General features: G+C 72.0%; 47 protein-coding genes and 3 pseudogenes (1 of these 50 running past the window's edge). 37 read left to right on the top strand and 13 right to left on the bottom strand.

Annotated elements, in window-relative coordinates; translation table 11 throughout:
- The 7 genes and pseudogenes from scpB to ACFU9P_RS33615 all read left to right on the top strand — a co-directional run.
- Positions 1–293: the 3' portion of an SMC-Scp complex subunit ScpB gene (scpB, locus tag ACFU9P_RS33645; protein ID WP_376383368.1), read on the top strand. It extends 349 nt beyond the left edge of the window; the window shows 293 of its 642 coding nt (coding positions 350–642); the start codon falls outside the window, past its left edge; its stop codon occupies positions 291–293.
- Entirely contained in the window at positions 293–1,777 is a 1,485-nt protein-coding gene (locus ACFU9P_RS33640) for a pseudouridine synthase (protein WP_384088368.1), read from the top strand. The genes scpB and ACFU9P_RS33640 overlap by 1 nt, the downstream gene beginning before the upstream one ends.
- 117 nt (positions 1,778–1,894) lie before the next feature.
- Positions 1,895–2,548 carry a nicotinamide riboside transporter PnuC gene (gene pnuC, locus ACFU9P_RS33635; RefSeq protein ID WP_384088365.1) on the top strand — a complete coding sequence of 218 codons (654 nt, stop codon included), beginning with the start codon at positions 1,895–1,897 and terminating at the stop codon, positions 2,546–2,548.
- On the top strand, positions 2,545–3,651 hold the full coding sequence (locus tag ACFU9P_RS33630; protein WP_384088362.1) for an AAA family ATPase: 1,107 nt from the start codon (positions 2,545–2,547) through the stop codon (positions 3,649–3,651). Before pnuC ends, ACFU9P_RS33630 begins: the two co-directional genes overlap by 4 nt.
- A gap of 242 nt (positions 3,652–3,893) precedes the next feature.
- A pseudogene (locus tag ACFU9P_RS33625) lies at positions 3,894–4,622 on the top strand (NUDIX domain-containing protein); the annotation flags it as partial.
- The gene (locus ACFU9P_RS33620) at positions 4,619–5,641 is read left to right on the top strand and encodes an ADP-ribosylglycohydrolase family protein (RefSeq protein ID WP_384088360.1); all 1,023 of its coding nucleotides are present in this window, start codon (positions 4,619–4,621) and stop codon (positions 5,639–5,641) included. The pseudogene ACFU9P_RS33625 and the gene ACFU9P_RS33620, both read left to right, overlap by 4 nt.
- Positions 5,642–5,645: 4 nt before the next feature.
- Positions 5,646–6,437: a DNA polymerase beta superfamily protein gene (locus ACFU9P_RS33615; protein ID WP_384088357.1), complete on the top strand. Its 792-nt coding sequence runs from the start codon at positions 5,646–5,648 to the stop codon at positions 6,435–6,437.
- Here the strand turns inward: ACFU9P_RS33615 and ACFU9P_RS33610 are convergent.
- The gene (locus ACFU9P_RS33610) at positions 6,357–7,124 is read right to left on the bottom strand and encodes a DNA polymerase beta superfamily protein (protein ID WP_384088354.1); all 768 of its coding nucleotides are present in this window, start codon (positions 7,122–7,124) and stop codon (positions 6,357–6,359) included. The genes ACFU9P_RS33615 and ACFU9P_RS33610 overlap by 81 nt on opposite strands.
- Before the next feature lie 126 nt (positions 7,125–7,250).
- Between ACFU9P_RS33610 and aroH the strand changes: the two genes are divergently transcribed.
- From aroH to der, 5 genes are all read left to right on the top strand, one after another.
- Positions 7,251–7,613 carry a chorismate mutase gene (gene aroH / locus ACFU9P_RS33605; RefSeq protein ID WP_376383354.1) on the top strand — a complete coding sequence of 121 codons (363 nt, stop codon included), beginning with the start codon at positions 7,251–7,253 and terminating at the stop codon, positions 7,611–7,613.
- A gap of 52 nt (positions 7,614–7,665) precedes the next feature.
- Positions 7,666–8,751, top strand: a complete 1,086-nt coding sequence (locus ACFU9P_RS33600) for a prephenate dehydrogenase (RefSeq protein WP_376383352.1) — start codon at positions 7,666–7,668, stop codon at positions 8,749–8,751.
- Positions 8,752–8,871: 120 nt separating this feature from the next.
- Entirely contained in the window at positions 8,872–9,597 is a 726-nt protein-coding gene (gene cmk, locus ACFU9P_RS33595; protein ID WP_384088349.1) for a (d)CMP kinase, read from the top strand.
- Complete coding sequence (locus tag ACFU9P_RS33590) at positions 9,594–10,274, top strand: lysophospholipid acyltransferase family protein (protein ID WP_384088346.1); 681 nt, start codon at positions 9,594–9,596, stop codon at positions 10,272–10,274. The genes cmk and ACFU9P_RS33590 overlap by 4 nt, the downstream gene beginning before the upstream one ends.
- Positions 10,275–10,415: 141 nt before the next feature.
- Positions 10,416–11,876, top strand: coding sequence for a ribosome biogenesis GTPase Der (gene der / locus ACFU9P_RS33585; protein WP_376383347.1), 1,461 nt, complete (start codon positions 10,416–10,418; stop codon positions 11,874–11,876).
- Positions 11,877–12,013: 137 nt separating this feature from the next.
- Here the strand turns inward: der and ACFU9P_RS33580 are convergent, their stop codons facing one another.
- Both ACFU9P_RS33580 and ACFU9P_RS33575 read right to left on the bottom strand, forming a co-directional pair.
- On the bottom strand, positions 12,014–12,442 hold the full coding sequence (locus ACFU9P_RS33580; protein WP_384088342.1) for a hypothetical protein: 429 nt from the start codon (positions 12,440–12,442) through the stop codon (positions 12,014–12,016).
- Complete coding sequence (locus tag ACFU9P_RS33575; RefSeq protein WP_384088339.1) at positions 12,439–13,224, bottom strand: hypothetical protein; 786 nt, start codon at positions 13,222–13,224, stop codon at positions 12,439–12,441. The genes ACFU9P_RS33580 and ACFU9P_RS33575 overlap by 4 nt, the downstream gene beginning before the upstream one ends.
- Before the next feature lie 465 nt (positions 13,225–13,689).
- On the opposite strand from ACFU9P_RS33575, the gene ACFU9P_RS33570 reads away from it, so the two are divergent.
- Complete coding sequence (locus tag ACFU9P_RS33570) at positions 13,690–14,526, top strand: hypothetical protein (protein WP_384088409.1); 837 nt, start codon at positions 13,690–13,692, stop codon at positions 14,524–14,526.
- Positions 14,527–14,853: 327 nt separating this feature from the next.
- Complete coding sequence (locus ACFU9P_RS33565) at positions 14,854–15,069, top strand: I78 family peptidase inhibitor (protein ID WP_376383342.1); 216 nt, start codon at positions 14,854–14,856, stop codon at positions 15,067–15,069.
- A 181-nt stretch (positions 15,070–15,250) separates the two neighbouring features.
- Here the strand turns inward: ACFU9P_RS33565 and ACFU9P_RS33560 are convergent, their stop codons facing one another.
- Positions 15,251–16,234 carry a phosphatase PAP2 family protein gene (locus tag ACFU9P_RS33560; protein ID WP_376383340.1) on the bottom strand — a complete coding sequence of 328 codons (984 nt, stop codon included), beginning with the start codon at positions 16,232–16,234 and terminating at the stop codon, positions 15,251–15,253.
- Between the two features lie 426 nt (positions 16,235–16,660).
- On the opposite strand from ACFU9P_RS33560, the gene ACFU9P_RS33555 reads away from it, so the two are divergent.
- The gene (locus ACFU9P_RS33555; protein WP_384088334.1) at positions 16,661–18,400 is read left to right on the top strand and encodes an MFS transporter; all 1,740 of its coding nucleotides are present in this window, start codon (positions 16,661–16,663) and stop codon (positions 18,398–18,400) included.
- A 158-nt stretch (positions 18,401–18,558) separates the two neighbouring features.
- The gene (locus ACFU9P_RS33550; RefSeq protein WP_384088331.1) at positions 18,559–19,779 is read left to right on the top strand and encodes an acyl-CoA dehydrogenase family protein; all 1,221 of its coding nucleotides are present in this window, start codon (positions 18,559–18,561) and stop codon (positions 19,777–19,779) included.
- 43 nt (positions 19,780–19,822) lie between these two features.
- Here the strand turns inward: ACFU9P_RS33550 and ACFU9P_RS33545 are convergent, their stop codons facing one another.
- Positions 19,823–20,257 (bottom strand): cell division protein SepF, encoded by a 435-nt coding sequence (locus ACFU9P_RS33545; RefSeq protein WP_046505457.1) that lies wholly within the window; start codon positions 20,255–20,257, stop codon positions 19,823–19,825.
- 278 nt (positions 20,258–20,535) lie between these two features.
- Between ACFU9P_RS33545 and ACFU9P_RS33540 the strand changes: the two genes are divergently transcribed.
- The 6 genes from ACFU9P_RS33540 to ACFU9P_RS33515 all read left to right on the top strand — a co-directional run bounded on the left by ACFU9P_RS33540 (position 20,536) and on the right by ACFU9P_RS33515 (position 28,369).
- Positions 20,536–21,663 carry a DUF5685 family protein gene (locus ACFU9P_RS33540; protein WP_384088328.1) on the top strand — a complete coding sequence of 376 codons (1,128 nt, stop codon included), beginning with the start codon at positions 20,536–20,538 and terminating at the stop codon, positions 21,661–21,663.
- 411 nt (positions 21,664–22,074) lie between these two features.
- Complete coding sequence (locus ACFU9P_RS33535; RefSeq protein ID WP_384088325.1) at positions 22,075–24,153, top strand: FAD/NAD(P)-binding protein; 2,079 nt, start codon at positions 22,075–22,077, stop codon at positions 24,151–24,153.
- Between the two features lie 8 nt (positions 24,154–24,161).
- A complete protein-coding gene (locus ACFU9P_RS33530; protein ID WP_384088322.1) occupies positions 24,162–25,235 on the top strand; it encodes an LLM class flavin-dependent oxidoreductase in 1,074 nt (357 codons plus the stop codon).
- A gap of 86 nt (positions 25,236–25,321) precedes the next feature.
- A complete protein-coding gene (locus tag ACFU9P_RS33525) occupies positions 25,322–26,620 on the top strand; it encodes an NtaA/DmoA family FMN-dependent monooxygenase (RefSeq protein WP_384088406.1) in 1,299 nt (432 codons plus the stop codon).
- A gap of 201 nt (positions 26,621–26,821) precedes the next feature.
- Complete coding sequence (locus ACFU9P_RS33520; protein WP_384088319.1) at positions 26,822–27,721, top strand: S1 family peptidase; 900 nt, start codon at positions 26,822–26,824, stop codon at positions 27,719–27,721.
- A gap of 168 nt (positions 27,722–27,889) precedes the next feature.
- Positions 27,890–28,369 carry a hypothetical protein gene (locus ACFU9P_RS33515; RefSeq protein ID WP_376383325.1) on the top strand — a complete coding sequence of 160 codons (480 nt, stop codon included), beginning with the start codon at positions 27,890–27,892 and terminating at the stop codon, positions 28,367–28,369.
- A 65-nt stretch (positions 28,370–28,434) separates the two neighbouring features.
- Here the strand turns inward: ACFU9P_RS33515 and ACFU9P_RS33510 are convergent, their stop codons facing one another.
- The gene (locus ACFU9P_RS33510) at positions 28,435–29,361 is read right to left on the bottom strand and encodes a DUF4231 domain-containing protein (RefSeq protein ID WP_384088316.1); all 927 of its coding nucleotides are present in this window, start codon (positions 29,359–29,361) and stop codon (positions 28,435–28,437) included.
- Positions 29,362–29,591: 230 nt separating this feature from the next.
- On the opposite strand from ACFU9P_RS33510, the gene ACFU9P_RS33505 reads away from it, so the two are divergent.
- From ACFU9P_RS33505 to fxsT, 5 genes are all read left to right on the top strand, one after another.
- Positions 29,592–29,756 carry an FXSXX-COOH protein gene (locus ACFU9P_RS33505; protein ID WP_376383323.1) on the top strand — a complete coding sequence of 55 codons (165 nt, stop codon included), beginning with the start codon at positions 29,592–29,594 and terminating at the stop codon, positions 29,754–29,756.
- A 62-nt stretch (positions 29,757–29,818) separates the two neighbouring features.
- Positions 29,819–32,044: a radical SAM/SPASM protein FxsBH, inactivated beta-hydroxylase extension form gene (fxsBH, locus tag ACFU9P_RS33500; protein ID WP_384088313.1), complete on the top strand. Its 2,226-nt coding sequence runs from the start codon at positions 29,819–29,821 to the stop codon at positions 32,042–32,044.
- Positions 32,045–32,099: 55 nt separating this feature from the next.
- Positions 32,100–32,810, top strand: coding sequence for an AAC(3) family N-acetyltransferase (locus tag ACFU9P_RS33495; RefSeq protein ID WP_376383406.1), 711 nt, complete (start codon positions 32,100–32,102; stop codon positions 32,808–32,810).
- A gap of 90 nt (positions 32,811–32,900) precedes the next feature.
- Positions 32,901–34,259 (top strand): FxsC protein, encoded by a 1,359-nt coding sequence (gene fsxC / locus ACFU9P_RS33490; RefSeq protein ID WP_384088310.1) that lies wholly within the window; start codon positions 32,901–32,903, stop codon positions 34,257–34,259.
- Positions 34,243–38,172, top strand: coding sequence for an FxSxx-COOH system tetratricopeptide repeat protein (gene fxsT / locus ACFU9P_RS33485; RefSeq protein WP_376383317.1), 3,930 nt, complete (start codon positions 34,243–34,245; stop codon positions 38,170–38,172). Before fsxC ends, fxsT begins: the two co-directional genes overlap by 17 nt.
- A 34-nt stretch (positions 38,173–38,206) precedes the next feature.
- Here the strand turns inward: fxsT and ACFU9P_RS33480 are convergent, their stop codons facing one another.
- Positions 38,207–39,073, bottom strand: coding sequence for an alpha/beta fold hydrolase (locus ACFU9P_RS33480; protein ID WP_376383315.1), 867 nt, complete (start codon positions 39,071–39,073; stop codon positions 38,207–38,209).
- A gap of 390 nt (positions 39,074–39,463) precedes the next feature.
- Between ACFU9P_RS33480 and ACFU9P_RS33475 the strand changes: the two genes are divergently transcribed.
- The 4 genes from ACFU9P_RS33475 (at position 39,464) to ACFU9P_RS33460 (ending at position 46,520) form a co-directional block, all read left to right on the top strand.
- Positions 39,464–40,546 carry a S1 family peptidase gene (locus ACFU9P_RS33475; protein ID WP_384088306.1) on the top strand — a complete coding sequence of 361 codons (1,083 nt, stop codon included), beginning with the start codon at positions 39,464–39,466 and terminating at the stop codon, positions 40,544–40,546.
- Positions 40,547–40,732: 186 nt separating this feature from the next.
- Entirely contained in the window at positions 40,733–44,242 is a 3,510-nt protein-coding gene (locus ACFU9P_RS33470) for a DNA polymerase III subunit alpha (RefSeq protein ID WP_384088303.1), read from the top strand.
- Positions 44,212–45,420, top strand: coding sequence for a hypothetical protein (locus ACFU9P_RS33465; protein ID WP_384088301.1), 1,209 nt, complete (start codon positions 44,212–44,214; stop codon positions 45,418–45,420). The genes ACFU9P_RS33470 and ACFU9P_RS33465 overlap by 31 nt, the downstream gene beginning before the upstream one ends.
- Before the next feature lie 194 nt (positions 45,421–45,614).
- Entirely contained in the window at positions 45,615–46,520 is a 906-nt protein-coding gene (locus ACFU9P_RS33460) for an esterase/lipase family protein (RefSeq protein ID WP_384088298.1), read from the top strand.
- 91 nt (positions 46,521–46,611) lie between these two features.
- Here the strand turns inward: ACFU9P_RS33460 and ACFU9P_RS33455 are convergent, their stop codons facing one another.
- Positions 46,612–47,703 carry a lytic polysaccharide monooxygenase gene (locus tag ACFU9P_RS33455; RefSeq protein ID WP_384088295.1) on the bottom strand — a complete coding sequence of 364 codons (1,092 nt, stop codon included), beginning with the start codon at positions 47,701–47,703 and terminating at the stop codon, positions 46,612–46,614.
- Between the two features lie 430 nt (positions 47,704–48,133).
- Between ACFU9P_RS33455 and ACFU9P_RS33450 the strand changes: the two genes are divergently transcribed.
- A complete protein-coding gene (locus ACFU9P_RS33450) occupies positions 48,134–48,988 on the top strand; it encodes a putative protein N(5)-glutamine methyltransferase (RefSeq protein WP_384088292.1) in 855 nt (284 codons plus the stop codon).
- Between the two features lie 62 nt (positions 48,989–49,050).
- On the opposite strand, the gene ACFU9P_RS33445 is transcribed toward ACFU9P_RS33450, so the two are convergent.
- On the bottom strand, positions 49,051–49,728 hold the full coding sequence (locus ACFU9P_RS33445; protein WP_376383404.1) for a response regulator: 678 nt from the start codon (positions 49,726–49,728) through the stop codon (positions 49,051–49,053).
- Positions 49,729–49,858: 130 nt separating this feature from the next.
- Here ACFU9P_RS33445 and ACFU9P_RS33440 point away from each other — a divergent pair, with 130 nt between their 5' ends.
- From ACFU9P_RS33440 to ACFU9P_RS33425, 4 genes and pseudogenes are all read left to right on the top strand, one after another.
- Positions 49,859–50,842 (top strand): Bug family tripartite tricarboxylate transporter substrate binding protein, encoded by a 984-nt coding sequence (locus ACFU9P_RS33440; RefSeq protein ID WP_376383301.1) that lies wholly within the window; start codon positions 49,859–49,861, stop codon positions 50,840–50,842.
- Between the two features lie 71 nt (positions 50,843–50,913).
- The gene (locus ACFU9P_RS33435) at positions 50,914–51,396 is read left to right on the top strand and encodes a tripartite tricarboxylate transporter TctB family protein (protein ID WP_232788970.1); all 483 of its coding nucleotides are present in this window, start codon (positions 50,914–50,916) and stop codon (positions 51,394–51,396) included.
- 3 nt (positions 51,397–51,399) lie between these two features.
- Positions 51,400–52,902 (top strand): tripartite tricarboxylate transporter permease, encoded by a 1,503-nt coding sequence (locus ACFU9P_RS33430; protein WP_376383297.1) that lies wholly within the window; start codon positions 51,400–51,402, stop codon positions 52,900–52,902.
- A gap of 99 nt (positions 52,903–53,001) precedes the next feature.
- Positions 53,002–53,571, top strand: a pseudogene (locus ACFU9P_RS33425) (class I SAM-dependent methyltransferase); the annotation flags it as partial.
- A 104-nt stretch (positions 53,572–53,675) separates the two neighbouring features.
- Here the strand turns inward: ACFU9P_RS33425 and ACFU9P_RS33420 are convergent.
- Positions 53,676–54,596, bottom strand: coding sequence for a GNAT family N-acetyltransferase (locus tag ACFU9P_RS33420; RefSeq protein WP_384088288.1), 921 nt, complete (start codon positions 54,594–54,596; stop codon positions 53,676–53,678).
- Positions 54,597–54,722: 126 nt separating this feature from the next.
- Between ACFU9P_RS33420 and ACFU9P_RS33415 the strand changes: the two genes are divergently transcribed.
- Entirely contained in the window at positions 54,723–55,097 is a 375-nt protein-coding gene (locus ACFU9P_RS33415; RefSeq protein ID WP_384088285.1) for a GntR family transcriptional regulator, read from the top strand.
- A 93-nt stretch (positions 55,098–55,190) separates the two neighbouring features.
- On the opposite strand, the gene ACFU9P_RS33410 is transcribed toward ACFU9P_RS33415, so the two are convergent.
- The 3 genes and pseudogenes from ACFU9P_RS33410 to ACFU9P_RS33400 form a co-directional block, all read right to left on the bottom strand.
- Positions 55,191–56,300, bottom strand: a complete 1,110-nt coding sequence (locus ACFU9P_RS33410) for a DUF5925 domain-containing protein (RefSeq protein WP_384088282.1) — start codon at positions 56,298–56,300, stop codon at positions 55,191–55,193.
- Positions 56,301–56,463: 163 nt separating this feature from the next.
- Positions 56,464–57,288 carry a polysaccharide deacetylase family protein gene (locus ACFU9P_RS33405; RefSeq protein WP_376383020.1) on the bottom strand — a complete coding sequence of 275 codons (825 nt, stop codon included), beginning with the start codon at positions 57,286–57,288 and terminating at the stop codon, positions 56,464–56,466.
- Positions 57,285–57,671 (bottom strand): annotated as a pseudogene (locus tag ACFU9P_RS33400) (hypothetical protein); the annotation flags it as partial. The gene ACFU9P_RS33405 and the pseudogene ACFU9P_RS33400, both read right to left, overlap by 4 nt.

The raw sequence follows: 57,671 nt of genomic DNA, 5'->3' as shown, positions 1-57,671 counted from the left end.
GCCGCTCGCGGGTGTCCGCGGTACGAGGAGTGAACTGCGACGGCGTCATGCGCACCCTGCTCCAGCGGGGGCTGGTCGAGGAGGCGGGCGCGGAACCCGAAACAGGTGCGATCCTGTACAGGACGACGAACTACTTTTTGGAGCGGATGGGCCTGCGGGGCCTGGACGAACTTCCGGAGCTCGCGCCCTTCCTCCCCGAGGCGGACGCGATCGAGGCCGAGAGCCAGGAAGGTGTTCCGTCGTTCGACCCGGACGCACCGGATACCGACGCAGACGACAAGACGGAACTTTGATGCGAAGCAGTGGCAGGAACAGCGGAAGCGGCAGCAGGAGCGGCGGAGGCGGCAGCGGCGGCGGCAACCGGGAGGGCCGGAGCGACCGGACGGGCCGGGACGGCCGGGGCGAGCGGGACACCTGGGGGAGCCGGGACGAGAGGGACGACAGGCGCGGCCGGGACGACAGGGCCGGCCGGGACGACAGGGGCTCCCGTGACGACCGGGCCGGAAGAGATGACCGGGTCGGCAGGGACGACCACCGCGGCTCCCGTGATACCCGCGACACCCGCGGCTCCCGTGACGACCACCGGGGCTCCCGCGACGACCGGGTGAGCAGGGACGGCGGCCGTGGCTCCCGGGACGACCGTGGCGGCCGGGGAGAGCGGAGCGCCGGCGCCGGCCGGGACAGCAGGGACGGCCGGGACAGCCAGCCGAAGCGGCCCTCGCGCCCCCGCCCCGAGGAGCGCCGTTACGACGTCGGCCGCTCGGGTGCGTCCGGCGGTTCCGGTGCGTCCGGCGCTCCCCTCGGCGCGCGTCGCTCCGGTGGTGCCGGTGCCTCCGGCGGCGGTCCCCGGCAGGGCGGCGGCGCCCGTGGCGCGGCGGCCCGCGGCGGTGCCAAGGGCGGTCCCAGGCCCCCGCAGAGCGCCGGCCGCGGCGGCCCGCGCCGGGGAGCCGCCGCGCGCCCCCGCGAGCTGGACGCCAAGATCGAGCAGCGCAACCGCGACCGGTACGCGGAGCGGCCGTCCGTCAAGACGCCCAAGACCTTCCCCGGCGCCGAGCAGGAGGGCGAGCGCCTCCAGAAGGTCCTGGCCCGCGCCGGTATGGGCTCGCGCCGCGCCTGCGAGGAGCTGATCGAGCAGTCGCGCGTCGAGGTCAACGGCGAGATCGTGGTCGAGCAGGGCATGCGGGTCGACCCGGAGAAGGACGAGATCAAGGTCGACGGGCTGACCGTGGCGACCCAGTCGTATCTCTTCTTCGCACTGAACAAGCCCGCCGGGGTCGTCTCCACCATGGAGGACCCGGACGGCCGCCAGTCCCTCGGCGACTATGTCACCAACCGGGAGACCCGGCTCTTCCATGTCGGCAGGCTCGACACCGAGACCGAGGGCATCATCCTGCTCACCAACCACGGCGAGCTGGCGCACCGTCTCACCCACCCCAAGTACGGCGTCAAGAAGATCTATCTCGCCGCGATCCAGGGCCCGTTGCCGCGTGATCTGGGCAAGCGGCTGAAGGACGGCATCCAGTTGGAGGACGGCTACGCCAAGGCCGACCACTTCCGGGTCGTCGAGAACACCGGCAAGAACTATCTGGTGGAGGTCACGCTCCACGAGGGCCGCAAGCACATCGTGCGGCGGATGCTGGCGGAGGCCGGGTTCCCGGTCGACCGGCTCGTACGGACGTCTTTCGGCCCGATTCCGCTGGGCGATCAGAAGTCGGGCTGGCTGCGCCGGCTGACCAACACCGAGGTCGGCATGCTGATGAAGGAAGTCGGGCTGTGACCGCCGACTGACCGAAATCCTTGAGAAAGAGCCCGTGGCCCTCAGGCCGCGGGCTTTTTCCCTTGTGGGGCACGCCTGTTCGCCTTTATAGTCAGAGTGACCATTAAGGAGGCGGGCGTGAGTCTCGCGGACATCCTCGATGCCTTGCAGCGTCCGCTGCTGACGGTCCTGGACACCCCGGTGAGCTGGACCGAGGTGCTCGGTTTCGGCAGCGGCGCGCTCTGCGTATGGCTCGTGGCCCGTCAGCACCTCGCCAACTGGCCGATCGGTATCGCCAACAACCTTTTCTTCATCCTGCTGTTCACCCAGGCGGGCCTGTACGCCGACGCCGGCCTACAGGTCGTCTTCATCACCCTCGCCGTGTACGGCTGGTGGACCTGGACCCACGGGGGTGGTCCAGGCTCGTCCCTGCCGGTGCGGCGCACGAGCCGCACCGAATGGATCCGGCTGCTCGCGGCGGGGGTGGTGGGGACACTCGGACTGACGCTGCTCCTCGGCCGCGCCACCGACTCGACGGTGCCCTTCTGGGACGCCCTGACCACCGCGCTGTCCCTGATGGCGACATACGGTCAGTGCCGCAAGCGGCTGGAGTCGTGGTGGCTGTGGATCGCGGCGGACCTCGTCTACATCCCGCTCTACGCGCACAAGGACCTCTATCTGACCTCGCTGCTGTACATCGGCTTCCTGGCGCTGTGCGTGGCCGGGCTGCGCAACTGGTCCCGGGATCTCGCCGGTGCGCCGTCCCGGCCGGTGGAGGCGACTGCCGTATGAGCGCGCCCGCCGTCGGCCGGGGAGGAAGCGCCTTCGAACACGGCCTGGTGCTCGGCAAGTTCTATCCGCCGCACGCCGGTCACCACCATCTCGTACGTACGGCACGGGACCGCTGCGCCCGGCTGACCGTCCTGGTCTGCGCCTCCTCCGTGGAGTCCGTGCCGCTGGCCGACCGGGTCGGCTGGATGCGTGAAGTCCATCCGGACGTACGGGTGGTGGGCGCGGTCGACGACATTCCGGTGGACCTGCACGACTCCGGCGTCTGGGACGCGCACATGGCCGTCTTCCGGGGCGCGGTGCCCGAGCGGGTGGACGCGGTCTTCACCTCGGAACCGTACGGTCCGGAGCTGGCGCGGCGGTTCGGCGCCGAGTCGGTGTGCGTGGACCCGGACCGTACGCTCTTCCCGGTCTCCGGCACCGCCGTACGCAAGGACCCCGTCGGCTGCTGGGACTTCCTCGCCCCGCCGGTACGGGCGGCCCTCACCCGCCGGGTTGTGGTGCTCGGCGCCGAGTCCACCGGCACCACCACGCTGGCGCTCGCGCTGGCCGATCACTACCGGCGGCGCGGCGGGGTCTGGGCGCGTACCCAGTACGTACCGGAGTACGGGCGGGAGTTCAGCGAGCAGAAGCTGGCCGCGCTGCGGGCCGGGCGGCCGTCGGCGCGGTGGGAGGACGTCGAGTTCGCCGCGGAGGACTTCCCGCTGATCGCGGAGCGGCAGAACGCGCGGGAGGACGCGGCGGCGCGGGCCGGCTCGCCGGTGCTGTTCTGCGACACGGACTCGTTCGCCACGACGGTCTGGCGGGAGCGGTATCTGGGCGGGCGCGATCCTCGGATCGAGGAGATCGCGGCGCTGAACACGCACCATCTGTGGCTGCTCACGGATGACGAGGGCGTCCCCTTCGAGGACGACGGCCTGCGCGCGGGCGAGGAGCTGCGCCCGTGGATGACGGCCCGTTTCGGTGCGGAACTGGCGCGTACGGGGCGGGAGTTCACGCTGGTGAGCGGGGCGCGTGAGAAGCGGCTGGCGACGGCGGTCGCGGCGGTGGACGCGCTGCTGGGCCGGGGCTGGCACTTCGCGCCGCCGCTTCCGGAGCGGCGATGAACGGGCGGGCGCGGGGGGCGCGCGGGGCGCGTGGCTCCGGGGAGCCGGCGGCCGGCCCGGCCGCCCGGGAGCCGGCCGCTCGCGAGGGCTCGGCCGTTCGGCGCGGGCGTGTCCCGGAGGACCGGGGAGCCCGTGAGGCGCATGGGCCGAGGGACCAGGCCGCCCGGGACGGGCGTGCCCCCGAGGGGGCCGCCGGCCCCGCCGCCAGGAACGGGCACCCCGCCGCCCGGGAAGTCCGCGTTCCCGACGACTACGATCCCTCCGCCTTCGTACCCTTCGCCGTCACCGTCGATCTCGCCGTCTTCACCGTCCGCGAAGGCCGGCTGCATGTGCTGCTCGTCGAGCGGGGGCAGGAGCCCTACCTCGGGGCCTGGGCGCTGCCCGGCGGGTTCGTACTGCCCCACGAGTCCGCCGGGCAGGCCGCGCGGCGCGAACTCGCCGAGGAGACCGGCCTGTCGGAGCGGACCGCGGGCGCGCTCCATCTGGAGCAGCTACGGACGTACAGCGACCCGGACCGCGACCCCAGGATGCGGGTCGTGTCCGTCGCGTACACCGCGCTCGTACCCGACCTGCCCGAGCCGCGCGGCGGCGGGGACGCCGCGCACGCCAGGTGGGTGGAGTACGGCACCGGCGGGCCGCTCGCCTTTGACCACGAGCACATCCTCGCCGACGCGTACGACCGCGTCGGCGCCAAGCTCGAATACACCTGTATCGCCACCGCGTTCTGCCCGCCCGAGTTCACGCTCGGCGAGCTGCGGCAGGTGTACGAAACCGTCTGGGGCGTGGAGCTGGACCGCCCCAACTTCCGGCGCAAGGTGCTCACCACGCCCGGGTTCGTCCAGGTGCTGGAGGGACCGCCGCGCCGGACCGGTGGCCGGGGGAAACCGGCCGCGCTGTACCGCGCGGGCACCGCCACCACGCTCTACCCACCGCTTCTGCGACCGGATCGACCGGAAGGACGGACGCCGTGATCATTGCGAGGACCATTACCAAACAGGCCGCGACGGGCTCCCTGATCGGGCTCGCGCTCGGCGACGCCCTGGGCTTCCCGACCGAGTTCAACGACGTACCGTCGATCCTCGCCACGTGCGGGCCGTGGCGGGAGATGGCGCTGCCGAGGCCGGCGGTCGTCACCGACGACACACAGATGACGCTCGCGTTCGCACGGGGCATCCGGACGGCGATGGACCGGGGCGTGCTGGGGCCCTACCGGCTGGAGCGGCCGGTACGGGACGAGTTCGTGGCCTGGTACCACTCGCCGGACAACAACCGCGCGCCGGGCCGTACGTGCATGACGGCGTGCCGGCTCCTGGACAGCGACCGGCCCTGGCAGCGGGCCAGCCAGATCGGTTCCAAGGGGTGCGGCGCGAACATGCGGGTCGCGCCGATCGGGCTCGTACCGGGGCTGAGCGACGAACAGCGGGCGGGCGCGGCCCAGTTGCAGGCGGCGCTCACCCATGGCCATCCGACGGCGCTGGCCGCCTCTGACCTGACGGCCCGTGCCGTGTGGCTGCTGGCGCACGGCGGCGAACCGCTGGGTCTGGTGGGCCAGTTGCGTTCGTACGCGTACGAGAACCGGGAGCGCTACTACGAGCGCTGGCTCGGCGATCTCTGGACCCTCTCGCACGACCCGACGCCCGAGGCCTTCATGGCACGCGGCTGGGACGAGTGCCTGGCGGCCCTGGAACGCGTCCAGCAAGCCCTGCGCACCCCATCCCCGGAAACCGACCCCTGCCTCGCGACCGGCGACGGCTGGACCGCCGAGGAAGCCCTCGCCACCGGCCTGCTCTGCTTCCTGCTCTTCCCCACCGCCCCCGTCACCGCCCTCCGCCGCGCCGCCTGCACCCGCGGCGACTCCGACTCCATCGCCGCCCTCACCGGCGCCTTCGCCGGCGCCCACCTGGGCGCGGGCGCCTGGCCCAAGGAATGGTCCGAACGCATCGAATACCGCAGCGACCTGCTGTCCTTGGGAGCCCTCTGGGACGCTTGACCCCATGCGTACGGACATGACACCCGCCCGGTCCCGCCTCCGCGAGGCCGGCCTGCCGGCCACGGACCTCACCCCGGTCCTCGCGGAGGGGCCCCATCCGCTGCTGTTCGCGACGGTCTCCGGGGCGCACCTGTACGGATTCCCGAGCCGGGACTCCGACGTGGACCTGCGGGGCGTCCATCTGCTCCCGGTCACCGCGCTGATCGGACTCGACGAGCCGACTGGGACCCGGTCGTGGACAGGGCACCGGGACGGTGTGGAGATGGACCTCGTCACCCACGATCTCCGCACCTTCGCCCGGCTGATGCTGCGCCGCAACGGCTATGTGCTGGAGCAGCTCCTCTCCCCGCTGGTCGCGCACACCACCGACACACACCGGGAGCTGGTGGCGCTCGCCCCCGATGTGCTGACCGGCAACCACGCCCACCACTACCGGGGTTTCGCGAACACCCAGTGGCGGCTCTTCGAGAAGACCGGCGAACTCAAGCCCCTGCTCTACACCTTCCGCGCGCTGCTCACCGGCATCCACCTCATGCGCAGCGGTGAGATACAGGCGCATCTGCCCACCCTGCTGGGCGAGGTGACGGCACCCGGCTATCTGCCGGAGCTGATCGCGGCGAAGGCCGAGGCCGAGCACGGACCGGCCGGCGGGCCCGGGCGGGAGCGGTTGCGGGTGGATGTGGAGGCGCTGGGGGCAGTACTGGAGGAGGCGCGGTCAGGTACGGGGCTGCCCGACGCGCCCGTCGCGTATGAGGCTCTGCACGACCTGGTCGTCCGCGTCCGTCTGGAGGGCTGAGGTGCGGCGGGTGCGGATCAGGAAGGCTTCTATGCGGGCGTGGTCCGGTTCGGGGGGTAGCGGGGAGTGCGGGGCTGCTTCGTCGGCCTCTGCTGTGAGGCGGGTCATTCTGCGTTCCACCTCCGGCCAGGGGACCTCGCCCCGCTTGACCGCGAGCAGGTCTTCGCGGTCCTTGCCGACGTCGACGGTGAGCGTGCCCGTACGGAGCAGGTCGCGGCAGCTCGCCAGCAGGCGCAGCAGATGCATGGCGTGCTTCCAGCGCGGGGCGCCGTGTTGGCGGACGTCCGCCTCCAGCTTTCTGCGCTGGCCCACGGCGTAGCGTACGAACGTACGATGCGCCTCGCGGGACAGGAACGCGTCGCGCAGCGACAGCAGTTCGCGGCCCGTGTCGTCGATCCGCTCGACCAGCGGGGAGTGCAGGCACTCCAGGACATTGGGATTGGCGCGCAGCGCGAGCGAGCAGAAGCGCTCAAGCTCCCACGAGAACTGCTCCGGGGCCGGGCCCTCCACATGCGTCGGCGGCTTCTCGAACCGCCAGTACAGCGGCGCCGGGGCCGCGAACACCCCGCGCCGGTCGGTGTCGCTGTCCTCCGTCGCGAGTCCGAAGGCGCGTGAGCCCATCACACAGGAGTACACGGTGTGGTCGCGCACCAGGTCGAGGTGACGGACAGGTGTTTCGCGGGTCATGCGCGAGAGCGTACGGGGGAGGCAGCGGAGGCCGGTGGGGGCGTGGGTGTTTACGCTGGTCGGGAAGGACTGCGGGGGTGTGGGTGCGGTGCGTGTGGTGGGTATGGCGAGGATCGGGAGAGCGGCGTGGCGGTACGGGCGGTTCGCGGGGCCGTGCAGTTGGAGCGGGACGAGCGCGGGCACATGGACGAGCAGGTCAAGCGGCTGCTCACGGAGATCCTGGAGCGCAATGAGCTGGCCGCGGACGATTTGATCAGTATCTGGTTCACCGCCACGCCCGATCTGCACAGCGACTTCCCGGCCGCCGCCGCGCGCGGCCTCGGGATCGTCGACGTACCCCTCCTGTGTGCCCAGGAACTGGACATCGAGGGCGCCCTGCCGCGTGTGGTCCGTATCCTCGCCCATATCGAGTCGGACCTTCCCAGGTCGGAGATCGCGCACGTCTATCTCGGCGCCGCGGCCGCCCTCCGCAAAGACATCGCCCAGTGAGCCCCGGCCCAGCAAGCCCAGTGAACCCTGTGAGCCCCGTGAGAGTCGCCCCGTGAGAACCGCCCTCGTCATAGGAACGGGCCTGATCGGCACCTCGGCCGCGCTGGCCCTGGCCGGCCGCGGCGTCACCGTCCATCTCAGCGACCACGACCCGTCCCGGGCCCGTACCGCCGCCGCGCTCGGCGCGGGTACGGACGAGGCGCCCGAGGGGCCCGTCGACCTCGTGGTCGTCGCCGTACCGCCCACCCATGTCGCGGCCACCCTGGCCACGGCCATGCGGCACGGCACGGCCCGCGGCTATCTGGACGTGGCCAGCGTCAAGGGCGGCCCCCGCCGGGAGCTGGAGGCACTCGGCCTCGGCCTGTCCTCGTACATCGGTACGCACCCGATGGCAGGCAAGGAGCGCTCGGGCCCGCTGGCCGCGACCGCCGACCTGTTCGACGGGCGGCCCTGGGTGCTGACCCCGACCCGGGACACCGACACCGAGGTGCTCAATCTGGCCCTGGAACTGGTCGCGCTCTGCCGCGCCGTGCCCGTCGTCATGGACGCCGACGCGCACGACCGGGCGGTCGCGCTCGTCTCGCACACCCCCCAGCTCATCTCGTCGATGGTTGCCGCCCGGCTGGAGGAGGCCGACGAGACGGCCGTACGCCTCTGCGGCCAGGGCATCCGCGATGTCACCCGGATCGCCGCCTCCGACCCGGCGATGTGGGTGGAGATCCTCTCCGCGAACCCCGGTCCCGTCGCCGATGTGCTGGCAGGCGTCGCCGCCGACCTCGGCGAGACGGTCGAGGCGCTGCGCGCGCTCCAGTCCTCCGACGAGGAGAAACGGCGCGGCGGCGCGGCCGGGATCGAGGACGTCCTGAAGCGCGGCAACGCGGGCAGGATCCGGGTGCCCGGCAAGCACGGCGCGGCTCCCGCGGCGTACGAGGTCGTGGCGGTGCTCGTCAGCGACCGGCCGGGCGAGCTGGCCCGGATCTTCGCGGACGCCGGGCGCGCGGGCGTCAACGTCGAGGACGTCCGTATCGAACACGCCACCGGACAGCAGGCCGGTCTGGCGCAGCTCATGGTGGAGCCGTCGGCGGCGCCGGTGCTCTCGGCGGCCCTGCGGGAACGCGGCTGGTCGATCCGGCAGTGACCGCGGCGGCGGCCGGGCACCCGCGTCCCGCCGAACGGGTGCATGGGCGGTACTGAACACTCGGTAACCTTGTGCGGGGGCGTTGTGCGTCCCCGCACATCCACCCCGAGAACCAGGAAGGTGTCCGCCCCCGTGGAAACTGGTGCAACCCCCGCCCGGACCGCCCCGGTCGCTGTGATCGTCGCCATCGACGGGCCCTCCGGCACGGGCAAGTCGAGCACCTCCAAGGCCGTGGCCGCCCGGCTCGGGCTGAGCTATCTGGACACCGGCGCCCAGTACCGCGCGATGACCTGGTGGATGATCAGCAATGGGGTCGATGTGACGGACGCGGTGGCCGTCGCGACCGCCGCCGGCAAGCCGGTCGTGGTCTCGGGCACGGACCCGGACGGTCCCACGATCACCGTCGACGGCACGGACGCCGCGGGCCCGATCCGTACCCAGGACGTCACCGCCAGGGTCAGCGCGGTCAGCGCGGTGCCCGAGGTACGGGCCGTCGTCACCGAGCTGCAGCGCTCCATCGCGGCGGCCGCGCCGAACGGCATCGTGGTCGAGGGCCGCGACATCGGTACGACCGTACTGCCCGACGCCGACGTCAAGATCTTCCTCACCGCCTCCCCGGAGGCCCGCGCCGCCCGCCGCAGCAACGAGCTGACCGGCAAGGAGGCGGCCGATGTCGCCACCACCAAGGACGCCCTGATCAAGCGGGACGCGGCCGACTCCAGCCGTAAGACGTCCCCGCTCGCCAAGGCCGCCGACGCGGTCGAGATCGACACCACGGACCTCACCCTCCAGCAGGTTGTCGAGCGGGTCGTGAGCCTGGTCGAGGAGAAGCGGGCGGCCGTATGAGCACGGTGTCCGCCGAGGCGGCGGGGCCGACCCAGCGAGCGGTGTCCGCCCGGGGCGCGGAGGTCGGCCGACGTCTCGGCGTCGGGCTGATGAACGGGCTCTGGAAGCCGAGGGTGCTGGGCGCCTGGCGCGTCCCGGGGAGCGGCCCGGTGATACTGGCCGTCAACCACTCGCACAACATCGACGGCCCGATGGTGATGGGCGTCTCGCCCCGCCCGGTGCACTTCCTGGTGAAGAAGGAAGCGTTCATCGGCCCGCTCGACCCGTTCCTGCGGTCGATCGGACAGGTGAAGGTGGACCGCGCCGCCGCCGACCGCACCGCGATCGGCGCCGCGCTCGGGGTGCTGAAGGCCGGCGGGGTGCTGGGCATCTTCCCCGAGGGGACCAGGGGCGAGGGCGACTTCGCCTCACTGCGCGCCGGGCTCGCGTACTTCGCCGTACGGTCCGGAGCGCCGATCGTGCCGGTCGCGGTCCTCGGCAGTACGGAGAGCCGGGGCCGGCTGATACCGGCGCTGCCCGCGCTGCGCAGCCGCGTGGACGTCGTCTTCGGCGACGCCTTCGAGGCGGGCGACGGCAGCGGGCGGCGCACCCGCAAGGCGCTGGACGACGCCACCGTACGGATCCAGGAGCACCTGACCACGCACCTGGAGCACGCCAGGCGTCTCACCGGGCGTTAGGGCGTGTCCGCAGTTGATCAGCTCGCCGACGCTCGCACGGCCGCCAGGACGGCCGACGCGGGAGCGTGCGCGAGACTTGGCTTTTGAGTAGTGCACCGTGCACAGCGGCGCACCGACCACGATGAACGAGGTACGGACTTCATGAACGACCAGATCGACTCCGCCGACGAGCACGGAGAGCTCGGCGACGCCGAGTACACGGACTTCATGGAGCTCGCCGCGCTGGAAGGCTTCGAGGCCGAGGAGGTCGAGGGGGCGATCGGCGAGGCCGGCCATGGCCCGCTGCCCGTGCTCGCCGTCGTCGGCCGGCCCAATGTCGGTAAATCGACCCTCGTCAACCGGATCATCGGCCGCCGTGAGGCGGTCGTCGAGGACAAGCCGGGCGTCACCCGCGACCGGGTCACCTACGAGGCCGAGTGGGCGGGCCGCCGCTTCAAGGTCGTCGACACCGGCGGCTGGGAGCAGGATGTCCTCGGCATCGACGCCTCCGTCGCCGCCCAGGCCGAGTACGCGATCGAGGCCGCCGACGCGGTGGTCTTCGTGGTGGACTCCACGGTCGGCGCGACCGACACCGACGAGGCCGTGGTCAGGCTGCTGCGCAAGGCGGGCAAGCCCGTCGTGCTCTGCGCCAACAAGGTCGACGGACCGAGCGGGGAGCCGGACGCGGCGGCGCTCTGGTCGCTCGGGCTCGGCGAGCCCCACCCGGTCTCCTCGCTGCACGGCCGCGGCACCGGCGACATGCTCGACGCGGTCCTCGAAGCCCTGCCCGACGCCCCGGCGCAGACCTTCGGCACGACGGTCGGCGGCCCGCGCCGTATCGCGCTCATCGGCCGCCCGAATGTCGGCAAATCGTCCCTGCTGAACAAGGTCGCGGGCGAGGAGCGCGTCGTCGTCAACGAGGTCGCGGGCACCACCCGCGACCCGGTCGACGAACTGATCGAACTGGGCGGCACGGTCTGGAAATTCATCGACACGGCCGGCATCCGCCGCCGGGTCCACCTCCAGGAGGGCGCGGACTACTACGCCTCGCTGCGCACCGCCGCCGCCGTCGAGAAGGCCGAGGTCGCGGTCGTCCTGATCGACACCAGCGAGTCGATCAGCGTCCAGGACCAGCGGATCATCACGATGGCCGTGGAGGCGGGCCGCGCGCTGGTCGTCGCGTACAACAAGTGGGACACCCTCGACGAGGAGCGCCGCTACTACCTGGAGCGCGAGATCGAGACCGAGCTGGCGCAGATCGCCTGGGCGCCCCGGGTCAATGTCTCGGCGCGCACCGGCCGCCATATGGAGAAGCTGGTCCCCGCGATCGAGACGGCCCTCGCGGGCTGGGAGACCCGGGTGCCGACCGGGCGGCTCAACGCCTTCCTCGGCGAGCTGGTGGCCGCGCATCCGCACCCGATCCGGGGCGGCAAGCAGCCGCGCATCCTGTTCGGTACGCAGGCGGGCACCAAGCCGCCGCGCTTTGTGCTCTTCGCCTCGGGCTTCATCGAGCACGGCTACCGGCGGTTCGTGGAGCGCAGGCTCCGCGAGGAGTTCGGCTTCGAGGGCACCCCGATCCATATCTCCGTACGGGTACGGGAGAAGCGCGGCCGCAAGAAGTAGCTGCGGGGCGCGAGGGCCGGTCATACGGGCACGGAGACACGGGGACGCGGCATACGGGGGCGGGTCGGCGGAAGCGGTACGGAAACGGCGGGGCCCGGCGCGGAGGATTCCGCACCGGGCCGCACCGCTTCCGGCGGTCAGACGCCTCGGCGGGGCCCCGGGGGGAGGGCTGCCGGGGTGTGGCGTCCGGCGGGCTGCCGGGGGTCGCGCTGCCAGGAGCCCGGATAGGGCGTGTGCCCGTATCCCCCGTGAGCGGCGTGCAGCCCGGTGCCGAAGGCTGTGAACCCGAGATTCTCCTCATTGCTGCGGTCGCCGGGCAGCGCCCTGAAGGACCTGCGGAACTCCGAGTACAGCGCGTCGTAGATCGGCGTCAGGGAGAGCCCGTCCGCCACGTCCTGCGCGGGGCGCATGGAGGGGATGTGGCTCTGGTACTGCGGACGCGAGGGGTCGTATGAGTGCACATACGTGCCAACGACCCTTTCGTCCGTCGGATGCGGGCTGTCCTGGGAAATCGCTGTCTGCGACCGGAGCAGCAGCCGGAGAGTCGTATTCGAGGGCTCGGTCATGTGCCGGCCAACGGCATCGCGGCGGCGACGAGCCGCCCATTGGCCGCCGCCTTCTCCAGGGCGTCCCGCAGCAGGTCCTCGCGGGGCTGCTGGCCGATCGAACCGACCGGCGCCGCGAACACCAGGACGGTGTGCGACTTGTTGGCCGAGGCGCGCCAGCCCTCGGTGACCTGGAGCGGCTGATGGGCCTGCCACCAGGCGACCGGGCTGCCGCCGCCGGTGCCGGGCTGGAGCACGGCGTGGAGCTGGCCCATGGCGAGCAGCACCGACCAGCCGGGCAGCGTGCCGGGCACCCGGTTCAGATCGGAGACCGGCGCGAAGCCCTGCTCGATCAGGAGCGTGAGGAACTCGTCGGTGGTGCCCCGCGATCCCGGCCGGGCGATCGGCGCGGTCGGCTCCACCACCAGGGCGGGGTGCAGATCGCCCTCGATCAGCACCAGACCGCTGGTCACGCCGAGGACGGCCTGTCCGGGCCCCGCGCCGGGGTCCGCGACCGACTGCGGCTCGCCGCCGGTGATGGACCGGACCGCGCCCTGGAGCTGCTCCTCGGCGACCTGGACGACCTGGGAGGGGATGCAGGTGGCGTGGGCGAAGGCCAGTACGGCGGTCTCGTCGCCGACGAACAGCACCGTGCTGGTCCGCTCCTGCTCGGAGTCGCCGGGGGTGCGGCAGGAGGTGCAGTCGTAGCTTCCCGGGGAGTTCTCGCCGGCGAGCAGCCGGTCGGCTTCTTCGTCGCCGATCTCGGCGCGTACGTCCTCGCTGACGTCGAGCATGCGCGGCACGGGTGGCTCCTCGAACTCGGTGCGTGGAGCCGGGCTGTTCCCGGCTCGTAAAGAAGACAACGGACGAGCCGTGGCCAGGGTCACGCGCGGATGCGCACGGAATCGAACCATCCCGCGCATGGCGTGAGCTGTCGTAAGGAACGCGTCATTACATGCCAACGCGCCCTGAAGGGACGGCAGTTGCCTCTCGTTCCCGCGTCGCAGGTCAGTACATTCACAGGTCGACAAATCGGGAAATCAGCGAACCAAAGGGGTGGCTGAAAGTCGTTGCTGCTTTCGTGGCCCGGATCTGTCCCAGGTCGGCACCATCCGGCTGATTTCTGCGTCTATCCGGTGGGCCGGGAAAACGCCACGGGACCGGACGGAAGGGGACAGGGCCGCGTGACCAGATCGAACAGGGCCGGCGGAGCCGACGGGCGGCGGGCCTCACCCGCGGGGTACGCGGCCGACCGTGTCGCCGACTGCATCGCGGACTCCGCGGGCGGTATCACCTTCGACATCGCGGGCGAAGCCCGGCCGGACGCGGTGCTGGTGCTGCGCCGCCGTGACCCCCGCGCCGGTGACGGCGGTTCCGGCGCGCTCGCTGCCGCTGCCGGTACTGGTGCCGGTACGGACGACGAGGTACGGCTGCCGCTCACCGAGGCCGGGGAGTCCCTGCTGCGCGCCGTCCTGCCCAGCACGGTCGAGCTGGCCGAGGGCCACTGGGACATCTTCACCGGCGTCCGCGGCGAGCTGCCCGTACGGCCCGGGATCCGCGATGTACGGGCGCTGGTCGGCCGGATCCCGGGAGCGGGCCGGGTCGCGGCGAGGATCCCGTACCCCACCCCGGACGGCCGGCTAGCCGTACGCTCCTGGGTCCGCGCCCCGCACGCCGAGGCCGGGACGGTCCGCTGCGAGCCGGGCGCGACGACCGTGGAGGGCGTGCTGTACGGCGCCGAGCTGGGCGAAGGCGCCATGGCCGAGGCGCGGCTGCGCGGCACCGCCCGCAGCCACCGGGTCGCCGTGACCGGGTGCGGCGGCGCCTTCGCCTTCAGGCTGCCGTACGGTCCGCTGGCCGCGCGGCCGGTCCAGGAGCGGCAGTGGTGGGACCTGTGGCTGCTGCCCGCGCGGAACGCCCCCGGGGTACGGATCTCGCGCATCCTCGACGACATCTGGGACAAGCGGTTCGCGCTGGTCCACCCGGCGCACCTGTCCCACCCGGACCGCGGCGCATACGGCTGGCTGGCCGCGCCCTGCTACACCGGTGGCAACGACTTCTCCGTACGGCTGGATCCCGCGCCCCTGCCGGCTGCCGCGCCCTGACCTGACTGCTGGTCGGCTGCGGCGGAACGTGTTGCCCGGCGGGGGATTGTGCGGGGAAATCGTGAATTCTTCCGGCCCCGGCAATTGCCGCCGGACGGCCGGGAGCCGTCCTCCGTGGCGAATTGAAGAAGGCCGAATTCATGTGATCGTCAGGGGCCTGGAATTGTGTGCGAGCGGAGAGTGAACTGCCCGTAAGAGTGAAGTTCTTGGCGTTCGGCCGATGGTGTGATCCTGTGACACAAGTGTGACCGCTGAGGGACAGGAAGCCTCCTGTGCCGGTATCCGTCCCGCTTCCTTCACCGCCCCCGGACGCCTACCGTAAGTGTTATGGCACCGATACCGACTCCACCCCTCCAGCCCGACGACGCGCCCGAGCCCTATGTGGGACTCGATGCCGAGAAGGCCGAACGGCGGGCGCGCGGGCGCGGCTGGACCACGGTCAGAAGCCTGCCGCCGGGCTCGATCATCACCATGGAGTTCGTGGTGGGCCGGCTCAACTTCGAGGTCGACGACGGCAGGGTCATCCGCTGCTGGGTCGGCTGACCCGTATCCACGCGCCCCGGCCTCCGTACGGAGCCCTCTCACCCTTCTGACCTGCGGGTACGTCCCGCACACAGCGAAGGCCCCGGCGGTCTGCCGGGGCCTTCGGTTCTGTCTCCCGCCTGTCTCCCACAGGCCTTTGCGTACGCGGGGAGGGCTTGTGCGTACCGTCCCCGACGCCCGCTCAGCCGCCGGTCACCGGCCGTGAGTTCGGCGGGCGGCGGCTGCCGGCCGGAGCCGTCGGCGTCCGCTCCGAGCGCACCGCGTGCGGCCGGGACTGGGTGAGCTGGGCGGTGTTCCGTACGGTGCCGACACGGCTGCTGTGACCTGCCCCGACGGACTCGCGCGGGGGCTCCTCGCCGCCTGCCGCCGCCCCCTGCGGGACCGGGGCGGGCCGGGGCCCTCCGGAGGCCACCGGGGTGGTGGGGATCCGTCTGCGGCCGTCCAGCCAGCGGTCACGCACCGCGAGGATCGCCGGCTCCGCACGGCCGATCAGCGGCTCGAACCAGGGCATCCCCAGCAGGATCAGCAGCCCGGCCGCCCAGCCCAGCAGCACATCACTCAGCCAGTGCGTACCGAGATAGACGGTCGTCGCGCCGACCCCCAGCGCCACCACGGCCGACAGGACCGACAGATAGCGCCTGGCCCGGGGCGTGGTGGCCAGATAGGCCAGGATTCCCCAGGTCACCACGGCGTTGGCGGTGTGTCCCGAAGGAAATATATCGCCGCCCGCGAACAGCTCCGCCGAGCCGATCTGCGTCGCGTAGTGCGGGCCGAGCCGTCCGAGACCGAGCTTCACCGCACCGACGGTCACATTGAGCAGCAGGAGCGCGGTGCCCAGCGCCAGCAGCGGACGCAGGGTGTGCTGGCGCCAGGAGCGCCAGCCAAGCCAGGCCGCGATCATCACGGCCGTGGGGCCGCGCTGGCCGAGCACCACGAAGTAGTCGAGGAACGCGTGCAAGTCCGGCCATTGCTGATAGGGCCGGAACAGCATCACTTTCCAGTCGAGGGTCACCAGCCAGGAGGTGGCGAGCACGGCGACGACGATGGCGAGATAGAACGCCAATGTCCCGCCGAAGAGAGCCGTGCGGGTGCGGCTCATCCGCGGGATCTCTATCTTCGGCGGCTCCGGCTCCCGGTCCAGGCGGGCAAAGATGTCGGTACGCACACAAAGGACGTTACAGCGAGTGAGTGAGTGAACAGGTCCATCACGTCTCTTCGTGATGACGATGTGATGTGGAGTGACACTCGGGCGGCCCTTTATTCGGGGCGATTCCGGAAATCCAAGTGACCTTCGGCCCTATTCACCGACACGCCGTTACGGGAAGTGTCTTTGTGCACAACAGAAATAGTTCACCCGGGCGTCGCATGGAATTTCCCTGCTGCTCGTGCGCGCCCCGGGTCCATGATCCTGGCCAGGACGCCATGGCGTACGCCACACTGCCTGGTCGGGGCGGTGAGAGATCCACCACGCGGCACGCGCGCCCACGTCGCGTACGCTGACGGCTCACTCGCCCGTCGATGCCGGGCCGCCCCGAGGGACCGGTGTCCCCGTCGGACCGCCGAGCGCGAGGACGCATTGGGAGGTACTCAGATGTCCGGGACCGCCACGACCGGAGCACGGCTGCGCGCTGCGGCCGGTGCCAACCGGTGGGTCGTCCTGTTCGTCCTGTGCGTGAGCCTGCTGCTGGTGGCGCTCGACGCGACGGTGCTGCATGTGGCCGTGCCCGCCGTGACCGGGGACCTCAGGCCCAGCGGGGTCGAGCTGCTCTGGATCGTGGACGCGTATCCGCTGGTCTGCGCCTCGCTGCTGATCCTGTTCGGCACCCTCGGCGACCGCGTCGGGCGACGGCGGGTGCTGCTGATCGGCTACGGGCTCTTCGGGGCGGCCTCGGCCGTGGCGGCCTTCGCGGACTCGCCCATGGTGCTGATCGGGGCGCGTGCCCTGCTCGGGGTCGGCGGGGCGATGATCATGCCCGCGACCCTCTCGATCCTGCGCGCGGTCTTCCCCGACCGGCGCGAGCGGGCCGTCGCCATCGGGGTGTGGACGGCCGTCGCGGCCGTCGGAGCCGCCGTCGGCCCGGTCCTCGGCGGATTCCTCGTCGAGCACTTCTGGTGGGGCTCCGTCTTCCTGATCAATATCCCGCTGCTGGCCGTGCTGCTGCCGGTCGGCCGGATCCTGCTGCCCGAGTCGAAGGGCCCCGGGGACGGTCCCTGGGACGTGCTGGGGGCGCTGATGGCCGCGGCCGGGGTGCTCGGGGTGGTCTTCGGCGTGAAGCGCTTCGGCGCCGGAGAGGGGCTGCTGAGCCCCGCGACGCTCGGCCCGCTCTGTCTCGGCGCGGCCCTCCTGGTCCTGTTCGTACGCAGGCAGCGCCGCCGGGCGCATCCGCTGATCGACATGCGGATGTTCTCCAGGCCCACCTTCTCCACCTCCGTCGGCTGCATCGTCCTCGCCATGCTGGCGCTGGTCGGTCTTGAGCTGATCGCGGTCCAGTACCTCCAGCTCGTCCTCGCCCTCAGCCCGCTGGAGACCGGGCTGCGGCTGCTGCCGCTCACCTTCGCCGCCATGGCCGCGGGCGTCACCGGATCGGCCACCCTGCGCCGGGTCGGGCCGCGCCGGATGGTGTCCTGGGGATTCGTCCTCACCGCCGTCGCCGTGCTGCTGCTGGTCCTGATGGGCCAGCACGACCGGCCTGGCCTGCTGACCGCCGGCTTCGTGCTGCTCGGCTTCGGGCTCCAGACCACGCTTTTCGGGGCGTACGAGTCGATGCTCAGCGAGGCTCCGGCCGACCAGGCGGGCGGGGCGGCGGCCATAGGCGAGACCTCGTACCAGCTCGGCGCGGGCATGGGGATCGCCCTGCTCGGCAGCGTGATGAACGCGGCGTACGCGCCGGCGGTGTCCTCGGTGAAGGGCGTGCCCCCGGCGGCGGGCTCGGCCGCGGCGGACTCGCTCGGCGAGGCGTATCAGGTGGCGGCGCGGCTCGGCGGGCCCGCCGGGGACACCCTGCGGAACGCCGCGCGCCACTCGTTCGTGCACGGGCTGCATGTGACGCTGCTGGTCAGCGCGGCACTGCTGCTGCTCGGCGCGCTGGCGGCGCTGCGGCTGCCGAGGGTCATGGAGTGCGGGGTGCCGGGCGGGGAGGCGGCGGAGGAGCAGCCCGCCGTCGAGGACCAGGCCGGGGCTTTCGAGTCACAGCCGGTGCGGCAGCCGAGGCCGACGCCGGAGCCGCAGCTCCACAAGCCGCCGGAGCAGCGGCGCCCCCAGCCCCGTAGAGCCCCGGAGCCCCACGCCACCGCGGAGGCGCCTCTCCCGGCGGGCCGAGGGCGCGGCTAGTGGGTTGCGCGGCCTCCGGCCGCGGCTTGTCCTCAATCGCCGGACGGGCTGGGTTTGTCGGCGGACGGGCCGATCTGTCCTGGCCGGGGGCGAGGCGAACGCCCAGGCGCTGCTAGTTTGTGGCGGTCCAATTCTCGCGAGCCGTCGGAGGTCGTCCCGTGTCCGCACCGTCCGCCGCGAAGCTCCCGCCCTTCGACCCCGGCGACCCCCTCGGCCTCGACGATCTGCTCGCCCCCGAGGATGTGGCGATCCGCGACACCGTCCGCGCCTGGGCCGCCGACCGGGTCCTGCCGTACATCGCCGAGTGGTACGAGCGCGGCGAGGTCCCCGTACTGCGCGAGCTGGCCGGGGACCTCGGCGCGCTCGGCGCACTCGGTATGTCCCTGACCGGCTACGGCTGCGCGGGTGCCACCGCCGTCCAGTACGGCCTGGCCTGTCTGGAGCTGGAGGCCGCCGACTCCGGGATCCGCTCCCTCGTCTCCGTACAGGGCTCGCTCGCCATGTACGCGATCCACCGCTACGGCTCCGAGGAGCAGAAGCAGCGCTGGCTGCCCGGGATGGCGGCCGGCGGGACCATCGGCTGCTTCGGGCTCACCGAGCCCGACCACGGCTCGGACCCGGCCGGGATGCGGACGTACGCGAAGCGCGACGGCGCCGACTGGATCCTCAACGGCCGCAAGATGTGGATCACCAATGGCTCGATCGCGGGCGTCGCCGTCGTCTGGGCGCATACCATCGACACCGCTGCCGACGGCGCGAGCGGCGGCATCCGGGGATTTCTCGTCCCGGCCGGCACCCCCGGCTTCACCGCCCCCGAGATCAAGCACAAGTGGTCCCTGCGCGCCTCGGTCACCAGCGAGCTGGTCCTCGACGACGTACGCCTTCCCGCCGACGCCGTACTCCCCGGCGCCATCGGACTGCGCGGGCCGCTGAGCTGTCTGAGCCATGCCCGGTACGGGATCGTCTGGGGCTCCATGGGCGCCGCGCGCGCCAGTTTCGAAGCGGCGCTTCAGTACGCCACTTCACGCGAGCAGTTCGGGCGGCCGATCGGGGGCTTCCAGCTCACCCAGGCCAAGCTCGCCGACATGGCGGTCGAACTGCACAAGGGAATCCTGCTCGCCCACCATCTGGGGCGGCGGATGGACGCGGGCCGGCTCCGGGCCGAGCAGGTCAGCTTCGGCAAGCTCAACAATGTGCGGGAGGCGATCGAGATCTGCCGGACCGCGCGGACCGTTCTCGGCGCCAACGGGATCTCGCTGGAGTATCCCGTGATGCGCCACGCGACCAATCTGGAGTCGGTGCTCACCTATGAGGGCACCGTCGAGATGCATCAGCTCGTCCTGGGCAAGGCGCTCACCGGTCTTGACGCGTTCCGGTGAACCGGCGCGGCACGCTGCCGCGGTGATCCGGTGAGCGCCCTGCTCAGCTCTGGTTGAAGAAGCCGTCCTGCGGCCGTCCCGCCGCGTCGCCGGTGACGATCTCGGTGTCGGCGGGGCTCAGCAGGAAGACCCGGGTGGCCACCCGGTCGATGGAGCCGCGCAGTCCGAAGATCAGCCCGGCGGCGAAGTCCACCACCCGCTTGGCGTCGGCGGCCTCCATGGCGGTGAGGTTCATGATGACGGGGACACCGGAGCGGAACAGCTCGCCGATGCTCCGGGCGTCCCGGAAGCTCTCCGGGGAGACGGTGGCGATTCTGCGGTCCCGCTCCTGGGCGGTCTCGGAGGCGACCCGCACCCGCGGATCGGTCGTCCAGGTCTCGCCGGTCTCAGCACTCCCGGCGTACTCGTCGTCGTAGTAACGCTCGTCGTTGTCCTCAACGAGGCCCAGCCAGGCACTCGCCTTGCGCACCGATCCCATGGACGCCTCCTTTCACCGCGGTCACATCTCGTTCCCTGCCCCTATGGTCGTCCATGATGCGGATTCAGCGCCAAGGGGATAGTCGGCGCGCAGGCGATTCGTGACGGTACTGGTGCAGAAGATGTGGCGGTTCGTCAAGGTTGTTCCAGCGTAGGGCACCTGACGGGGTGCAAAATATGAACTTCCGGCCAGAAGGGTGACGCTGCGGACGTACGGGTGAACGACCCGGCCAGTACGATGCCTCGCGCACCACTCAGCGACTTTTCGGGGGGACCGTCGTGTTCGGAATCGTCAGGCCTTGCGGTCACCGTCTCGGCGACGGGCTGAAGGCCGAGTGGATGGCCCATCTCTGCGGGCTCTGCCTGGCACTTCGCTCCGACCACGGGCAGTTCTCCCGGGTCGTCACCAACTACGACGGGCTGATCGTCTCGGTTCTGACGGAGGCTCAGACCCAACGCACCGCAGGACAGCGGCGGACGGCCGGGCCCTGCCCGCTGCGCGGGATGCGGACCGCGCCGGTCGCGCGCGGCGAGGGCGCGCGGCTGGCCGCCGCGGTGTCACTGGTGCTGGCCTCGGCGAAGGTACGGGACCACGTCGCCGACCGGGACGGGCTGTTGAAGCGCAGACCGCTGGCCGCCGCCGCGCGCAGGGTCGCCACCGGCTGGGACCGGGCGGGTGCGCGGACCGGCGCGGAGCTGGGTTTTGATACGGCGGTGCTCGTCGACGCGGTCGACCGGCAGCCGGAGATCGAGGCGCTGGCCGGTCCCGGCACGCCCCTGCTCGCCGTGACGGAACCGACCGAGACGGCCACCGCCGCCGCCTTCGCGCACACCGCCGTACTGGCAGGACGGCCCGGCAACCGGGAGCCGCTGGCCGAGGCGGGCCGGCTCTTCGGACGGCTCGCGCATCTTCTGGACGCCGTGGAGGACCAGGAAACTGACGCTGCGTCAGGTGCATGGAACCCGCTCACCGCGACCGGCACCTCGCGGGCCGAGGCCCGGCGGCTCGCCGATGACGCGGTGCACGGGATCAGGCTCGCGCTGCGGGACGCGGAGTTCGCCGACGACCGTCTCGCCCATGTGCTGCTGGCGCACGAACTGCGCATATCCGTCGACCGCGCCTTCGGTACGGCGGCCTGCGGGCATGCCGCGCACAACAGCCAGGGCGTGCCGGGCAGTGGGCTGCCGGGCTTCGGACCTGAGCCGCCGAAGCCCGGCAGGCGCGGCTTCTGGGCCGGCTGCGCGGTCTTCGCCGGGCTCTGCTGCACCTGCAAGCTGTGCTGTGCCGAGGAGTACGAGGGTCCGTGGTCGCGCAAGAAGCGGGAAGGGTGCTGCCGGGACTGTGACTGCGACTGCTGCAGCAACTGCAATTGTGACGGCTGCGACTGCTGTGGTTGTGACTGCTGAGGGCTCAGGGCCGCTGCTGGGGACAGCGGGCGGGTGGCGCGGGCGAGGGGAGTGGAGCGTGACGCTCTGCGTGTGAAGGCACGCGGGCAACGGCGCGTGCGCGCCGGAACTGCGGGAAGCCGTGCAGGGTGTCAGCTCAACAGGAAGAGGACCACACTCGACCGAAGTCGATGTGGGAGCGTGTGACCAGCCACTGCTGCGAATGCATACATCAAGTGGAACAGGCATCCGTTTCCGCGTCAACCACATGAGACGCCCGGCTCACAGTACGGACGAGCTTGACAGCGGGCCGTACACACCGCTTAGCCTCGGTGAGAAGCGGATCGTGCTGAGGGGCTCGGTCCGCCCGGGTCCGCCCGCTGTGCTGTGAAGGCACTCCCGTGTTCGATCACGTATCCACGGAGCCTTCGCATGCCTGTGCCACCTGTCCCGTCAGGTACCGTCCGCACCCCGGCCGTCACACGCACCCTGGTGGTGATCGGCGCGGGTCCGCGCGGTACGGGCTTTCTGGAACGGCTCGCCGCCAACGCGCCGGACCTGTACGACGGACTGCCGCTGGACATCCATCTCGTGGACCCGTACCCGCCGGGCGGCGGGCGGATCTGGCGCCGTGATCAGTCGCCGCTGCTGTGGATGAACTCCATGGCCGAGGACGTCACCATGTACACCGACGAATCGGTCGCGCTCGCCGGGCCGGTACGGGAGGGGCCCGCGCTGCACGAGTGGGCACGGGACGTCAAGGAGGGCAGGGCACGGCTCACCGAGGAATCCGAACAGGCGGCGCACGCCACGCCCGGGCAGGACGGGGCTGGGCAGGACGGGCCCGGGCTGCGCGCCGCGGTCACCGGGCTGACCGACCAGACCTTCCCCAGCCGCCAGGTGCAGAGCGCCTATTTGAGCTGGGTGTACGAACAGACCGCCGCCGCCCTGCCCTCGGGCATCACCCTCCACCAGCACCGCACCCACGCCCTGCGTGTCACGGGACCGCACGGCGGGCGCCAGCGCGTCTGGCTGGAGGGCCGCACCGAACCGCTGCTCGCCGATCTCGTCGTCCTCACCCTCGGCCATCTAGACGGCGAACCCGACGCGGAACAGCGGGAGTTGAGCGCCTTCGCGGACCGCCACGGGTTGATCCATCTGCCGCCCGACTTCACCGCCGACAGCGATCTCTCCGCGCTGCCCGCCGCCGAACCCGTGATCGTCCGCGGCTTCGGACTCGCCTTCGTCGATCTGATGGTGCTGCTCACAGAAGGCCGCGGCGGACGCTACTCGGGGGACGCCGGCGACCACAGCGCCGAGGAGCTGACGTACCACCCCTCCGGGCGGGAGCCGGTCCTGTACGTCGGGTCGCGGCGCGGTGTCCCGTACCACTCCAAGATCGGTTACGGTCTGGACGGCGAGCGGCCGCCGCTGCCGCGCTTTCTGGGACCCGGGCAGATCGACGAACTGGCCGCCAGACCCGGGCCGTTGGACTACCGGCGCGACATCCGGCCGCTGGTGGACAAGGAACTCGGCTTCGCCCACTACCACCGGCTCTTCACCGCCCACCCCGAGCGCACCCGGGTCGGCTGGACCGACTTCGAGGAGAAGTACGCGGCGGCCGACCCCGGCAGCCCGGAGCTGGACGCCCTGGTCGCCACCGCCGTACCGGACCCCGCCGACCGGCTCGATCTGGACGCCCTCGACCGGCCGCTGGCCGGGGTGCGCTTCCCCTCGTACGACGCCCTCCAGGACGCGCTGCGCGACTACATACGCGACGATCTCACCCGTCGGCACGATCCGTCCCACAGTGCGGACCTTGCCGTCTTCTACGGGCTGCTCTCGATCTACGGGCAGCTCATGCGCCTCGGCGATCTCGGGGACATGGACGGGCCCTGGCACGGCTTCTTCAGCTATCTCGCCTCGGGCCCGCCGGGACCCCGGCTGCGTCAGCTGCTCGCGCTCTCCCGGGCCGGGATCGTCCGCTTCCTCGGCCCGGACATGGCGGTCGAGGCCGACGAGCGGCAGGGCATCTTCCGGGCCGGCAGCCCCGGAGTGCCCGGGCAGTACGTCGAGGCGCGCGCCCTGGTCGAGGCCCGGCTCCCGGACCCGTCGCCGGAGCGCACCCGCAGTCCGCTGCTGCGCGCGCTGTACGAGGAGGGGGCCGCCACCACCTCGGGGGCCGGCCTGGTCAGGGTCGACCCCGACGACGGGCGGCTGCTGGAGCGCGACGGCCAACCGCATCCACGGCGCTTCGCGCTCGGCCCGTACACCACCGCCCGGTCGAGCGGGGCCTTCACCCGGCCCAGGACCGGCGGGCCCGCGTTCCGGCAGAACGACGCGACCGCGCGGGCCGCGCTCACCCTGCTCGCCGCCCTGCCCGTCCGTACCGGCCCCTCGCGCGCTCCCGGCTCCGCCCCGGACACCGGCCCCGGCTCGCCGGACGGCCCGCGCCCCGTGCCCTCAACCGCCGGACAGGCCGGGAACGGCCCGTCCGAAGCCGAAAGGTGAGGCCCGCCGTGCCTGCCACCCGAGCCCTGCATCTCGCCGCCGAGATCGGCGGCCCGCCGCACTACGACGCCGAGTGGTACGTCGATCTCGTCCGGCTCGCCGAGCGCGGCGCCCTCGACTTCGTGACCCTCCAGGACTCCTTCGGGCGCCCCGGCCTCGACGCGCTCGCCGTACTCTCCCGGGTCGCGCCCGCCACCGAACGGATCGGTCTGGTGCCGGCCGTCACCACCACCCACACCGAGCCGTTCCATGTCTCCACGGCCCTGGCGACCCTGGACTGGGTCAGCCGAGGCCGGGCCGGCTGGCTCGTCGGGGTGTCCGCCACCCCGGCCGAGGCGCGGCTCTTCGGCCGCCGCCGGGCCGCGCCCGCCGCCGCCCTGTGGAAGGAGGCGGGCGAGGTGGCCGAGGTGAGCGCCCGGCTCTGGGACAGCTGGGAGGACGACGCCGAGATACGCGACGTATCGACAGGGCGCTTCATCGACCGCGACAAGCTGCACTATGCCGACTTCGAGGGAAGCGGGTTCAGCGTCCGGGGCCCGTCCATCGTGCCGAGGCCGCCCCAGGGCCATCCGGTCGTCGTCGCCGACGGCAGCGCGGACCCCGCTGCCGGGACCGCGGTACGCCATGCCGATGTGGTGCTGATCAGGACGGGCCGGCCCGAGGAGGCGGCGGCCCTGCGCGAGCGGCTTCTGGCGCGCGCCGCCGCCCATGGCCGTGACCCGGACACCCTGCGGGTGCTGGCCGCGCTCACCGTCCATCTCGGCGACGGCGAAAGGCCGTTGGACCCGGGCCTGGACAGCGCCCCGCACACCACCGCGGGCGCCGGCGGACCGCACTACCGCGGCGGCCCGGCCGGTCTCGCGGAACTCGTCGCCGGCTGGCACGGCGCCGGAGCGGTGGACGGCTTCCACCTCACGCCCGCCGAACCGCGCCGCGATCTCGAACGGCTGGTGAACGGGACCGTGGCGCTGCTCCAGCACCGCAGCCTGTTCCGCACCTTCCATCCGGGCGGCACGCTCCGCGAACATCTCGGTCTCGCGCGCCCGGCCAACCCGTACGCGTCCGCCGGGGGAGCCCGATGACCACCGACCCGACCGAAGCCGCCCGTACCGCGGCCGCGAGTGCCAAGAACACCGGCGCGGTCCGAACGGGCGCCGACCGCAAGCAGATTCATCTCGCCGCCCACTTCCCCGGGGTCAACAGCACCACCGTCTGGGCCGACCCCCGCTCCAGGTCGCAGATCGACTTCTCGTCCTTCGAGCATCTCGCACGGACCGCCGAGCGCGGGAAGTTCGACTTCTTCTTCCTCGCCGAAGGGCTGCGGCTGCGCGAACACAAGGGCCTGATCCACGATCTGGACGTGGTCGGCCGCCCCGAGTCGCTCACCGTGCTGAGCGCGCTGGCCGCCGTCACCGAGCGGCTCGGCCTCGCCGCCACCGTGAACGCCACCTTCAACGAGCCGTACGAACTGGCCCGCAGGCTCGCCAGCCTCGACCATCTCAGCGGGGGCCGGGCCGCCTGGAACGTGGTGACCTCGTCCGATGCCTTCACCGGGGAGAACTTCCGGCGCGGCGGCTATCTTGACCGCGCCGACCGCTACACCAGGGCCGCCGAGTTCGTCGCCACCGCCCGTGAGCTGTGGGACTCCTGGACGGACCCGGCGCCCGGCTCGCCGTACGGCACACCCCGGCCCTTCGCCCACTCGGGGCCGCAGTTCGAGATCGAGGGGGAGTTCACCGTCCCGCGCTCCCCGCAGGGGCATCCCGTGGTGATCCAGGCGGGCGACTCGGAGGAAGGCAGGGAGTTCGCCGCGTCGGCCGCCGACATCGTCTTCAGTCGGCACGGCACCCTGGAGGCGGGCCGCGCCTTCTACACCGACATCAAGGCCAGACTGGCGGCGTACGGCAGGAAGCCGGCCGACCTCAAGATCATGCCGGGGGTCACCTTCGTCCTCGGCGACAGCGACGCGGAGGCGCAGGAGCGGGCCGCCGGGATCCGCAGACAGCAGGTCTCCCCGCAGAACGCGATCCTCGCGCTGGAGCAGGTCTGGGGGCGTGACCTCTCGGCGTACGACCCGGACGGGCCGCTGCCCGCGATCGACCCCGACCCGGACTCCGGGCTGGTCCAGGGCCGGGTCAGGGTCGCGGACCCGCTGAAGGCCGCGGCCACCTGGCGGGCGCTGTCCGAGGCGAAGGGGCTCTCGATCCGGCAGACCGTCATCGAGACCACGGCCCGGCAGTCCTTCATCGGCACCCCGGAGACCGTGGCGGCGACGCTCGACACCTTCGTCCAGACGGACGCGGCGGACGGTTTCATCCTCGTACCGCATCTCACGCCGGGCGGTCTCGACGACTTCGTCGACCAGGTCGTACCGCTGCTCCAGGAGCGCGGGGTCTTCCGCGCGGAGTACGAGGGCGGCACGCTCCGGTCGCATCTGGGGCTTCCCGAACCGGTACGGAAGGGCTGACCGGCACCGCGGGCCGACCCCGTCGCCGTACTCGCGCCGAGGCCAAAAGCCGCCCTTGCGCGGTGAGTTGGGGCCGCTGATACTCCCGAGCAGCGCCGACCGGGGCGCGGGCCGTCCCGTCCGTACGGACGGCCGTGCCGGTCGCGCCTCACGGGCCCGTACCCGATGGAGGGCCCCCGATTCCCCCGGGAGGGACGCCAAGTGAGGATCAAGCGCACCATCCGCCGCGCGGGCGGGCTCAGACGCACTCGTACGCTCGCCGTCGTCACCGGACTGCTCGCCGCCGTGGCGCTCGCGATCCCCGCCGCGAGCGCGCACACCGCCGGTGACCGGCCCGGCGCGGGGGCGTCCGCCGCCGCGGACGCGGTGCTGGCCGCCGGGGTGGCGGGCACCGCCTGGTACGCGGACCCCGCTACCGGCGAGGTCGTCGTCACCGCGGACCGTACCGTCTCCGCCGGGGAGATCACCGCGATCGAGCGGGCCGCGGGTCCTCACGCGGGCACCCTGCGGTTCGAGCGCACAGCCGGCACACTGGCCCCGCACCTCTCCGGCGGCGACGCCATCTACTCCGGGGGCGCGCGCTGCGCGGCCGGGTTCAATGTCGTCAGCGGCAGTACCTACTACTTCGTGACGGCGGGACACTGCACGAGCGGCACCTCCACCTGGTACGCGAACTCCTCGGGGACCACACTCCTCGGCACCACCGCCGGAACCACCTTCCCCAGCCGCGACTTCGGCCTCGTCCGGTACACCAACCCCTCGGTGCCCGTCCCCGGCACGGTCGGTACAGCCGACATCACCGGCGCGGGCAATGCCACGGTCGGAATGTCCGTCACCCTCCGCGGGCCGGTCGGCGGGGTCCGCACCGGTGTGGTGACCAGCCTCAACAACACCGTCAACTACGGTGGCGGGCAGATCGTTTCGGGGCTGATCGCCACCAACATCTGCAGCTATCCCGGCGAGAGCGGTGCGCCTCTCTACTCGGGGAGCATCGCGATCGGTGTGCTCTCGGGCGGATCGGGGAACTGCTCCAGCGGCGGCACGTCGTACTTCCAGCCGATCATCCCGGCCCTGAACGCGTACGGGGTGAGCGTGTACTGACGGGCGCTGTTCCGGTGTCCTCGCGCCCGGACGCGCCCCCGCGCCGCGTCCTCACGCGCCGGACGGACCGCTGCCCCGTGACCTCAATCCCCGGACCGGCTGATTTTCCGGGCCGCTCTGAGACACTGTCGGAGTGGTCGGCCGCAGAAGGACCGGGGGCTGTGGGCAGTGAAACGTATCGGAGTGACCGGTCACCGGAACATCCCCGCCGAGGCCTACGCCCATATCCGGGCCGCCATCCAGTCCGTACTCCACGGCCAGAGAGGCTCGTTGGAGGCGCTCTCCAGTCTGGCCGCCGGCGCGGACCAGCTCTTCGCGGTGCTCGCGCTCGACCGGGGCGCCCGGCTCACCGTCGTCATTCCCAGCGGTGACTACGAGGACGGCTTCGACGACCCGGCCGAACTCGACGGCTACCGGCGGCTCAGGGACCGCGCGGCGGCGGAGGTACGGATGGCCTTCCCGCACTCCACCGACGAGGCCTACTACGCGGCGGGCACCTATATCGCGGACCACTGCGACCGGCTGCTGGCGGTGTGGGACGGCCTTCCGGCCCGAGGCCTCGGCGGTACGGGGGACATCGTGCGTTACGCGCGGGAGCAGGGGAAGCCGGTGACGGTGATCTGGTGCGAGGGCGTCAAGCGCGCCTGAACCGGCCGGCGCGCGCGACAGCCCTTGGCGGGCCCAAGGCGGGAGGGCCCGTATCAGCCGGAGCCTCAACTGCGGTGGCGCACCAGCCAGTCGGTGTGCTGCGGCGAGACGATGCGCTCGGTCTCGTACACCGCGCTGGACCACTGCTCCTCGGCCACCATCGTTTCCATCGCGGTGTGCATCGCCGCCAGATCCTCCTCGACCAGCGAGTGTGCGGAGATCAGAGGCTGGTGCCGGCGGATCTCGCTCCACGCCAGACAGGCGGCGGCCGACGCCGACAACACCCCCAGTACGGACGAGGATTCGGTGACCGAGAAGGTCCGCAGCGTGGCCAGGACCAGCGCCAGCAGGGTCAGCAGGGAGATGGTGACCGACCAGAGTGTGGTGGCGCGGCGCGAGACCACCGTTCTGCGGTGGTACCAGTTGCGCTGCTCGATCAGCCGGTCCCTGACATACGTCTCTTTACGGATGGTGTACGGCTTCTCGCGCAGCAGCCGCATGGGACCGGTGATCAGCTCTCCCACCGGACCCAGCACCCCCGTGACACTGCGTCCGCCGCCCGTGTCGTCGCGCGGGTCCTCCCAGCCGACCTTCTTCAGCTCCTGGAGCCCCGCCTCCATCCGCTCGGTGAACAGCCCCGCCGGGTCGGCGGCGCCGGAGTCGAAGGGCGCGCCATGGACGGCGTACCGCCAGGACAGCGACTTGATGAACTCCGCGGCGGAGCGGTTGAGTTGCCAATGCGACTTTGCTCGCTGCCCCGCGGAGCGGAAGGTGAGCAGAAGCACACCCGCGTAGGCCAACGAGCTGAGTGCGCCGACGAGTTGGAACGAGCCCCCCAGCAACCCCCGCCAGGGCAGCGCCGCCAGGGCCGCGCCCAGTACGAGCAGCAGCAACTGGAGGCGGGTCGCCCTGATGGCCTCCCGCTGCCGCGCGATGGCGATGGCGTCCGCGTGATGGAAGAGAACCGGCAGATCAGCGTTTCGGAAGACCATGCTGTGCAGTGGTCCGCGTAACTCGGCCATGCGCGCCCCCGTCTGCTGTTTTGTTGTCACCCAATAGGCGGAACGGTGTGTTCCGCACCGCCCCGTGAATTCCTCGCAACGCTTTCGTCTCGGCCCCACGCGCCGATTTGCCGCTCGGGCTCACGAGAGTAAAGTCGAGCCGCTGACACTGCAACGGTGCGGTGTCTCCTCTTCGGACCACATCATCAAGGACGGCCGTCGTGACTCACCAGACCTCTGTCACCTTCGCCACTGCGAAGAAGAACCGGACCCCCCTCGCAGAGATCGACGTACGCGACGCCGGTGTCGCCAAGAAGCTTGGACGCGTACTGCCCATGCCCACCGACCGCACCGCGCGCGTTTCGAGCTTCAATTCTGCCCTCTAGACCTGGGCAATGACGCTCCAACGACGTTCTACACTCCCCCAACGACGTTCTAGACTGGGGTAATGACAGGACCCCTGGTCCCCTTTCGCGAGATCGTTCTGAAGGTTCACAGCAGGTGTGATCTTGCCTGTGACCACTGCTATATCTACGAGCACGCCGATCAGAGCTGGCGCACCCGCCCCAGGACAATCTCTGACGAGGCGATCTCATGGACGGCTCTGCGACTGGCGGAGCACGCCAAGGCCCATGCTCTGCCCTCCGTGTCAGTGATCCTGCACGGAGGGGAGCCGCTGCTGGCGGGGCCGGCGCGGTTACGGCGTGTCTGTGAGGAGCTGACCAGGGCTCTCGACGGAGTCGCCGCACTCGATCTGCGGATCCATACGAACGGCCTCCAGCTCAGCCCCCGCTATCTCGACCTCTTCGAGGAGTTCGGGGTGCGGGTGGGAATCTCCCTCGACGGCGACCGCGCCGCCAATGACCGTCACCGCCGCTTCGCGGACGGCCGCAGCAGCCACCCCCAGGTCCTCAAGGCCGTCGGCCTGCTGCGCCAGGAGCGCTACCGCCCGCTCGATCTCGGACTGCTCTGCACCGTCGATGCGGCCAATGACCCGGTCGCGGTGTACGACGCGCTGGCCGCCCTCGACCCGCCGCGCATCGACTTCCTGCTGCCGCACGCCACCTGGGACGAGCCGCCGCCGCGCCCCGACGGATCGCCCACCGCGTACGCCGACTGGCTGCTCACCGTCTTCGACCGCTGGGACGCCCAGGGCCGGCCCATGCCCGTACGGCTCTTCGAGTCGGTGCTCTCCACCCTGAGCGGCGGCCCCAGCCTCACCGAGTCGCTGGGCCTCGCCCCCACCGATCTGGTCGTGGTGGAGACCGATGGCGCGCTGGAGCAGGTCGACTCCCTCAAGAGCGCCTACGAGGGCGCGGCGGCCACCGGCTTCGATGTCTTCTCGCACTCCTTCGACGAGGTCGCCGCGCACCCCGGGGTACGGACCCGGCAGCTCGGGCTCGCGGGGGTGAGCGAGACCTGCCGGAAGTGCCCGGTCGTACGGTCCTGCGGCGGCGGTCTCTATACGCACCGCTACCGCTCGGAACCGGCCGAGGCGGGCACCGGAGCCCCGGGCGGCTTCGACAACACCTCCGTCTACTGCGCCGATCTGGAGGCGCTGATCCGCGGGATCGAGTCCCGTACGGCCGCCGCCTCGGTCTCGCCCGCCCTCGCCGACACCGGTGAACTGCTGGTCGCCCAGGAGGAGCTGACCCGTTCGCTGCTGGCCGGGCTGCACGCCGAACTCGGCGGGAGGGGCGGCGAGGAATGGCAGGAGGCCTGGGAGCTGGCGGGCGCCGTCGAGCAGCGCTCGGACGGGCTCGACGAGGTGCTGGCCCACCCCTACACCCGTACCTGGCTGATCGACGCCGTGGCAGCCCTGCGCGAGGAGCGGCCCGGCGCGCTCGCCACCGCGCTCCGGCTGCCCGCGTATGTGGCCGCCGCGGTCGTCCGGGGCCGTCTGGATCTGCCCGTACGGGTCGGCCTCACCGACGGCGTACTCCATCTGCCGACCCTCGGCACCCTCCGGACGGGCGCCGGCGGCGAGGCCGAAGTCCGCGCCGCGGAACAGGGCTTCCTGGTCCGCACCCCCACCGCCGAGCTGCTCGTCGGACGCCCCGGCGAGGCCACCCCGTACTGGCGCCCGGTCCGGCACCTCCGCCGTGATGGGGCGCCCGCCCTCGCGCTGGACGATCTCGACCCGTACCGCGACTGCTTCGGCGCCCCCGTCCATCCCGGGCTCGGGGACGACGAGGCGGCCGGCTGGAGCGACCGGCTCGCGGCGGCCTGGCGTCTGCTCGGCGAGCGAGTCCCCGGGCAGACCGCCGAGGCCGAGGGCACCCTGTCCACCCTGACGCCCCTCCGCTCCGGAGCGCCCGTGCCCGGCCGCCACGGCTACGGCGCGCTGGGCGTCCCCGTGGAGGGCAGCGCCGAAGAGCTGGCGCCCGCGCTGCTGCGGGGTCTGCGCCGGGCCCGGCTGCGGGCGCTGACCGAGGTCACCGACCTGTACGCGCTGGACGGCGAATGGCTCAGGCCCGCCCCCTGGCAGGAGGAGCCGCTGCCCCTGTCGGCGCTGCTGGCGGGCGCGTACGAAAGGGTGGGGCTCGCCGCGTACGACCCCCGCCACCGCGACCAGGCACGCCGCGCCCTGGACACGCTTCAGGACGCGGCCGAACTCACCGTCGGCGGGAAGAGCCTGCTGGCCGTACTCAGGGAAGAGGCCGACCGTGGCTGAGACGACGACCGCCGGCCTGGCCGGTGAACTGGCGGAGCTGGGAGTGACGGAGGGGATGACCCTCCTCGTCCACGCGTCCCTGCACGGCACGGGACTGGACCCCGACGTCCTCCGTACGGCCCTGCTGACCGCGCTCGGCACGGAAGGCACCCTGGTCGTGCCCGCCTTCACCGAGGAGAACTCCGACACCTCCTCGGCCCACTACGCGCAGATCCAGGGCATGACCCGCAGGCAGGCCGCGGCCTTCCGGGCGCGGATGCCCGCCTTCGACGCGCTGACCACGCCCTGCACGGCGATGGGCCGGCTGGCCGAGTCCGTACGTACCGCTCCCGGGGCCGTCCGCAGCGCGCACCCGCAGTCCTCCTTCGCCGCCATCGGACGGCGGGCCGCGGAACTGCTCGCCTTCCATCCCCTGCACAGCCATCTCGGCGAGGACTCACCGCTCGGCGCGCTCGTCCGGGCGGAGGCGCGGGTGCTGATGGTGAATGTGGGGTTCGAGGCGTGTACGGCATTCCATCTCGCCGAATACCGCACCGGTGCGGCCATGCGCTCCTATCACTGTGTGGTGAAAGGGCCGGACAATGGCGCGCGGTGGGTGGAATATGAGGATGTCAACCTTGACGACAGTGATTTCGAGGCGATCGGCGCGTCATTCCCCTGGGGTCTGGAACGGAAGGGACAGCTCGGCGGAGCAGCCGCGAGGTCGTTCGCGATCACGGACGCCGTCGACCACGCCGAGTCGTGGATGACTGAAAAGCGGCGCTGATTGACCGAACGGCATGGGGAGGAAGCGGGCTCGGTTCCGGAAGGATTGGTTCGCTCGTCTCTGTATCCTGCATGGATTTCCTGGAGATGAGTGCTCACACAGGACGGGGGTCGTGTGCAAGCGTCATCGCAGCAGCGAGCGGCTGACCATCGGCCGTATTTCTTTCTCAGTTACGCCCATACGCCGAGGGACGGCAGGGGGGGACCGGATCCCGACATGTGGGTCGAGCGGCTCTTCCGGGATCTGTGCGCCCATGTGATGGCCATGACGGATCTGCCGGCCGGGGCGCAGGCGGGGTTCATCGACCGGGAGATGCGTTCGGGGGAGGGCTGGTCGGAGCGGCTGGCCGAAGTGCTGGCCACCTGCCGGGTGTTCGTGCCGCTGTTCTCGCCGCGCTACTTCGCAAGCGAGATGTGCGGCAAGGAGTGGTTCGCCTTCGCCCAGCGGGTCATCTATGAACAGGCCAAGAGCAATCGCGCGGCGGAGGCGATCGTGCCGGCGCTGTGGGTGCCGGTGCCGCCCCGGCAACTGCCGGGCCCCGCCGAGCGATTGCAGTTCAACCACCGTGACTTCGGGGACCGCTATGTCACCGACGGGCTCTACGGTCTGATCAAACTCCGCATATTCGCGGAGGAGTACGAACGGGCCGTCTACGAACTCGCCAAACGCATCGTCAGTGTCGCGGACACCGCAGCCGTCAGCCCGGGCCGCCCGGTCGACTACCGGAACGTGCCCAGCGCTTTCGGTACGAGCGGCGGGCCGCGCCCGATGCAGGTCACCGTGGCCGCGCCCACCCGCCACGATCTCCCGGCGGGCAGAACTCCGCACTACTACGGGGGCATGGCCCAGGACTGGAATCCGTACCACCCCGATTCCGTACGGCCGCTGGCCTATGTGGCGCGGGATCTGGTGCGCTCCCTCAACTACCAGGCCGACATCATCTCGTTCGACGAGGTGCCCGTACCGCAGGACGGCGGCAAACAGTCGCCCACCCGGCCGGAGATCCTGCTGGTCGACCGGTGGGCGCTGCGTGACGAGGAACAGCGCGAGCGGCTCGCCGCCTTCGACGCCGAACACCGGCCCTGGGTGAGCGTCGTCGTGCCGTGGAACCGCGACGACCAGCAGAGCAGGGCCGCCGAGGCCGAGCTGAGCGGTGAGCTGGAGCGGACCATGCCCAAGAAGATGGGCCAGGGCCGGGCCGCCTGCCGGGCCGCCGCCAAGGGCGTCCCCAGCATGGAGGCGTTCGGCCAGCTCCTGCCGCAGGTGGTCGAGGCGGCGGCCCAGCAGTATCTGAGACACGCGGCGGTCTATCCGCCCGCCGGCGGCAGCCACACCGAACGGCCGCGGCTGCGCGGCCCGATGGCGGCCGAGTACGCGACGACGCACTACATACCCGAGACGCACGACCTGGCGCCCGATGCGGAGGACACGGATGACCGAACGTCGTGACGGACGCATCGTCACCTTCTACTCGTACAAGGGCGGTACGGGCCGCACCATGGCCCTGGCCAACACGGCGTGGATCCTCGCCGCCAACGGACAGCGGGTCCTCGCTGTCGACTGGGACCTGGAGGCACCCGGTCTGCACCGGTTCTTCCACCCCTTCCTGGACCCCTCCACCCTCGGTGCCACCACCGGTGTCATCGATCTGATCACCGAGTACGCCTGGGCCGCGACCAGCCCGGTGGAGCGCCCCGACGACTGGCACCGTGACTACGCGCGTATCCAGCCGCACGCCGTCTCGCTCGCACCGGAGAGCCTGGGCTGGGAGTTCCCCGAGGGCGGCACGCTCGACTTCGTCTCCGCGGGCCGGCAGAACCGCGAGTACTCCGCGACCGTCTCCACCTTCGACTGGGACAACTTCTACGACCGGCTCGGCGGTGGTCACTTCTTCGACGCCCTGCGCGACGACATGAAGGCGCACTACGACTATGTCCTCATCGACAGCAGGACCGGGCTGAGCGACATCGCCGACATCTGCACCGTCCATCTGCCCGATGTCCTCGTCGACTGCTTCACCCTCAGCGACCAGTCCATCGACGGCGCCGCCGCGGTGGCCCGCCAGATCGACGAGCGGTACGGCGGGCGCGGGATCCGGATCTTCCCCGTACCGATGCGGATCGACGAGGGGGAGAAGGAGAAGGCCGACGCGGGGCGGGCGCTGGCCCGGTTCAAGTTCGACCGGTTCCCCGACGGGCTCAGCGGGGAGGAACTCACCGCCTACTGGGGCGCGGTGGAGATTCCGTACCGCCCCTACTACGCGTACGAGGAGACCCTCGCGACCTTCGGCGACGAGGCCGGGCTCAGCAACTCGCTGCTCTCCGCCTTCGAGCGGCTGACCACCTATGTCACCGACGGCACCATCACCTCGATGCCCGCGGTCGCCGAGGAGACCAGGCTGCGGATCAGGGACGCCTTCACCCGCCGCAGGCCCGCGCAGCCCGCCGATCTCTTCCTCAGCTATGTGGCGGAGAACCGGATGTGGGCCGACTGGACCGAGTCGGTGCTCACCCGGGCCGGCTTCCGGGTCGTCCCCCGCGATGTCTCGGCCAGTCCGTCGGGCGCCGACTCGGCCGCCGAGAACGCGGGCCGTACGGTCGTGCTGCTCTCCACCGCCTATCTCAAGTCCGCGCGGGCCGTGGAGGTGTGGTCGCGCGCCGCGTCCGAGGACCCGGGCGGGGCGCGGCGCAGGCTGGTGCCGCTGCGGGTCGGCGATGTGCGGCTCACCACCCCGTACATCGACCGCAACCCCGTCGACCTCTTCCGGCTGGACGAGGCGCACGCCACCACCGCGCTGCTGCGCGCGCTGGACCGTCCCGGACCGCTCACCGACGCGGTCGCGCCGGGCCCGCGCTTCCCCGGCACCGTGCCCAAGATCTGGAACGCGCCGGCCCGCAACCCCGGCTTCACCGGGCGCTCCCTCGTCCTGGAGCGGATGCGCGACCAGCTCGGCGGCGGAATGGCGGTGGTGCTGCCGCAGCCGCAGACCCTGTACGGACTCGGCGGGATCGGCAAGACCCAGGTGGCGCTGGAGTACGTCCACCGCTTCATGGCCGACTACGACCTGGTGTGGTGGATCTCGGCCGAGCAGACCGCCGATGTGGTGGCGGGCCTCGCCGAACTGGCCGTACGGCTCGGGGCCCAGGGCGGCGACGACATGGCCGCCGCGTCCCAGGAGGCCGTCGATCTGCTGCGGCGCGGGGTGCCCTCGTCGCGCTGGCTGCTGGTCTTCGACAACGCCGACGACCCCGAGCAGCTCCAGCGGTTCTTCCCGCCGGGCGGCCCCGGGCATGTGCTGGTCACCTCGCGCAACCAGAGCTGGTCGCAGTACGGCGACGCGCTGCCCGTCGATGTCTTCCTGCGCGAGGAGTCCGTCGAGCACCTCCAGCGGCGCGCGCCCGGGCTCTCCGCCGAGGACGCCGACAAGGTGGCCACCGCCGTCGGAGATCTGCCGCTCGCCGTCGAGCAGGCGGCGGCCTGGATCGGGGAGACCGCGACCCCCGTCGCCGAATATCTGGACCAGCTCGCCCAGCAGGCCCCCAGTGTGCTGGCGCTCAACCAGCCGGTGGGCTATCCGGAGCCGGTCGCCGCGACCTGGAACATCTCCATCGAGCGGCTCAAGGACCGGTCGCCCGCGGCCGTACGGCTGCTCCAGCTCTGCGCCTTCTTCGCCCCCGAGCCGATCTCCGCGAACCTCCTCTACAGCAAGGAGATGATCGAGGCGCTCAAGCCGTACGACGTCTCGCTCCAGGAGACCCTTGTCCTCGGCCGGGTCATCCGGGAGATCGGCCGGTTCGCGCTGGCCAAGGTGGACCAGGTCGGCAACAGCATCCAGGTGCACCGGCTGGTCCAGGCGATCATCAGGGCGCAGCTCAGCGAGGAGGAGCAGCGCGACGCCCGGCACGCGGTCCACCGGATCCTCGCGGGCGCCAGGCCCGACGGCGACGAGCCGATCGACAACCCCGCCACCTGGGACCGGTTCGCCACCATCTGGCCGCATCTCGCCACCTCCGAGGCCAGCCTCTGCAAGCGGCCCGAGACCCGCCGGCTGATGATCGACCGGGTGCGCTACCTCTGGAAGCGCGGCGATCTGATGGCCGCCTCCGAGGTCGCCAACGAACTGCGCGAGAGCTGGCGCGAGATGCTCGGCAACGACGATCCGCAGTATCTGTATCTGCGCTTCCACCTCTCCAACATCTTCCGCTCGCAGGGCCGTTACGTGGAGGCGCGCGAGCTGGACGAGGAGACCCTGGCCCGGCAGCGCACGGTCCTGGGGCCGACCCATCCGCACACGTACATGACCACCAGCGGACTCGCCATGGACCTGGGCACCCTCGGCGAGTACGCCAAGGCGCTGGACCTGGCGAAGGAGGCGCACGAGGGGTTCAGCGGGATCTTCCACGACTCCCATCCCAGGACCCTGGCCGCCGCCAACAACCGGGCGCTGAACCTGCGGATGGTCGGGCGGTACGCGCAGGCGCGCGAGATGGACCAGGACGTCTTCGACCGGCGCACCGAGGTGCTCGGCCCGGAGCATCCGTACACCCTCTCCTCCGCCACCAGCCTGGCGCGCGATCTGCGCGAGATCGGCCGGTACGAGGACTCGGTCGCGCTGCTCAGCCGGACGTACGCCCTCTACAAGGAGCAGCTCGGCCGGGCCTTCCCCGGCACCCTGGCCGCGGCCAAGAGCCTCGCCGTGTCGCTGCGCAGGGCCGACCAGCTGGAGGACGCGCGGCGGCTGACCACGGCCACCCGCAACCGCTACCGGGCCAAGTACGGCTCCGAGGCCAACCCGGACTCGCTCGCCTGCGATCTGAACCTGGCGGCCGACCACTTCGCCGCGGGGGAGCCGGTGGCGGCCAGGGATCTGGCGCAGGAGGTCGTCGACCAGTATCTGCGGGTGCCGGGCCAGCGGCATCCGTACACCCTCGCCGCGGTCAACAACCTCGGTGTCTACCACTGGGGTTGTGGGGCCCCGGAGCTGGCGGAGCAGTTGCTCCAGGGCGCTCTGCGGACCATGCGGGAGGTGCTGGGGGACGACCATCCGCACACGCTGTTCTGCACGGTCGGGCTCGCCAACGCCATGGCGGACCTGGGCGAGCTGGACGAGGCGCTGGTCACCGAGCGCAGCGCGGTGGCGGGGCTGCGGGTGGCGCTGGGCGCGCACCACCCCGAGACGCTCGCGGTCGCCTCCAACATGTGTGTGACGCTGGGGGCGCTGGGGCGCAAGGACGAGGCGGTGCTGCTGCGCCTGGAGACCGTCGAGGAGCTGACCAGGCTGCTCGGGGAGGAGCACACGCTGACCCGGTACGCGCGGGACGACCGGAGGGTGTACCGGGACCTGGAGCCGCTGGCGGTGTGAGCGCGGCTCCAGGCCTCATCCGGCTGCTGGACGCTCAGTCCTCCAGCAGCCAGGTGAGGATACGGGGGAGTGCGTGCAGGGCGTCGAAGTGCGCGGCGGCCGGTTCCAGGACGACCGTCGCGCCCGGAATGCGCTCCCCCAGCCAGCGCGAGTGGCCGACCGGCGAGAAGACGTCCTTCTCGCCGTGCCACAGCAGCACCGGACCCTTGATGGCGGCCGGGTCGAACCCCCACGGGCCGCAGAACGCGAGGGCGTCGTCGATCCAGCCGTACGCCGAACCCCGCAGCGCCTCCTGGTAGTTGCGCAGCAGCATCGTTCTGACCCCGGCGTCCGACACCACCATGCGGTCGGAGTCCGTCAGCTCCCCGCGCAGCTCGTCCAGCAGCCGCACCGGGTCCTCCCTGATGGCGTCCGCGCGCGGGATGAGCCGCGCGGCCATGCTGTCCGGATCCCTCGACGCGGTGCTGTACTCCAGCACGTTGAAGGCGGTCATGCCCTCGAACCAGTCGAGCCCGGGCGCGTCCCGCGGAGCGAGGGTGACCAGCGCCGCGGTCCTGGTCACCCGGTCGGGCATCAGCGCGGCGCAGGCCAGGGCGTGCGGAGCGCCGCCCGAGCGGCCCGCGACGGCGAACCGCTCAAGCCCGAGGGCGTCGGCGATCGTCGCCACGTCCTGGGCCACATCGGCGACACTGCGCCCCTCCAGCCGGTCCGAACCGCCGTATCCCGGGCGGTCGTAGGCGATGAGCTGCATCCCCCGCTGGTACAGGACCATGCCGCGCGGGGCGGGCCCGAGCCTGCTGCCCGGTGTGCCGTGCAGCAGGAATACCGGTCTGCCGCGCGGATCCCCCAGACGCTCCACCATCAGATGCCGCCCGTCCGCCGCGCGCACCCGACGTCGCAACCTCCGCTCCTTTCGTCGTAGGTGCCCCCCCACGAGAGATGCGTGCCCTCTGCGCGAGAAGCCCGGTCCCTGCCGATTGTCCCGGTCCCGGGCCGATTGCATAAGGCCAATCCTGCACAAGGCCGATCCGCGGCCCTCCGGGGGCGGATTCAGGACAGGACTAGTCCTCACCCGCTGATGACAAGGGAGTTGCAGCGGGTGTTCGCGAATGGAACGGGCACCCTCTGACCTCGGGCCGTCGGCAGGCCCGTGCCCGGGCGGACCTGCCATCCGCCCGGCCTGAAACCGGCCTTGTGTGCTGTTGGCCGGTCTCGGAATAGTGGGCGGCTCATCCTCCGTGCCGGGTCACCCCACTTGCCCCTGGCACGGTCCCCCCACAGGAGGCCGACATTGAAACACCGGCGTATATCCAGGAAGCGCGCGACGATGGCGGGCGGTGCCGTGGTGGCGCTGGCCGTCGCGGCCGTGACCTTCCAGACTGCGAACGCCAGTGAGGAAACACCCACGTTCACGGTCAAGTCCCTGACGGCCGTCGCGGCCGGAAATCTCGCTTCGACTCTCGGCAAGGACCTGGGCGGCGACGCGGCCGGTTCGTACTACGACGCCACGTCCCGCGCCCTGGTGATGAATGTCGTCGACGAGCGGGCGGCGGAGACCGTGCGCCAGGCCGGCGGCAAGGCCAGACTGGTCCAGAACTCGCTGGCCGAGCTGAAGAGCGCCCGGCAGACCCTCGCGGACCGGGCGGCCGTCCCCGGCACGTCCTGGGCGCTCGACCCGGTGACCAACAAGGTGGTCGTCACGGCCGACCGTACGGTCACGGGCGAGGCCTGGGACCAGCTCAGCGGAGTGGTGGAAGGGCTCGGCGGCAAGGCCGAACTCAGGAAGACGGCAGGGGAGTTCAAACCCTTCGTCGCCGGCGGCGACGCCATCACGGGCGGCGGCGGGCGCTGCTCGCTCGGCTTCAACGTGGTCAAGGACGGCGCGCCGTACTTCCTGACTGCCGGGCACTGCACCGAGGCCATCCAGACCTGGTCCGACGCGCAGGGCAACGAGATCGGGACCAACGAGGGGTCCAGCTTCCCGGGCGACGACTACGGACTGGTCCGGTACACCGCCGATGTCGCGCACCCGAGCGAGGTCAATCTGTACAACGGCTCCAGCCAGCCGATCACCCAGGCGGGCGAGGCGACGGTCGGCCAGCAGGTGACCCGCAGCGGCTCCACCACCCAGGTGCACGACGGACAGGTCACCGGGCTCGACGCCACCGTGAACTACGGCAACGGCGACATCGTCGACGGGCTCATCCAGACCTCGGTCTGCGCGGAGCCGGGCGACAGCGGCGGCTCGCTCTTCGCGGGCGACACCGCGCTCGGGCTGACCTCGGGCGGGAGCGGCAACTGCTCCTCGGGCGGGGTGACCTTCTTCCAGCCGGTGACGGAGGCGCTCACCGTGTTCGGCGCGCAGATCGGCTGACCGACCGGTCGGCCTGCCTGCGCCGCCGGACCGGCCGGCCGTGGCAGGCCCCGCACGAACCGGAAGGGTCCGGACCGCCGAGAGAGGTCCGGGCCCTTCCTCTCGTTCATCCACTCGCACGAACGTTCGAAACTTGGTCTATGGTGGGGGACGGGGAGGTGAGAAGCGGATGATCCAGGAGGTGCGATGCCCGGGTTCACGCATCTGCACACCGTCTCCGGGTTCTCCCTGCGGTACGGGGCCTCCCACCCGGAACGGCTGGCCGAGCGCGCTGCCGAGCGGGGCATGGACGCCCTTGCCCTGACCGACCGCGACACCCTCGCGGGCGCGGTCCGCTTCGCCGGGGCCTGCGAGGCCGCGGGGATACGGCCGCTCTTCGGGGCGGAGCTGGCGGTGGCCGAGGCGCCGGGCGCACGGGCGCGGGAGCAGAGCCCCACCGAGCGCCGGCGCACCCCCGTGCGCGGCGGCGCCTTCATCGACGAGTCCGCGCCCCGTGTGGTCTTCCTCGCGCGGGGCGGCGCGGCCGGCTGGGCCCAGCTCTGCCGGCTCGTCTCCACCGCGCACGCCGCCGGGGACGCCGGACCGCTGCTGCCCTGGCAGGACAACCACGGCGCGGATCTCACCGTCCTGCTCGGACCCGGCTCCGAGACCGGTCGGGCCCTCGCGGCCGGCCGCCCCGACCGGGCCGCCCGGCTGCTGGCGCCCTGGCGCGAGATCTACGGCGACGCGCTCCGGCTCGAAGTCGTGTACCACGGGCGTACGGGCACGGGCCCCGGCTCGCTGCGGCACGCCGCCCGTACCCTCGGTTTCGCCGCCGAGCAGGGCGTACGCCCGGTGCTCAGCAACGCCGTACGGTACGCCGACGCCGGACAGGGCCCGGTCGCCGATGTCCTCGACTCGGCCCGCCGGCTGGTCCCCATCGACCCGCGCAGAGGCCTGGACAGCGGGGAGCGCTGGCTCAAGGACCCGGCCGCGATGGCCCGTACCGCCGGGCTGGTCACCGAGGCCGCCGGTTTCGGGCGTACCACCGCGCACCGGCTGCTGGCGCTGACCGAGGAGACCGCCGCGGACTGTCTGGTCGACCCCGAGGACGATCTGGGCCTGGGCACCGTGCACTTCCCCGAGCCCCGGCTGGTCGGCGCGGAACGCCGTACGGCCGGGCGGGTCCTGCGCTCGCGGTGCGTCGCCGGGATGGTGCTGCGCGGCTACGACCGGCGCCCCGGCCACCGGACGTACTGGAGCAGGATGGACGTGGAGCTGCGCACGATCGAGGAGCTGGGCTTCGCCCCGTACTTCCTCACCGTGGCGCAGGTCGTCGACGATGTACGGGGGATGGGCGTCCGGGTCGCCGCGCGCGGCTCCGGCGCCGGGTCGCTGGTCAACCACCTGCTGGGGATCGCGCATGCCGATCCGATCGAGCACGGCCTTCTGATGGAACGTTTCCTCTCCACCCGGCGCCCGTCCGGACTGCCCGATATCGACATCGATGTGGAGTCGGCCCGGCGGCTGGAGGTCTACCGCGGGATCCTCGACCGCTTCGGCCCCGAGCGGGTCGCGGCCGTCGCCATGCCCGAGACCTACCGGGTGCGCCATGCCGTACGGGATGTGGGCGCGGCCCTGTCCATGGACCCGGCCGAGATCGACCGGATCGCCAAGTCCTTCCCGCACATCCGCGCCCGGGACGCCCGCGCGGCGATGGACGAGCTGCCGGAGCTGCGGGAACTGGCGGGAGAGCGGGAGAAGCATGGGCGGCTCTGGGAGCTGGTGGAGGCGCTGGACGCGCTGCCGCGCGGGATCGCCATGCACCCGTGCGGGGTGCTGCTCTCGGACGCCTCCCTGCTGCGCCGTACCCCCGTGGTGCCGACCAGCGGCGAGCACTTCCCGATGTCCCAGTTCGACAAGGACGATGTCGAGAAGCTGGGGCTGCTCAAGCTCGATGTGCTGGGTGTACGGATGCAGTCGGCGATGGCGCACGCGGTCGCGGAGATCGAACGGGCCACCGGGGAGCGGGTGGACATCGACGATCCGCGGCAGGTCCCCGAGGGCGATCCGGCGACCTACCGGCTCATCCGCTCCGCCGAGACCCTGGGCTGCTTCCAGATCGAGTCGCCGGGCCAGCGCGATCTGGTCGGCAGGCTCCAGCCCGCCACCTTCCACGATCTGGTGGTCGACATCTCGCTCTTCCGTCCGGGACCCGTGGCGGCCGACATGGTGCGCCCGTTCATCGAGGCCAGACACGGCCGGGCGCCCGTCCGGTATCCGCACCCGGATCTGGAGGAACCGCTGCGCGAGACCTACGGGGTGGTCGTCTTCCACGAGCAGATCATCCGGATGGTGGACATCATGACGGGCTGCGGCCGGGAGGAGGCGGACAAGGTGCGGCGAGGGCTCTCCGACCCCGAGTCCCAGGGCCGGATCCGGATCTGGTTCGAGCGGGAGACCCGGCGCAGGGGATACACCCCCGAAGTCATCGCGCGTACCTGGGAGATCGTCGAGGCCTTCGGCTCGTACGGCTTCTGCAAGGCGCACGCCGTCGCCTTCGCCGTACCGACCTATCAGTCGGCCTGGCTCAAGGCGCACCATCCGGCCGCCTTCTACGCCGGGCTGCTCACCCATGACCCGGGGATGTACCCCAAGCGGCTGCTGCTGGCGGACGCGCGGCGGCGCGGGGTGCCGGTGCTGCCGCTGGATGTGAACCGGTCGTCGGCCACTCATCGGATCGAACTGGTGTCCGATAAGGGGACGTTGAAGGATGGGGCGTTGAAGGACGGGGAGCCGGAGGGCGGGAAATGGGGGCTCCGGCTGGCGCTCTCCGATGTCCATGGCATCAGCGAGGCGGAGACGGCCAGGATCGAGGCGGGACAGCCCTACTCCTCGCTGCTGGACTTCTGGCAGCGGGCCAGGCCCTCCCGGCCCGTCGCCGACCGGCTCGCGCAGGTGGGCGCGCTGGACCGGTTCGGCGCCAACCGGCGCGATCTGCTGCTGCATCTCGCCGAACTGCACGGAGCACAGCGGAGATACGGCACCTACGGCGATCAGCTCCCGCTCGACGGAGGGCGGCGGACCGCCGCCGCGGGGCTGCCCGACCTGGACGGAACGGAACGCCTCAGCGCCGAGCTGGGCGTCCTCGGCATGGATGTCTCCCACCATCTGATGGAGGACCACTACGCGTTCCTGAAGGAGCTGGGGGCGGTGTCGGCCAAGCGGCTGCGGGACGTACCGCACGGCAGGACCGTCCTGGTCGCGGGCGCCAAGGCGGCGACCCAGACCCCGCCGGTCCGCTCCGGCCAGCGGGTCATCTTCACCACCCTGGACGACGGTACGGGCCTGGTCGACCTGGCCTTCTTCGGCGACAGCCAGGACGCGTGCGCGCACACCGTCTTCCACTCCTGGCTGCTGCTGGTACGCGGAGTGGTGCAGCGGCGCGGGCCGCGCAGCCTGAGCGTGGTGGGCGCGGCGGCCTGGGATCTGGCGGAGCTGGTGGAGCTGCGGAGGGAAGGGGGCCTGGACGCGGTCGCCGCCGCGCTGGACGCGCCGCAGCCACGGGACCGGGACACCACCCCGGCCGACTCGGGCCGGCGCATCCAACTGCCCACCGGCTACGCGATGAACCCCTGGGCCGACCTCAAACCGCCCGGCGAGGGCCTGCCCACCGGACGGAAGCTGTGGCACTCCAGCCCGGGGAGCGCGGGATGATCCTCTGTGTACGGCTCGGGCGCAGGCGCCTGGGGCAGGCCGAGCCGGACCCAGGCCCTGTCCGGCCGGTCTTCGCGGGCCCGGAACGCCTGGCACGGCACCTCGCGGCGTTGTCGGAGTCGCCCGAGTACGTCCAGGCCATCCACAACGCCGATCCGCCGCCTTGCGATGCTCCCCCGTGGCCTGAACGGCACGGGAGGGACCCCCTCCACCAGCCGCCCCGGGCTGATCCGCGAAGACCAACCGGACAGGACCTGGCGGGGCTGCTCGGGCTGATCGAGGACATCAGCCCGGTCGCCCAGGCCCTGCCGCCGGACACCGCGCTCGTCGATGTGCGGGGCGCGGAACGGTACTTCGGGCAGGACGCCGCCGGGATCGCCGCCCTTCTGCGGGTACGGGCGCTCGCGCACCTCGGGGCCGGGTGCGCGATCGGGGTGGCCGCCACCCCGATGCTGGCGCGGATGGCCGCGCGTGACGCCGAGCCGGGGACGACGCTGGTGGTGGCCGACGACAAGCGCGCGGTCGAACGGTTCCTGGGCCCCAGACCGGTCACCGACCTGCCCGGGACCGGCGCCGCGACGGCCCGCGCGCTCCGCTCGTACGGCATCACCACCGTCGGCGGGGCCGCCGCCGTACCGCTGTCGACGCTCCAGCGGATCGCCGGGGTGCGCGCCGGGCGCGAACTGTACGAGAAGGCGCACGGCGTGGACCGTACAAAAGTCGCCCCGAACGCCGCCGCGCGCTCCCTCACCGCCGAACGGACCTTCTCCCGCGACGAGTTGGACCGGGCACTGCACCGGCGCGCGCTGCTCTCGATCACCGAGGAACTGGGCGCCCGGCTGCGCGGCACGGCCCAGGTGTGCCGCTCCCTGACCCTCACTGTCCGGTACGCGGACCACTCCACCACCACCCGCACCCGCACCCTCCCCGAACCGACCGCCCACTCCCCGGCCCTCACCGCCACCGTCTACCGGACGCACGAATCACTCGCCCTGCAACGGGCACGGGTGCGGGCTCTCTCCGTACGGGCAGAAGGCCTGCTTCCGTACGAACACGCCACCCGCCAGCTCTCGTTGGATCCGGTGGACGACCGGGCCCGGCGGATCGAGGCGGTCACGGATCTGGCCCGCGCGAAGTTCGGTCCGGGGGCGATCGTGCCGGGGCGGCTGGCCGCGTAGCCGATACGGCTGTCTGTAGCCGGTACGGCTGTCTGAGGCATCCGCGCAAGAGGGCCGCGCATTTTTTACTGACGCGTAACTTCCCTTTTTCGGCCTACCCGTGCGTAACTTTTGGCAGTGCCACCATCTTTGTGGTCCGGGCCACAGGGCTGACAGACATCGCCATTTCCCTTGAGCCGCAAGGAGATCGCACGATGCTGCCCTGGAAACGCGCGCTCGGATCTCTGGGCGCGCTGCTGCTGGCCACCGCGTTTCTGGTCACCCCGGCCGCCGCTGCCGACACCCCCGCCCCCGCCCCCACATCCGCTTCTGCCTCCGTCCCCGCTTCCGCCGCTGCTTCGAGCCGTGGGTGGAACGACTACTCCTGCAAGCCTTCCGCCGCCCATCCGCGGCCGGTCGTCCTCGTCCACGGGACCTTCGCGAACGCCATCGACAACTGGCTCGGGCTCGCCCCGTATCTGGTGGACCGGGGCTACTGCGTCTTCTCACTCGACCACGGACAGCTCCCCGGCGTACCGCTGTTCTACGGGCTGGGGCCCATCGACGCGTCGGCCGGGCAGCTCGCCGCCTATGTCGACAAGGTGCTCGCGGCCACCGGGGCCGCGGAGGTCGATATCGTCGGGCACTCGCAGGGCGGCATGATGCCGCGTCACTATCTGAAGTTCCTCGGGGGCGCGGCGAAGGTCAACGCGCTGGTCGGTATCGCCCCCAGCAATCACGGCACCACCCTGCTCGGGCTGACCGGGCTGCTGCGGTACTTCCCCGGTATCGAGGACCTGCTGACCGAGAAGACGCCCGCGCTCGCCGACCAGGTGGCCGGGTCGCCCTTTCTGACCCGGCTCAACGCGGGCGGGGACACGGTGCCCGGGGTGCGCTACACCGTGATCGCCACGCGGTACGACGAGGTGGTCACTCCGTACCGGACACAGTTCCTGTCCGGTCCCGATGTACGCAATGTGCTGCTCCAGGACCTGTGCCCGGTGGACTTCTCCGAGCACGCGGCGATCGGGCTGATCGACCGGGTCGCCTTCCACGAGGTGGCCAACGCGCTCGACCCGGCGCGGGCGACCCCGACCACTTGCGCGTCGGTGTTCGACTGACGGGGGGTCTTCCGCTCCCGGGGGGTGGGTGTGCCCGGGAGCGGAAGACGCTTTGAGCCCGCGCGGGGGGGCGGAGGCCAGGGCCCTGAGGTCAGCGGCCGTGCCTGGCGGACGGTACGGCCCTGCGCCTGGCCGAGGCGAACAGGACGGCGGCGCCGATGGCGAGGATCGCCGTACCGCCGATCGCGAGATACGGGGTGACACCGGAGCCGCCGGTCTCGGCGAGGTTCTGCTGCCCCGCGGCGGGCTGGGCGGCGGACTGCGCGTCCGCGGACTGTCCTTCGCCGGACTGCGCGTCCGCGGACTGCGCGGCCGGCGCGGCGGCAGCTTGCGCGGTGGCGGTGTCATCGCCGTAGCTGTCGGTGTCGGTGTTGTCAGCGGCGTCGGCGGTGCCGGCAGTGTCAGGGGTGCCGGTGTGTTCGCCGGTGTCACCGTGACCGTTGTGTTCGACCGTCGACTTGCCCGCGCCCGCCGCGATCTCCTCGTCGGTGGGCGCCGAGGCCGCCGGGGCGGGGACCGCCGGAGCGCCGCCGCCCGCACCGCCGTTGTCCGCCCCGAACACCACGTCCGAGCAGGTGTAGAACGCCTCGGGACTGTCCGAGCGCTGCCAGATCGAGTAGATGAGATGGCGGCCCGACTTGTTCGGCACGATCCCGCCGAAGACGTACGCGCCGTTCTCCAGCTTCGGGTCCGTGACCTTGAGGAAGGGCTTCGGCTCCAGGTCCGACCACTTCAGCGGCTTGGCCGGGTCGTAGCCGTCCTTGGTGAGATACAGCTCGAAAGAACCCTTGTGCGGAGCCGTCGCCTTGTAGCGGAAGGTCCTGTTGCCCGCGGTCATCGGGGACGAGGGCCAGTCGCCGCGCGCCAGATCGAGCCCCTTGTACTTGTCCCTGCCCGCGCCGCACAGCTTTCCGTCCGGGATCAACTGCTTGTGGTTTCCGGCCGCGTTGGGGATGTTGACCTCGTTCCAGTCGTACAGCGCCTGCGTACCGCCCGCGGCGACCGCCGCCTTGCACGCCGCCGACCGCGGGCTCTCCGGCCCCTCGGCGTAACAGGCGGCCACCCGGCTGACCGGATCCGTCAGCGACCCATGAGCGGCGGCCGGCGCGGCACCGATCCCGGCCGACGCGAGCGGAACGAGACCGAGGACGACGATCCCGGCGGCCGTACGGCGAGCGGTCATGAGCAGGTTCTCCTTAGGAGCGGCACGGGTGAGGAGCGGCACGGGCGGAATCCGCCGGAGCGGCGGACGACCTCCCCGTCGAACGCCGCCCCGGCGATCAGCAAGCTAGCCGCTCGGAACCCCGGAATCCGCTGCTCGGACGGGGTGCGGGCAATCCTTATGGCGCCGTTAAGGCAAGCCTAAGAGTCGGCTCAGGAAGGCGCCTGAAGGCGCCGGCGGGCGCCGTACGGAAAGCCCTGCGGGCGTTGACCGCCGCCCGGCGGGCTCGGGTAGGGTGGCCGTCGCCAGCAGTGAGCTGTGCACGGACCCACCGAAGGAGGCGAGACCCATCACCGCTGTATCAGGTCGGGTGCTCCCCCTTCTCGGCCGTGCGGTCCATCGGACATAGGTGACCGCCGGGAGTGCCCATCGGCATTCCGAAAGGCTCCCCATGTCAGCTTCAGCTTCCGCGTCAACTCCCTCGTCCGCCTCGTCTGCGACGTCGGCTCCCGCTCCGTCCGCCGCCGTACGGTCCGCCGTGGTCGCCAGGCTCCGCGCCGCCGGCTGTGTCTTCGCCGAGGACGAGGCGTGTCTGCTCGTCTCCGCCGCCGGTTCCGCGGCCGAACTCACCGCGATGGTGGACCGGCGGGTGGCCGGTCTGCCCCTTGAACATGTCCTCGGCTGGGCGGAGTTCCGCGGTCTGCGGATCGCCGTGGACCCGGGGGTCTTCGTGCCCCGCCGCCGTACCGAGTTCCTGGTACGGCGGGCCGCCGCCCTCGCCGGGCCCGGCGCCGTCGTGGTCGATCTGTGCTGCGGCACCGGAGCGCTGGGCGCGGCGCTGGCCGCGGCCCTGGGCCGGGCCGAGCTGTACGCCGCCGACATCGACCCGGCCGCGGTGCGCTGCGCCCGGCGCAATGTGGCCGCCGCCGGAGGCCGGGTCTACGAGGGCGATCTTTACGAGCCGCTGCCGACCGCGCTGCGGGGCCGGGTGGACGTCCTGCTCGCCAATGTCCCGTACGTACCGACCGAGGAGGTCGGACTGCTGCCGCCGGAGGCCCGCATACACGAGGCGCGTGTGGCGCTCGACGGGGGCGCGGACGGGCTCGACGTCCTGCGCCAGGTGGCGGCGGACGCGCCCGGCTGGCTGGCGCCGGGGGGCTCGCTGCTGGTCGAGACGAGCGAGCGCCAGGCGCCGATGGCGGTGGAGACCCTCGCGGCCGCCGGCCTGACGCCGTGCGTGTCCCGCTCCGAGGAGCTGTACGCCACGGTGATCACCGGCACCAGACCGCCCGGCCGTACGGCCTGACCCCGCTGCTGGTATCGCCGGACGGGCCGGCTGTGCCGTGTCCTCACGCGCCGACGGCCTGGTCAGCCCGTCCAGCGGTAGCGGCGTTCCGGGCGGCCCGTGCCGCCGTAGCGGAGGGAGATCTCCGCCCGGCCCGTTTCCGCGAAGTACTCCAGATAGCGCCGGGCGCTCACCCGGGACAGCGCCCCCGCGTCCGCGCACTCCGTCGCCGACAGCCCGTCCTTGTGCTCGCGCAGAATGCCCTCCACCAGCTCGGCGGTGTGCGCCGCCAGCCCCTTGGGAAGACCGCGGCTGCCCGGCGGGCGCGTACCGAAGATACGGTCGACGTCCTCCTGGCGCGCCTCGCCCAGCCCGGCGAGGCGCGTCCGCAGGGACGCGATGTGCCGCAACTGCTCCTGGAGCGCCGTCTGGCTGAAGGGCTTGATCAGATAGTGCAGCGCGCCGGCGCGCAGCGCCGCCCGGATCACCCCCGCGTCCCGCGCCGCCGTGATGAACAGCGCGTCGACGGGCGCCCGGCCCCGGTCCCGCTCCTCCGCCGCCCGCAGCTCGCGCAGCACCGCGATTCCGTCCATATCGGGCAGATAGATGTCGAGCAGGACCAGATCGGGCGCCAGCCGCTCGGCCGCGCGCAGCGCTTCGGCGCCGCTGTGCGCCACCCCGACGACCGTAAACCCGTCCATCGCGGACACATAGCGGCTGTGCAGCTTGGCGACCATGAAGTCGTCGTCAACCACCAGCACTTTCGTCACGGCGACACGCTAGGCCGCGACCGCAATGACCACAACGTCCGTTGATTCCGGAAGCGAGACAGCTTGTTAACGCACAGGCAACATGTGGCCCACTTCACAAGCTTTCCGAAAGGCGGCAGACGTGCGATTGCGCACCCCTCTGGCCCTGCTCGGGTCGGCGCTGCTGGTGCTGGTGGGGCCGCCGTTGCTCACCTCGGGCAGTGGCGCCGACACCGGTACGCAGATCCCCGGCCTGCGCTTCATGGTCCCCAACACCCCCGGCGGCGGGTACGACATCACGGCCCGCACCCTGGCCAAGAACGCCGAGGACGCGGAACTCACCCACAACATCGAGGTGTTCAACCTGCCGGGCGCCGGCGGCACCGTCGGTCTCACCCGGCTCGTCGGTGAGCACGGCAACGGCAAGCTCGCCATGTCGATGGGCCTCGGCGTGGTCGGCGCCGTCCACACCAACAAGGCGCCCAAGACCCTCGCCGACGCCACCCCGATCGCCCGGATCACGGAGGAGTCCGACATCGTCGTCGTCGGCAAGAACTCCCCGTACAAGACCATCGGCGACCTGATCGAGGCCTGGCGGGCCGATCCCGCCAAGGTGCCGGTCGGCGGCGGCTCGTCGCCCGGCGGGCCCGACCATCTCGCGCCCATGCTGATGGCGAAGGCCGCCGGGATCGCGCCGAAGACCGTCAACTACATCCCGTTCGACGGCGGCGGCGAACTCCTCGCCTCGATCCTCGGCGAGAAGGTCGCCTTCGGGGTCTCCGGCCTCGGTGAGTACCGCGACCAGATCGAGGCCGGTGAACTGCGGCTTCTCGCGGTCACCGCGCCCGAGCGGATCCCCGGTCTGGACGCCCCCACCCTCCGTGAGTCCGGTCTCGACACCGACTTCACCAACTGGCGCGGCATCGTCGCACCGCCCGGCCTCTCCGACGCCGAGCGCACCAAACTCCTGGCCTTCTTCGACGAGTTGCGCGACTCGTCCCAGTGGCGGGAGTCCCTCAAGAAGAACGGCTGGACGGACGCGTACCTGCCCGGCGAGAAGTTCGGCGACTTCCTCGCCGAGGAGGACCGGCGCGTGGGCTCCGTCCTGAAGGAGCTGGGACTGTGAACGCCGAGACAGAAACGCCGACCACGGCTCAGGCGGCGGGGACACCGGAGCCCGGCACCCGCCGGTCCTGGCTGCGCGAGCACTCCGAACTCGGCGTCAGCCTGCTGCTGCTCGCCCTCGGAATCCTCGTCCTGACCGACGCCCTCACCATGAGCGTCGACATCACCCAGCGCGGCCCCGTCGGCCCCAGGACCGTGCCGCTCGTCGTCGGCGCCGGACTGCTCGTCGTCGCCGTCCTGCTCACCCTCGACGTCCTGCGCGGCGGGCGCGGCGAGGCGGAGGGCGGCGAGGACATCGACCTGAGCGAGCCCAGCGACTGGCGTACGGTCCTGCTCCTCGCCGGGGTCTTCCTCGCCAACGCCGTCCTCATCGGCCCCCTCGGCTTCCCGATCTCCGGCGCCCTGCTCTTCTGGGGCTCGGCGTACGCGCTCGGCAGCCGCCACTACGACCGCGACCCGCTGATCGCCGCGGTCCTCTCCCTCGTCACCTACTTCGTCTTCGACAACCTGCTCGGTGTCCCCCTCCCCGGTGGCCCGCTGATGGGGGTGCTGTAACCGATGGACTCCCTCAACTCCCTCCTGGACGGCTTCGGTACGGCGCTCACGCCGATGAATCTGCTCTGGGCCGCGATCGGCGTGCTGCTCGGCACGGCGATCGGTGTCCTGCCCGGGATCGGCCCCGCGATGGCGGTGGCCCTGCTGCTCCCGGTGACGTACGGACTCGAACCGACCGGCGCGTTCATCATGTTCGCCGGGATCTACTACGGCGCGATGTTCGGCGGCTCCACGACCTCGATCCTGCTCAACACCCCCGGCGAGAGCGCGGCGGTGGTGGCCGCGATCGAAGGCAACCCGATGGCCAAGGCGGGGCGCGGCGCGCAGGCGCTGGCCGCCGCCGCGGGCGGGCACTTCGCCGGCGGCATGATCGGCACGATCCTGCTGGTGGTCCTCGCCCCGACCGTCGCCTCGCTCGCCGTGGACATCGGCGCCCCCGACTACTTCGCGATCATGGTGCTGGCGTTCATCGCCGTCACCTCCGTACTCGGCTCGTCCCGGATCCGCGGGCTCGCCTCGCTGCTCATCGGTCTCACCCTCGGCCTGGTCGGCCTGGACCAGATGACCGGTCAGCAGCGGCTCACCTTCGGCTCGCTCCAACTCGCGGACGGCATCGATGTGGTGATCGTCGCGGTCGGGCTCTTCGCGATCGGCGAGGCCCTCTGGGTCGCCGCCCATCTGCGCCGCTCCACCGGCGAGGCGATACCGGTCGGCCGCCCGTGGCTGGGCAAAAAGGACATCCGGCGCACCTGGCGGCCGTGGCTGCGCGGGCCGCTCATCGGCTTCCCGTTCGGCGCGATCCCGGCGGGCGGCGCGGAGATCCCCACCTTCCTCTCGTACGTCACCGAGAAGCGGCTCTCCAAGCACAAGGCCGAGTTCGGCAAGGGCGCCATCGAGGGGGTGGCGGGGCCCGAGTCGGCCGCGTCCGCCTCGGCGGCGGGCACGCTGGTGTCGATGCTGACGCTCGGGCTGCCCACGACGGCCGTCGCCGCGGTGATGCTGGCCGCGTTCCAGCAGTACGGCATCCAGCCGGGGCCACTGCTCTTCGAGCGTGAACCCGAGCTGGTCTGGGGCCTGATCGCCTCGCTCTTCGTCGGCATGCTGCTGCTCCTCGCGCTCAACCTGCCGCTGGCGCCGGTCTGGGCGAAGCTGCTGCGGGTCCCGCGGCCCTATCTCTACGCGGGGATCCTGTTCTTCGCGGCAGTCGGCGCGTACGCGGTCGGCGGTGAGGCGCTGGACCTGGTGATCCTGCTGATCATCGGTCTGATCGGGTTCGGGATGCGGCGGTACGGGCTGCCGGTGCTGCCGGCCGTGATCGGCGTCATCCTGGGCCCGGCCGCCGAACAGCAGCTCCGCCGCGCGCTCCAGATCAGCGACGGCAGCGTGACCGGCCTGGTCAACACGCCGTTCTCGGTGGCGGTCTACGCGGTCATCGTCCTGCTGCTGGCCTGGCCGGCCATACGGAAGCTGATCGCCGCACGCCGGAACCGCACGGCCTCGGTCTGACCGGCCCTCCGACCCGAGCCGGGTGCCCCGCCCTTCCCCATGGGGGCGGAGCACCCGGCTCGCACGGTCGTTGTCAGTGGCGCGTGCCACGATCGGACCATGACTTCGACAGCCTGGGACTCCCTCGCCGACTCGTTCGACCAGGAACCCGACCACGGCCTCCTGGACCCCGCCGTCCGCGCGGCCTGGTCCGCCCGCATGGCGGCCTGGCTCCCGGCCGGCCCGTCCCGCGTACTGGACCTCGGCTGCGGCACGGGCAGCCTGTCCCTGCTCGCAGCCGAACGGGGCCACCGGGTGACAGCCGTCGACCTGTCACCCCGCATGGCGGCCCTGGCCGTCAAGAAACTGGCGGGCACGGACGCCGAGGTCCTGATAGGCGACGCGGCCCGGCCGCCGGTGGGGGAGCGGAGCGTCGATGTGGTGCTGGCCCGCCATGTGCTGTGGACACTGCCGGACCCCGAACGGGTGCTCCGCCACTGGGTGTCGCTGCTGCGCCCGGGCGGCCGGCTGGTCCTGATCGAGGGCGTCTGGTCCGGCACGGGCCTCCCGGCGACCCGCCTCATCACCGCCCTGACCCCCCTCACCGACGAAGTCCACCACGAGCCCCTCTCGACGGACCCCGCCCTCTGGGGCCGCCCGGTGGACGACGAGCGCTATGCCCTGATAGCCGCCCTCGACCGGTCGGTCGTTCTGCCCGCCACGGATCACCCCAGCCCGTCCGGCGATTGAGGACACAGCACAGCAGCCCGTCCGGCGATTGAGGACACAGCGGGTCAGGTCAGGTCGCGGACATGGCGGACTTCCGTCGCGCAGACCTCGTAGCCGAACCACTTGTTGATCGCCAGCATCGGGCCGTTCCCCGCGTCATTCGCGGTGTACGCGTCCGTGAAGCCGGCCGCGCGGGCGCGGTGGAGGGAGGCTGTTTTCGCGTGTTTCGCCAGGCCCTGGCCGCGGAACGCGCGCAGGGTGCCGGTCATGCCGGACATGTAGCGGGTGCGGCCGTCCGTGTAGGCCGCGGTGAAGGCCGTGACACGGCCGTCGGCGACCACCACCGTCGTCAGGTCCCGGTCGAGACAGGGATGGTTCCAGGTGTGGCCCAGCCAGTCCTCGTAGTCGTCGAAGTCCGTGCCGATGTCGCTCGGTTCGTCGGACGTCGCCTCCGCGTCCGCCTCGAACAGCGGTCGCGGGTCGTCCGCGAAGTCCGCCGCCGTACGCAGCTCGAACCCCGGCGGCAGCGGCTCCGGGTCCGGGAGTACGGCGCCGGCCAGACCGAGGCGCTGGAAGCACGCGGGGCGCGTCGCCCGGTAGCCGTGGTGCTCGGCGAAGTCCCGGCTCGCCGGCTCGTCCAGCACCCAGGAGTAGACACTGGTCGCGCCCTCGACCGCGAGATGCTTCTCGGCCGTACGGAGCAGCAGCGAGCCCGCTCCCCGGCCTCGCCGCTCCGGATGGACCTGCGGAGTGACGGACGACTGCCCGGGGTCGGTGCTGTCGTACGCGACGGAGACATGCGCCGAGCCGATCAGCTCGCCGTCCTCCTCCGCCACCAGCAGCCGGAACTTCTTCGCCGGATTGGCGTGTGCCACCTCGAAGAGGACGGACTCCTCGGTCATCACCACATAGGGCGTGCAGATCTCGCGCAGCCGGACCACGGCCCCGGCGTCGTCGGTACGGAAATCACGGACGATCACAGTCATGGGGCGGCACGGTACGCGCGTCCCGCGCCGGACCGCCTCCCCTTTTTCCGCGGCCCCCTTCCCGCCGGATTCCACGGTCCTCCACAGGGCCGCCCGGCCCCGGCCCCGGTGGGGGAGAATCGGTCCGTGACCCTGCAGATCGTGATCGACCCGGCCGACCCGACCGCTCCGTACGAGCAGCTCCGTACCCAGATCTCCGAGCGGGCCCGCTCCGGCGCGCTGCCCGTGGGGTACAGACTCCCGACCGTCCGGGGGCTCGCCGAGGATCTGGGCCTGGCCGCCAACACCGTTGCCAAGGCCTACCGCGCGCTGGAGTCCGACGGGGTGATCGAGACCCGGGGGAGGAACGGTACGTTCGTCGCCGCCGCCGGGGACGCCGCCGAGCGCGAGGCCGCGAGCGCCGCGCAGGCGTACGCGGAGCGCGCGCGGCGCCTCGGCCTCGACCGGGCCGCCGCGCTGGCCGCCGCCGAGGACGCGGTACGGGCCGTCTACACGGCCTGACCCGGCAATGCGCCCCGGGACCCGGCAACGCGACCTGACCCCGAAGCGCACCCCGGGACCCGGCAACGCGCCCCGGGCGGGATCGGAGCGGGGTCAGAGATACAGGCCCGCGTCCGAGCCCGACTGCTGGGCCGGCACCGAAGCGGGCCCGCTGCCCCGGCGCAGCGCGTACAGCTCGGCCAGCGTCGCGCCCTCGCGCCCCACCGACGCCTCCCAGTCGCCGTCCTCCCTGCTCAGCCAGGACAGCGCCTCCGACCGGGTCAGCGACCCCACCTCGATCCTGGCCAGACAGCGGCCGGGACGGACCACCGCCGGATGCAGCCGCTCCAGATCCTCATTGGTCGTCACCCCCACCAGAACGTTCCTGCCCTGTCCCAGCAGCCCGTCCGTGAGGTTCAGCAGCCGCGACAGCGCCTGGCCCGCCGTGTGCTTGGCCTCGCCCCGGATCAGCTCGTCGCAGTCCTCCAGGAGCAGCAGCCGCCAGCGGCCCTTGGCCGAGCCGTCGTCCTCGCCGATCGCGATGTCCATCAGATAGCCGACGTCGTTGAAGAGCCGCTCCGGGTCGAGGACACAGTCGACCTGGCACCAGTCGCGCCAGGAGCGGGCCAGCGTACGCAGCGCCGAGGTCTTGCCGGTGCCGGGCGGGCCGTGCAGCAGGAGCAGCCGGCCCGCGATGTCGTCCGGGGTCACCTTCATCAGCCGGTCCATCGCGTCGGCCACCGGCGCCGTGTAGTTGGGCCTGACCTCGTCCCAGGTGCCGGCGGCGATCTGCCGGGTGGTGCGGTGCGGGCCGCGGCGCGGCGACACGTACCAGAAGCCCATCGTCACATTCTCCGGCTGCGGCTCCGGCTCGTCCTGCGCGCCGTCGGTCGCCTGCTGATGGACCTTCTCGGCAAGTTCGCGGCTGACGGCCGTGACGGTGACATCCGCGCCCCGGTTCCAGCGGGAGACCAGCAGCGTCCAGCCGTCGCCCTCCGCGAGGGTCGCGCTGCGGTCGTCGTCGCGCGCCGAGCGCAGCACGGTGGCGCCGGGCGGCAGCAGGGTCACGCCCGACCTGACCCGGTCGATGGTCGAGCTGTGCGAGTACGGCTGCTCGCCCGTCGCGAAACGGCCGAGGAACAGCGCGTCGACCACATCCGACGGCGAGTCGCTGTCGTCGACGGTGAGCCGGATCGGCAGTGCGTCCTGAGGCTTGGCAGACATGCCGCCCATGATCCGGCACGGGGACGGCCTGTGCACGGTGTTTTGACTCCGGCGGCGGGCCGCGCCGGGCGCGGGGGCCGGATCCCCCGGCTCCCGCGGGCCGGGTCCCCGGCTGGCGGGAGCCGTACGGCCGGGGACCCGGGGGCCGGTCGCCCCGGCCGTGTCACCACCGCCCCGCGGCCGCCGTACGGCCCAGCGAGGCGGCCCGGCGGGCGCGGCGCACGACCGCGTACCCCTTGGTCAGGGCCCGGTCGGCGGCGAAGGTACGGGCGACCGACCCGCCCTCGACGAGCCGTCCGAACTCCTCCGGTCCCGTGGTGCGCCGTACGGTCACCCGCTCCAGCGCGTACGGGCCCTGGCGGCGGCGCGCCAGCGCGTTGCCCACCGCGACCGACTGCGCGAACCCGGCGGCGCGGACCGTACGCCGTACGCGTCGGCTGGAGTAGCCGTACGGGTACGCGAAGGAGTCCGGCGCCGTGCCCAGTTCCCCGGCGATGATCTCCCGGCAGCGGCGGACCTCGGACCCGAGCCGGTCGTCGTCGAGCTGGTCCAGCTCGGGGTGGGTGTGGCTGTGGCCGCCGATCTCCAGGCCGGCCCCGGCCAGTTCGCGCACCTGGTCCCAGTCGAGCATGGTGTCGGGCGCGCCGCCCTCGTCGTACGGTCCGCGCAGCCAGCCGGTCGAGACGAACAGGGTGGCGGCGAAGGAGTACGAGGCGAGGACGGGGAGGGCGTGCCGGTGCACGCCCTCGTAACCGTCGTCGAAGGTGACCAGCACGGGCCGCGCCGGCAGCTCCCCGCCACCGCGCCACGCGGCGGCGAGCCGCGCGGTGGTGACGGGCGTGAACCCGCGCCGGTGGAGCACCTCCATCTGCCCGGCGAAGGCCCCGGGCGAGACGGACAACGCCCGGACGGCGGCGGGCGGCCGCTCCGCGACGGCGTGGTACATGAGGATGGGCACGGCCGCGGCCGACGCGTCACCGCCGCTCATCCGACGGCTCCCCGCGGCCGCCCGTCCGGTACGACCCGCCCGCCCGGCACCGGGGCCGCCCCGCGGCCGGCGCGCAGCGCACCCGGCGCGCTCCGGTGACCGCTCGGCGGCGGGCCCGGATCGGCCGGGGCGGGCCCGCTCATGGCGGCCGTCGCGGCCGGCCGACCGCTCGGGACCCGATCACCCATGGCGTCCACCGCGCCCGGCGCGAGGGCCGGGGCCGTGGAGTCGGGCGCGTGCACCGTCTCCGCCGCGATCCAGCGGTCCCCCGGGGAGCGGCCCGTGGCCGGAGGGCCCGCGATCGGGCCCGAGGAGAAGGCCGCACCCGCGCGGGTGCGGAGGCGGCCCACCAGATAGCCCGTCGCCGCCGTGGCCACGCCCGT

Source organism: Streptomyces sp. NPDC057617 (assembly GCF_042800555.1).
Classification (GTDB): Bacteria; Actinomycetota; Actinomycetes; order Streptomycetales; family Streptomycetaceae; genus Streptomyces.
The sequence above is the reverse complement of the archived record's forward strand: the minus strand, read 5'-3'. Positions and strand labels throughout refer to the sequence as shown.

What these genes read in the sequence shown, in the direction of transcription:
- ACFU9P_RS33640 (WP_384088368.1), top strand. Translation starts at nt 293, where the DNA reads ATGCGAAGCAGTGGCAGGAACAGCGGAAGCGGCAGCAGGAGCGGCGGA.
- ACFU9P_RS33630 (WP_384088362.1), top strand. Translation starts at nt 2,545, where the DNA reads ATGAGCGCGCCCGCCGTCGGCCGGGGAGGAAGCGCCTTCGAACACGGC.
- ACFU9P_RS33615 (WP_384088357.1), top strand. Translation starts at nt 5,646, where the DNA reads ATGCGTACGGACATGACACCCGCCCGGTCCCGCCTCCGCGAGGCCGGC.
- ACFU9P_RS33610 (WP_384088354.1), bottom strand. Translation starts at nt 7,124, where the DNA reads ATGACCCGCGAAACACCTGTCCGTCACCTCGACCTGGTGCGCGACCAC.
- ACFU9P_RS33590 (WP_384088346.1), top strand. Translation starts at nt 9,594, where the DNA reads ATGAGCACGGTGTCCGCCGAGGCGGCGGGGCCGACCCAGCGAGCGGTG.
- der (WP_376383347.1), top strand. Translation starts at nt 10,416, where the DNA reads ATGAACGACCAGATCGACTCCGCCGACGAGCACGGAGAGCTCGGCGAC.
- ACFU9P_RS33580 (WP_384088342.1), bottom strand. Translation starts at nt 12,442, where the DNA reads ATGACCGAGCCCTCGAATACGACTCTCCGGCTGCTGCTCCGGTCGCAG.
- ACFU9P_RS33565 (WP_376383342.1), top strand. Translation starts at nt 14,854, where the DNA reads ATGGCACCGATACCGACTCCACCCCTCCAGCCCGACGACGCGCCCGAG.
- ACFU9P_RS33555 (WP_384088334.1), top strand. Translation starts at nt 16,661, where the DNA reads ATGTCCGGGACCGCCACGACCGGAGCACGGCTGCGCGCTGCGGCCGGT.
- ACFU9P_RS33545 (WP_046505457.1), bottom strand. Translation starts at nt 20,257, where the DNA reads ATGGGATCGGTGCGCAAGGCGAGTGCCTGGCTGGGCCTCGTTGAGGAC.
- ACFU9P_RS33535 (WP_384088325.1), top strand. Translation starts at nt 22,075, where the DNA reads ATGCCTGTGCCACCTGTCCCGTCAGGTACCGTCCGCACCCCGGCCGTC.
- ACFU9P_RS33510 (WP_384088316.1), bottom strand. Translation starts at nt 29,361, where the DNA reads ATGGTCTTCCGAAACGCTGATCTGCCGGTTCTCTTCCATCACGCGGAC.
- fxsBH (WP_384088313.1), top strand. Translation starts at nt 29,819, where the DNA reads ATGACAGGACCCCTGGTCCCCTTTCGCGAGATCGTTCTGAAGGTTCAC.
- ACFU9P_RS33495 (WP_376383406.1), top strand. Translation starts at nt 32,100, where the DNA reads ATGACCCTCCTCGTCCACGCGTCCCTGCACGGCACGGGACTGGACCCC.
- fxsT (WP_376383317.1), top strand. Translation starts at nt 34,243, where the DNA reads ATGACCGAACGTCGTGACGGACGCATCGTCACCTTCTACTCGTACAAG.
- ACFU9P_RS33470 (WP_384088303.1), top strand. Translation starts at nt 40,733, where the DNA reads ATGCCCGGGTTCACGCATCTGCACACCGTCTCCGGGTTCTCCCTGCGG.
- ACFU9P_RS33460 (WP_384088298.1), top strand. Translation starts at nt 45,615, where the DNA reads ATGCTGCCCTGGAAACGCGCGCTCGGATCTCTGGGCGCGCTGCTGCTG.
- ACFU9P_RS33455 (WP_384088295.1), bottom strand. Translation starts at nt 47,703, where the DNA reads ATGACCGCTCGCCGTACGGCCGCCGGGATCGTCGTCCTCGGTCTCGTT.
- ACFU9P_RS33450 (WP_384088292.1), top strand. Translation starts at nt 48,134, where the DNA reads ATGTCAGCTTCAGCTTCCGCGTCAACTCCCTCGTCCGCCTCGTCTGCG.
- ACFU9P_RS33430 (WP_376383297.1), top strand. Translation starts at nt 51,400, where the DNA reads ATGGACTCCCTCAACTCCCTCCTGGACGGCTTCGGTACGGCGCTCACG.
- ACFU9P_RS33420 (WP_384088288.1), bottom strand. Translation starts at nt 54,596, where the DNA reads ATGACTGTGATCGTCCGTGATTTCCGTACCGACGACGCCGGGGCCGTG.
- ACFU9P_RS33410 (WP_384088282.1), bottom strand. Translation starts at nt 56,300, where the DNA reads ATGTCTGCCAAGCCTCAGGACGCACTGCCGATCCGGCTCACCGTCGAC.
- ACFU9P_RS33405 (WP_376383020.1), bottom strand. Translation starts at nt 57,288, where the DNA reads ATGAGCGGCGGTGACGCGTCGGCCGCGGCCGTGCCCATCCTCATGTAC.